Origin of the sequence: Pseudomonas sp. 13B_2.1_Bac1, from assembly GCF_025466155.1 — a bacterium.
Taxonomy (GTDB): Bacteria; Pseudomonadota; Gammaproteobacteria; order Pseudomonadales; family Pseudomonadaceae; genus Aquipseudomonas; species Aquipseudomonas aylmerensis.
This window is the reverse complement of sequence record NZ_JANLOH010000068.1, coordinates 112,615-167,873: the sequence shown is the minus strand read 5'-3', so window position 1 is coordinate 167,873 and position 55,259 is coordinate 112,615. Positions and strand designations below refer to the sequence as shown.

The 55,259-nt window shown below is 63.9% G+C and carries 41 protein-coding genes and 1 riboswitch (1 of these 42 running past the window's edge); of the genes, 31 read left to right on the top strand and 10 right to left on the bottom strand.

Going from position 1 to position 55,259, the window contains the following annotated elements; translation table 11 throughout:
• From NTD80_RS16885 to NTD80_RS16860, 6 genes are all read left to right on the top strand, one after another.
• On the top strand, positions 1–1,315 hold a 1,315-nt coding region (locus NTD80_RS16885; RefSeq protein WP_262134366.1), incomplete at its 5' end, for a type VI secretion system Vgr family protein.
• On the top strand, positions 1,312–2,730 hold the full coding sequence (locus NTD80_RS16880) for a hypothetical protein (RefSeq protein ID WP_262134365.1): 1,419 nt from the start codon (positions 1,312–1,314) through the stop codon (positions 2,728–2,730). The genes NTD80_RS16885 and NTD80_RS16880, both read left to right, overlap by 4 nt.
• 4 nt (positions 2,731–2,734) lie before the next feature.
• The gene (locus NTD80_RS16875; protein ID WP_262134364.1) at positions 2,735–3,778 is read left to right on the top strand and encodes a DUF1911 domain-containing protein; all 1,044 of its coding nucleotides are present in this window, start codon (positions 2,735–2,737) and stop codon (positions 3,776–3,778) included.
• Between the two features lie 4 nt (positions 3,779–3,782).
• Complete coding sequence (locus NTD80_RS16870) at positions 3,783–4,214, top strand: hypothetical protein (protein ID WP_262134363.1); 432 nt, start codon at positions 3,783–3,785, stop codon at positions 4,212–4,214.
• A gap of 60 nt (positions 4,215–4,274) precedes the next feature.
• Positions 4,275–7,886: a type VI secretion system membrane subunit TssM gene (gene tssM, locus NTD80_RS16865; protein WP_262134362.1), complete on the top strand. Its 3,612-nt coding sequence runs from the start codon at positions 4,275–4,277 to the stop codon at positions 7,884–7,886.
• An 83-nt stretch (positions 7,887–7,969) separates the two neighbouring features.
• Positions 7,970–9,292, top strand: coding sequence for a hypothetical protein (locus NTD80_RS16860; protein WP_262134361.1), 1,323 nt, complete (start codon positions 7,970–7,972; stop codon positions 9,290–9,292).
• 379 nt (positions 9,293–9,671) lie between these two features.
• On the opposite strand, the gene NTD80_RS16855 is transcribed toward NTD80_RS16860, so the two are convergent.
• On the bottom strand, positions 9,672–10,283 hold the full coding sequence (locus NTD80_RS16855; protein ID WP_262134360.1) for a type II secretion system protein GspJ: 612 nt from the start codon (positions 10,281–10,283) through the stop codon (positions 9,672–9,674).
• On the bottom strand, positions 10,280–10,732 hold the full coding sequence (locus NTD80_RS16850) for a GspH/FimT family pseudopilin (protein WP_201144049.1): 453 nt from the start codon (positions 10,730–10,732) through the stop codon (positions 10,280–10,282). Before NTD80_RS16850 ends, NTD80_RS16855 begins: the two co-directional genes overlap by 4 nt.
• 93 nt (positions 10,733–10,825) lie before the next feature.
• On the opposite strand from NTD80_RS16850, the gene NTD80_RS16845 reads away from it, so the two are divergent.
• Entirely contained in the window at positions 10,826–11,257 is a 432-nt protein-coding gene (locus NTD80_RS16845; protein WP_262134359.1) for a type II secretion system protein N, read from the top strand.
• Here NTD80_RS16845 and gspI read toward each other — a convergent pair.
• Positions 11,244–11,609 carry a type II secretion system minor pseudopilin GspI gene (gspI, locus tag NTD80_RS16840; RefSeq protein WP_106804366.1) on the bottom strand — a complete coding sequence of 122 codons (366 nt, stop codon included), beginning with the start codon at positions 11,607–11,609 and terminating at the stop codon, positions 11,244–11,246. The two genes, NTD80_RS16845 and gspI, sit on opposite strands and share 14 nt — an antisense overlap.
• Positions 11,610–11,758: 149 nt before the next feature.
• Here gspI and gspG point away from each other — a divergent pair, with 149 nt between their 5' ends.
• The 9 genes from gspG (at position 11,759) to NTD80_RS16795 (ending at position 33,894) form a co-directional block, all read left to right on the top strand.
• Positions 11,759–12,208 (top strand): type II secretion system major pseudopilin GspG, encoded by a 450-nt coding sequence (gspG, locus tag NTD80_RS16835; RefSeq protein WP_065905919.1) that lies wholly within the window; start codon positions 11,759–11,761, stop codon positions 12,206–12,208.
• An 8-nt stretch (positions 12,209–12,216) separates the two neighbouring features.
• Entirely contained in the window at positions 12,217–13,095 is an 879-nt protein-coding gene (gene gspK / locus NTD80_RS16830; protein WP_262134358.1) for a type II secretion system minor pseudopilin GspK, read from the top strand.
• Positions 13,092–14,162 carry a type II secretion system protein GspL gene (gspL, locus tag NTD80_RS16825; protein WP_262134357.1) on the top strand — a complete coding sequence of 357 codons (1,071 nt, stop codon included), beginning with the start codon at positions 13,092–13,094 and terminating at the stop codon, positions 14,160–14,162. The genes gspK and gspL overlap by 4 nt, the downstream gene beginning before the upstream one ends.
• The gene (locus NTD80_RS16820) at positions 14,155–14,667 is read left to right on the top strand and encodes a type II secretion system protein M (protein ID WP_262134356.1); all 513 of its coding nucleotides are present in this window, start codon (positions 14,155–14,157) and stop codon (positions 14,665–14,667) included. The genes gspL and NTD80_RS16820 overlap by 8 nt, the downstream gene beginning before the upstream one ends.
• Positions 14,664–16,994, top strand: a complete 2,331-nt coding sequence (gene gspD, locus NTD80_RS16815; RefSeq protein WP_262134355.1) for a type II secretion system secretin GspD — start codon at positions 14,664–14,666, stop codon at positions 16,992–16,994. The genes NTD80_RS16820 and gspD overlap by 4 nt, the downstream gene beginning before the upstream one ends.
• 454 nt (positions 16,995–17,448) lie before the next feature.
• Positions 17,449–18,867 carry a type II secretion system ATPase GspE gene (gene gspE, locus NTD80_RS16810; RefSeq protein ID WP_106804361.1) on the top strand — a complete coding sequence of 473 codons (1,419 nt, stop codon included), beginning with the start codon at positions 17,449–17,451 and terminating at the stop codon, positions 18,865–18,867.
• Positions 18,867–20,078 carry a type II secretion system inner membrane protein GspF gene (gene gspF, locus NTD80_RS16805; protein WP_262134354.1) on the top strand — a complete coding sequence of 404 codons (1,212 nt, stop codon included), beginning with the start codon at positions 18,867–18,869 and terminating at the stop codon, positions 20,076–20,078. The genes gspE and gspF overlap by 1 nt, the downstream gene beginning before the upstream one ends.
• A 383-nt stretch (positions 20,079–20,461) precedes the next feature.
• Positions 20,462–21,658: a substrate-binding domain-containing protein gene (locus NTD80_RS16800; RefSeq protein WP_065905927.1), complete on the top strand. Its 1,197-nt coding sequence runs from the start codon at positions 20,462–20,464 to the stop codon at positions 21,656–21,658.
• Positions 21,659–21,843: 185 nt separating this feature from the next.
• Complete coding sequence (locus NTD80_RS16795; protein ID WP_262134353.1) at positions 21,844–33,894, top strand: filamentous haemagglutinin family protein; 12,051 nt, start codon at positions 21,844–21,846, stop codon at positions 33,892–33,894.
• 180 nt (positions 33,895–34,074) lie between these two features.
• On the opposite strand, the gene NTD80_RS16790 is transcribed toward NTD80_RS16795, so the two are convergent.
• From NTD80_RS16790 to NTD80_RS16780, 3 genes are all read right to left on the bottom strand, one after another.
• Positions 34,075–35,658 carry a hypothetical protein gene (locus NTD80_RS16790; protein ID WP_262134352.1) on the bottom strand — a complete coding sequence of 528 codons (1,584 nt, stop codon included), beginning with the start codon at positions 35,656–35,658 and terminating at the stop codon, positions 34,075–34,077.
• Positions 35,659–35,725: 67 nt separating this feature from the next.
• The gene (locus NTD80_RS16785) at positions 35,726–37,459 is read right to left on the bottom strand and encodes a hypothetical protein (protein ID WP_262134351.1); all 1,734 of its coding nucleotides are present in this window, start codon (positions 37,457–37,459) and stop codon (positions 35,726–35,728) included.
• Entirely contained in the window at positions 37,456–39,243 is a 1,788-nt protein-coding gene (locus NTD80_RS16780) for a tyrosinase family protein (protein ID WP_262134350.1), read from the bottom strand. The genes NTD80_RS16785 and NTD80_RS16780 overlap by 4 nt, the downstream gene beginning before the upstream one ends.
• 157 nt (positions 39,244–39,400) lie before the next feature.
• On the opposite strand from NTD80_RS16780, the gene NTD80_RS16775 reads away from it, so the two are divergent.
• From NTD80_RS16775 to NTD80_RS16725, 11 genes are all read left to right on the top strand, one after another.
• A complete protein-coding gene (locus tag NTD80_RS16775) occupies positions 39,401–39,874 on the top strand; it encodes an Lrp/AsnC family transcriptional regulator (protein ID WP_065905934.1) in 474 nt (157 codons plus the stop codon).
• Between the two features lie 286 nt (positions 39,875–40,160).
• The gene (locus NTD80_RS31365; RefSeq protein WP_065905936.1) at positions 40,161–40,754 is read left to right on the top strand and encodes a transposase; all 594 of its coding nucleotides are present in this window, start codon (positions 40,161–40,163) and stop codon (positions 40,752–40,754) included.
• 59 nt (positions 40,755–40,813) lie between these two features.
• Positions 40,814–42,403, top strand: coding sequence for a ShlB/FhaC/HecB family hemolysin secretion/activation protein (locus tag NTD80_RS16765; protein ID WP_262134349.1), 1,590 nt, complete (start codon positions 40,814–40,816; stop codon positions 42,401–42,403).
• A 24-nt stretch (positions 42,404–42,427) separates the two neighbouring features.
• Positions 42,428–44,227 (top strand): DUF2341 domain-containing protein, encoded by a 1,800-nt coding sequence (locus NTD80_RS16760; RefSeq protein WP_262134348.1) that lies wholly within the window; start codon positions 42,428–42,430, stop codon positions 44,225–44,227.
• A gap of 11 nt (positions 44,228–44,238) precedes the next feature.
• Positions 44,239–44,664: an ExbD/TolR family protein gene (locus NTD80_RS16755; RefSeq protein WP_065905942.1), complete on the top strand. Its 426-nt coding sequence runs from the start codon at positions 44,239–44,241 to the stop codon at positions 44,662–44,664.
• Between the two features lie 3 nt (positions 44,665–44,667).
• On the top strand, positions 44,668–45,372 hold the full coding sequence (locus NTD80_RS16750; RefSeq protein ID WP_106804352.1) for an energy transducer TonB: 705 nt from the start codon (positions 44,668–44,670) through the stop codon (positions 45,370–45,372).
• 43 nt (positions 45,373–45,415) lie between these two features.
• Entirely contained in the window at positions 45,416–47,116 is a 1,701-nt protein-coding gene (locus NTD80_RS16745; RefSeq protein ID WP_262134347.1) for a putative porin, read from the top strand.
• 18 nt (positions 47,117–47,134) lie between these two features.
• Complete coding sequence (locus tag NTD80_RS16740; protein WP_262134346.1) at positions 47,135–47,761, top strand: DNA repair protein; 627 nt, start codon at positions 47,135–47,137, stop codon at positions 47,759–47,761.
• 19 nt (positions 47,762–47,780) lie between these two features.
• Entirely contained in the window at positions 47,781–48,248 is a 468-nt protein-coding gene (locus NTD80_RS16735; protein ID WP_262134345.1) for a YbjN domain-containing protein, read from the top strand.
• A complete protein-coding gene (locus NTD80_RS16730; RefSeq protein ID WP_262134344.1) occupies positions 48,245–49,186 on the top strand; it encodes a peptidylprolyl isomerase in 942 nt (313 codons plus the stop codon). The genes NTD80_RS16735 and NTD80_RS16730 overlap by 4 nt, the downstream gene beginning before the upstream one ends.
• 50 nt (positions 49,187–49,236) lie before the next feature.
• Positions 49,237–50,214 carry a LysR family transcriptional regulator gene (locus NTD80_RS16725; protein WP_262134343.1) on the top strand — a complete coding sequence of 326 codons (978 nt, stop codon included), beginning with the start codon at positions 49,237–49,239 and terminating at the stop codon, positions 50,212–50,214.
• 96 nt (positions 50,215–50,310) lie between these two features.
• Here the strand turns inward: NTD80_RS16725 and NTD80_RS16720 are convergent, their stop codons facing one another.
• Positions 50,311–51,177: a LysR family transcriptional regulator gene (locus tag NTD80_RS16720; RefSeq protein WP_262134342.1), complete on the bottom strand. Its 867-nt coding sequence runs from the start codon at positions 51,175–51,177 to the stop codon at positions 50,311–50,313.
• A 93-nt stretch (positions 51,178–51,270) separates the two neighbouring features.
• Between NTD80_RS16720 and NTD80_RS16715 the strand changes: the two genes are divergently transcribed.
• Complete coding sequence (locus tag NTD80_RS16715) at positions 51,271–51,810, top strand: DUF4865 family protein (protein WP_262134341.1); 540 nt, start codon at positions 51,271–51,273, stop codon at positions 51,808–51,810.
• Between the two features lies 1 nt (position 51,811).
• On the opposite strand, the gene NTD80_RS16710 is transcribed toward NTD80_RS16715, so the two are convergent.
• Both NTD80_RS16710 and NTD80_RS16705 read right to left on the bottom strand, forming a co-directional pair.
• Entirely contained in the window at positions 51,812–52,540 is a 729-nt protein-coding gene (locus NTD80_RS16710; protein WP_262134340.1) for a CbtA family protein, read from the bottom strand.
• Between the two features lie 19 nt (positions 52,541–52,559).
• Entirely contained in the window at positions 52,560–52,772 is a 213-nt protein-coding gene (locus tag NTD80_RS16705; RefSeq protein ID WP_065905961.1) for a CbtB-domain containing protein, read from the bottom strand.
• A 32-nt stretch (positions 52,773–52,804) separates the two neighbouring features.
• A riboswitch (cobalamin riboswitch) is annotated at positions 52,805–52,942 on the bottom strand.
• A 28-nt stretch (positions 52,943–52,970) separates the two neighbouring features.
• Here NTD80_RS16705 and NTD80_RS16700 point away from each other — a divergent pair.
• Genes NTD80_RS16700 through NTD80_RS16690 form a run of 3 tightly spaced genes read left to right on the top strand, consistent with a single transcriptional unit; the run spans position 52,971 to position 55,057 of the window.
• Positions 52,971–53,525 carry a histidine phosphatase family protein gene (locus NTD80_RS16700; RefSeq protein ID WP_262134339.1) on the top strand — a complete coding sequence of 185 codons (555 nt, stop codon included), beginning with the start codon at positions 52,971–52,973 and terminating at the stop codon, positions 53,523–53,525.
• Positions 53,526–53,570: 45 nt separating this feature from the next.
• Positions 53,571–54,326: a precorrin-6A synthase (deacetylating) gene (cobF, locus tag NTD80_RS16695; protein WP_120448236.1), complete on the top strand. Its 756-nt coding sequence runs from the start codon at positions 53,571–53,573 to the stop codon at positions 54,324–54,326.
• 11 nt (positions 54,327–54,337) lie between these two features.
• Complete coding sequence (locus NTD80_RS16690; RefSeq protein ID WP_262134338.1) at positions 54,338–55,057, top strand: alpha/beta hydrolase; 720 nt, start codon at positions 54,338–54,340, stop codon at positions 55,055–55,057.
• 66 nt (positions 55,058–55,123) lie between these two features.
• Here NTD80_RS16690 and NTD80_RS16685 read toward each other — a convergent pair whose 3' ends face one another.
• On the bottom strand, positions 55,124–55,259 hold the end of the coding sequence (locus NTD80_RS16685; RefSeq protein ID WP_065905967.1) for a hypothetical protein. Its footprint extends 419 nt past the window's final position; 136 of the gene's 555 nt are visible here — the last part of the coding sequence; the start codon falls outside the window, past its right edge; it ends in the stop codon at positions 55,124–55,126.

The following is a 55,259-nucleotide window of genomic DNA, read 5'->3' as shown; positions in this document are numbered from 1 at the left end:
TCGTTCGGACAAGAACAACGACCAGAGTTCGTGCTGGATTCGCGTGGCTCAGGGCTGGGCCGGGGCGACTTGGGGTGCTATGGCCGTGCCCCGAGTGAATCAGGAACTAATCATCAGCTTCCTGGATGGCGATCCTGATCAGCCTATCGCCACGGGCCGCACCTACCGCCAAACCAATCTGCCGCCGTATGAACTGCCCAAACACAAGACGCGGATGACCATCAAAAGCCGAACCCACAAGGGCTCGGGCTTCAACGAGCTGCGCTTTGAGGATGAGCTGGGGCACCAGGAGGTGTTTATCCATGCCGAAAAAGACAAGAACGTCCATATCAAAAACAACAACGGCATCTTCGTCGGCAATGACCGCAAGGAGCGGGTCGAGCATAACGAAACCGTGTCCATCGGCGACCACCGCACCGAGGACGTTGGCCAGAACGAAACCATCAGCATCGGCGCCAACCGTAGCGTGACCATCGGCGGCAACAAGGTCGAGACCATCAAGCTGGCCAAGGCCGAGACCATTGGTTTGGCCAAAGCGCTGACCATTGGCGCGGCCTATCAGCGGACAGTGGGTGGAGGTATGAACACTACCGTGGGGCTTAGCCAGAGTGAGCAAGTCGGGCTGAGCAAATCCGAGTGCATCGGGCATACCTACTCGATCGAAGTCGAAGAAGAGTTTTCGATCCAGGTGGGCAGGTCAATCTTGATTATGAGGGCCGACGGCACGGTCTTAATCAACGGTTGTTCTTTCGACTTCAGCGCCTCTGGACCTGTAGTAATCAGCGGTGCCGAGGTGGATCTCAATATCAAGCTGGCCGAGCACGACAGCTCGGTACTCATCAACAGGCCGCCGCTTGAGTTGCATTACACCTATGCCGATTTGAAGCCTGAGGTCGGGGCACTCTATCGGGTTGAGTTTGATGACGGTACGCAGAGAACCGGCAATCTTGATGACTGGGGCACTGCGCTGCTCGACAACCCGCCTGGTACTGGGGTTGCCTATTTCGGTTATGACATCAGAGAGCCGTTTCCCACCAACAAACAAACAAAAAATGAAGTGTTTGGCGTTTTACCCAATACACCGGAGGAGGCTGAGCAGGCCATTGAGCGCTACCGACGACAAGAAGATGAGTACCGACAAAGCACTTACTTTGCCGATGAGATTGAGGCTTTAGAGTCGGGTCGCCTGGACTATGACGACATGATTGAAAGCTATGCCTACGGTGAGGACACCACCAGTGATGAGTCAGGTCCCGAAACAGTGGGTGAGCATGAACAAGTTTCCTTGGTGATTGATCAAGGGGAAGTGTCATGAGTCACTCCAGTACTTCCCGTCTTGAAGACGACACGTTCTTACAGGTCCTCACCTGGGTCGAAGAGGTCGTTGAAGGCCGTGGCGCGTCGTTGGCACAGATGATGGTCAGCACTGTACTGGGCCTGATTCCCTTTGTGGGGCAGGCGGTCGATGCATACAACATCCTGCGTTGCCTTTATCAGCTCACGCGCACGCCTGACAGTGGCCAGCACTGGCTCGATCTGGTGCTGTCGTTGGTGGCCCTGGTACCGGGCTTTGGCGATGCGCTGAAAAACGTGTTCAACATGCTGCGTCACGGCAAGCCCATGGGGCGCATTCTCGACAGCTTGCCACGCCACGTGCGCGGCGATATCGAGTCCTGGTTTCGCCAACTGGATTGGGCGCGGTACACCGCCGAGGTCATCCAGAACATCGACACAATATTGTCCGGACTGATCAGCATGCTTAGCCGCAGCCTGTCGACTTGGGCATTGGGCCGCAAAGGCGTGCAACGTCTGATCGAACAGTTACGCCAGCTTCAGGATATGGCCCAGCGCCAGATTACCGAGGCGATGAACACCCTCAAGCGCGCTCACCAAAAAGCCTTGGCCGATCCGCTGCCCAACACCACGGCGCGTACACCTGCTGCGCCTGGCGGGAGCAGGGCGCCTGCACCCAACAGCCAGGCAAGCGGCAATGTGGCAACCCCTACGGCCGGGACTCGATTGCCGGCTCAAGGCCGGGTGACGGCGCAACAGAGGCAAAGCGAGCGCTCCAGCCAAAGGCCGCATCAGATCAGCGTCTCGGGCGAACACATTACCGATTACTACTTCGTCAAGCGCCAGCGCCGGCGGGCCAAGATCAACCATCGCGGCAAGCTGTATGAAATGAGTCAGCCGGGGCATCGAGGTATTGACCATGTGTGGCATGGCGGCGGCTTGCCGTTGAGTTATCGCATCAGCGACACCAAGGGCACGGGCGGCGCGTTTCACAAACTGGAAACGGCCAAGGCGGTGTTCGCCGGGTTGGAGTACGGAATTGATGCGTACTTGGGGATGGAGGACGAAAAGCGCGTGGAGCGGGCAGTGAACAAACCCACGGTGGGGGATGGGCGACAGCTGAGTCATAAGTGGATTGCGGCGAAGATTCGGGATGCTCAGTTGGTTGAGCAGCATAAGTTGGTTCTGGGGCGGCAGATTGAGGCCTGGAGGAGCGTCGAATTCAAGATGGGGGCTGAAACCCGTCTCGAAAACGGTGAAGTCACTCGCCAGTTAGTGAAGTGCCCTTACGACCGCAGCCTGATTACGGTGGTCGGCCCCAACCACAACCTGCACGAGCGAGCTAAGGGGCCTGTCACGCCCAAATGCTGCAAAGCCTCAGTGGCACATCAGATCGGTACCGAATTCGTTTTACCTACTCAGATGCTACGAGAGTAATTCCATGAAGAAACTTCCCATGCCCAATTGGCCTCGCTGGTTTAGTTGGAAGATCAATGAAGCGGATTTCGAGCAGCGCCGTGAACGCTACGTTCTCTACAAAAATTATCCAGAACGTTTTGATGACTTCATGGGCCGCCTGCACATGATCACGACGGACTTACCCAAGTATCGCGAACGCTCAAAGCCCAGTGGGCTAATGACTTCTACGAATCAGAGGCTCTGGGACGCCCTCGACTGGACCAACCTGCAATATTCCACCGGTGCGTCGGTCGAGCAACTGGCCGAGGTCTGGCCTTATGCATTGGAATGGGCAGAAGACTACGGCGACTTCCACGCTCATTATCATCAGTCGCCCGAAGCGGGCAACTACATGACGCCACACGCCGCGTTGCGCACCGAAGAATACTGGATCGTGGCCCTGCGCCTGACCTGCTTCGGCCTGCTCAGCGGCTATGCCCACACGATGCCAAGAGTCATGGCTTTCCTGGATTACGCCAACGAACTGATGGGGGTACGCGACGGTTTGTTGGAGCGTCTGGTGCGACCGTTTGTGGCGGATCGCGGCCTGCCGCCGGATAAATGCACTCGACAATTGCCATACCGCAAGTTGCTCAAAGTGTTCGACGCCGCCCCGGCCAAGCGTGCGGAACTGATCAAGTCCTACCTGGATGAGTGGTACCACGCTAGCCGCCGCGAACCCTATATTGATCAGCACGAAGAGGGTGGCTACCTCCACTACGGCTATTGGTCCTGGGAAGCAGCGGCGGTCACATGGCTGCTCCGCATCGACGACAGCAGTTACCGCGATATGCAGTTCTATCCCAAGGACTGGGTCGATTACGCCCGCCAATATCCGCCGCCACCTATCGAATCGACTCTGCATTCAGGCCAGGCCTGCCCACAAAGCGGTTGGTGGTGGAGCGATGCCAGCCACGACGCTCTACGTCGTTTCGAGGCCGGGGATATTTTTCCGGATATTGCCAGTGGTGTGGCGCGCGGAATTACCGTTTGGCGCTGGGCGCTCGATCAGCGGCAGGAGGGTTGAAGCGATGAGCCATCCCACCGCTTATTTAACGCGTCAGGGTAGGGCTTGGAAGCGAGTCGGTTTTAAACCTGGGGCCGAAACGTTTGAGTCGAGCATTTCTGAGGCGAAAGAGTTCCATCAGAAAATCGCTGGCTCATATCAGCCGCACACCTATGTCTATTACGACAGCAAAGACAAGCCCCAGCCTCGAGTCCATCACCTGGAAAACGATGCGTGGGGCAAACGTCAACAGGCCCCACGGTTCACACCTCGAAAGTTATGGGACGCGACCCTCAAGTCCGTGCACATGCGCTACGGCGCGGTGGCGCCCAAGCCGGATCCCTGGGCCAACATTCGCGGGCCCCGTGCTGAAGAGGTTGCTGGAAGCGAACGCATCCTTGATGGGATCGCCGCCAGCTTTGCGCAGCGCGAGCCATGCCCATGGACGGGCCGTTAACCAGAGCAAAGGGGACATGTTCGTGAGTAACGAACTCTACAAACACGCTAGGAGCGATTCATGAAGATGGTCTGGGGTTACCTAAAAAGCTGGGGCCTGCCGGTGCTGCGTCAGTTCAACCAGGCGGTGCCAGTACTGGTGCTGCTGGGCGTGGTGTTTTTATTGATCGCCATCTGGTGGTTGGGGCCACAGTGGACCTGGCGCGAGCATCGGCCGCTAAGTGACATGGCACTACGCGTATCTGCCACTGTCGGGGTGTTGGTACTACCGCTGCTGATCTGGGCATGGCGGGTGCGTATTCGCTACCAGCGCCTGCAGCTTGAGCGCCAACATGAGGTGGAGGTACAAGCCGATCCTTGCCTACCCTATATCGAGGCACAGGAACGGGCACTGGACCGTAGCCTGGGCAACTTGCTGAACAACATGGAGCGTCGCCGTTCGCTTTATCAATTGCCGTGGTACCTGGTGCTGGGTGAGGAAAATGCCGGCAAGACCTGCCTGATCACCCGCTCTAATCAGAGCTTTGCCTTGTCCCATGTGACGAGGACGGGGGCCAGGGCGCATCAGGAGGAGCAACTGGCCTATCCGGTGGACTGGTGGATCGGTGATGAGGCGGTGCTGATCGATCCGCCGGGTGAGTTTCTCAGCCACTCGGAGCCGACGGCTGATAGCGTCGAGCATCGGGGCAAAGTCAAACCGGTGCTGCCCGCCGGCACCCACTCACGTCTTTGGCAGCACCTGCTCGACTGGCTGGCGCGCAACCGCAGTCGCCGGGCACTCAATGGGGTTGTTTTGGTGATCGACGTGCAGGCCTTGTTGGGACAACGTCCCGAACAACGCAAGGCCCACGCCAACCTGCTGCGCACACGGTTGTTTGAGCTGACACGGCAATTGGGCACGCGTTTGCCGGTGTATGTGACGCTGAGCAAGTTCGACCTGTTGGAAGGCTTCGAAGAGTTCTTCGCCCGGTTGTCGCGCACAGGGCGCGAAGACCTGCTGGGCTTCACTTTCAGCCTGGACGCGGTGGATGATTTCGACGCCTGGCTGGCGGAGCTGACGGGCCAATACCAGGCCTTTGTCGCCTGCCTGAGTGAACAGGTTTTCGACGGCGTCATGGCGTCATCCGGGCTTACCGAAAGTGATCGTTTACAGGCGCTGGTGCAACAGATGGCGGGCCTGCGCCCGGCACTGTTTGGTTTCTTGAGCGAAATGCTTGGCAGTGATCGTTTCACCACCCCGGCGTTGGTACGAGGGTTGTATTTTTCCTCGGTCTTGCAACAAGGCACCCTGAGCAATGCGTTCATCAAGGAAGCGGGGCAAGCCTATCAACTGCCGCCACCGCCGCCCGAAGTCAAACCGGCCGGTGGCTCGGCCATCTACTTTGCCCAGCAATTGTTCCAGCGGGTGATCTACCCCGAAGCGGGCCTGGCGGGTGACAACATCAAGGTGGCCCGCAGCAAGCGGCGGCTGCTGATCGCCGGGTTCGGCGTCGCGTCCCTGGGGTGTCTGGTGGTCATTGGCACTTGGCAGTTTTACTTCGACATCAACCGCGACAAGGCTGCCAGCGTGTTGGCCAAGAGCCAGGACTTCAGTGAGCGCGACATCGATGCCAGGGTCGACACCACAGGCCGCAACCTGCTGGTGCCCCTGGACCAGATCCGCGATGCCGTGTTGGTGTACGGCGACTACCGCGAGGCATGGCCCTTTCTGTCGGATATGGGGCTGTACCAGGGGAGGGCGATTGGCCCAACGGTGGATGAAGCCTATCTGAATCTGCTGTCCAAACGCTTTCTGCCGGCAATTGCAGGCGGTGTACTGGACGCCATCAACGCCGCGCCCGCGGGCAGCAATCAGCAGCTGGCGGCCTTGCGCGTGTATCGCATGCTCGAAGAACGGCAAAACCGTCGACCGGTCATCGTCGAAGAGTGGGTCGCCAAGCAGTTGCAACGCGCCTATCCGGGTCAGGGGCAGTTGCAGGCCGATTTAATGGGGCACTTGGGCTACGCGCTGAAGTACGCCGATGCCGATCTGCCGCACTACCGTGGACGCATTGCCCAGGTACAGCAGCAACTGCGTCAGTTGCCCATGGCTGAACGGGTCTACATGAGCCTGAAACAACAGGCACTGGAGCGATTGCACCGCCCACTGGATCTGCGCATTGAGATAGGTCCGGCATTCGACATCGTTTACCGTCCGCTGAACACTGATCAAGAAGGCAGCGGTTTGCTGCTGACGCCGCTACTCACCGCCAAAGGCTTCAAGGACTACTTCGAGCCCGGCACCGAGGGCATCATCGAACTGGCCATGATCGACCAATGGGTACTCGGCGAACGCCAACGGCTGGACTACTCCGAGGAAGACCGCAAAGTGCTGACCCAGCGTGTCCGCGCCCTGTACAGCGCTGACTATGTGGACAGTTGGCGGCGTGCACTGAATCAGTTTGCAGTTACCGACTTCGACGACCTCAGCCACGGCGTGGCGGTGCTGGAGCAAGTCACCGGCCCCGCTGCACCCCTGCGGCGCCTGCTGGAAACCCTGCGCGATAACAGCGTGATCTATCCGTCGCTGCCTTTGGTTGAGGGGCAAGTGCCGCTCACGTTGGACAAGGTATCGGAGGGTCAACAACAGGCAGCGGGAATTCGGCGTGCGTTCTCCAACCTGGCGGAACTGATTACCACGCAAGGTGAGCAGCCGTCCTACTACGAAGAAACTCTTCGCTCAGTCAGCGCCGTCTACGACTACGCCAAAGCCGTGCACGACCATCCTGACCCCGGCAAGGCGGCGTTGAAAACCGTCCTCAACCGTTTCTCCCTGGGCGGTGCCGACCCGATTGCCAACCTGCAGCGCGTTGCCGTGGGCTTGCCCGAACCGCTGAATCAGCAGGTCAAGAAACTCGCGGACCAAACCTCGCAGGTGCTGGTGATTGCCGCCTTGCGCGAACTGGAAAAACGCTGGGACAGTGAAGTCTATAGCTTCTACCGCGACCGCCTGGCAGGCCGCTACCCGTTCAAGGCAAGCGGCGAGGATGCCTCGCTGGATGACTTCGAAGCGCTCTTCGGCCCGCAAGGGCGTCTGCAGCAGTTCCACGATCAGTACTTGAGCGTGTTCCTCAAGGACAACCTCGATGCCCTGTACTCCGACAGCCTCGGCGGCTACTTGGTGCGCAGCGACGTGCTGGACCAGCTGAAAAGGGCCGAGCGCATCCGCGACACGTTCTTCAATCATCGCGGCCACCTGGCAGTGCAACTGACCATCGAACCCCTGGCCCTGAGCGCGACCCGCCTGAGCAGCATGCTCAGCGTCGATGGGCAATTGATCCCTTACCAGCATGGCGCCCCGCAGCGCACGGGGCTGGTGTGGCCCAATAGTCTGGGCAACACCAATGGCAGCCAACTGACGCTGGTACACAGTACCGGCAACACTGCCAGCTTGAGCTACCGCGGTCCGTGGTCGCTGTTCCGCCTGCTCAGCCGCGGGCACCTCAATGGCAGGACCGACACCAGTGTGGACCTGACCTTCGCCATTGCCGATGGGCTGATGCGTTATCGCATTGTTGCGGAGAAGGCCAACAACCCGGTGACGCAGCGCAGCTTTGAAGGGTTCGTATTGCCCAGGACCTTATTGGAGGAATGGCGGGGAAAAAGCATGACAGACAAGCTGACTCTGCGATGAGAAACCGCAGAAATTGCTAAGTAACACCTGAAAACTCAAACAAGGCTGAGTGTATACAACCCCTCGTGAACAGGACCCATGGCATGGCAATCAGGCTACAACTACTGACCGCAGATCTTAAGGAAATTGAGTTGATCGAGCGTTACTGGGCAATGGACGATGCTGGGCAATTCCTAGAAAAAGTCAGCGCACTCGGAGAGTGTCTGGCACTGCCTCAGGGCGTTACGCTGATTGGCTTCATACGACAGCGTTGCAGGGCGTTTGATGAAAACCAGGTCTGCCCTGAATGTGGGGCGTTGATCGAAATTCGAAATCGATCCGAAGCGAAAAAGGTTCCCCTCCGATCTACCGGGCTGTGTGCTCGCTGCAAGGCGGACCGGGATGCCATAGCGCTGGAAGCCGAACGCGTAAAGGACGCTGAACTGCAAAGGCTTCTTGCCGAGTTCGGCGACAGGCAAGCTTCCAAAAGGGTCGATTACGCTACTGTACCGGATGCGCAGGTGTTGCTTCTGTTGGCCCTGGATACTGCGGTTACTCCCAGGCTGACCAGTGGTGGTTTTACTATCGGTGATTGCCGGGGTCTTGCGCCCTGGTATGTCGGCGATTTTGTGGAGCAACTGCGGGAAGCTGGCCTGATCCTCGAGGACCCTCTCAAAGCAAGGCCCGGTACTTATTATTGGAAGGGGGATGAGATTTGGTCCAAAGGTGCGCAACTGGTCTACCTTCTGGCGTCAGGCACCACGGCAGGAGATGGAAAAGAGGCCATCAGCACTTTATCGGGCAGGGCACTTACCGATGCCCAGGGACTCTTTGGTCTATGGCTCGATTACTCCGTCGCTGATGTGATTTGCTATTTGAGCGACCAATGCGATCGATACAGTCTTGAACTCACTGAACAGCAGTGGGACGAGCTCAAAAGCATCATGCGCTCGGCGTTGGAAAGCTATAGCGTCGGTCAACTCTGGTTTGTGGCGTGGGCAGCCGCCAAGGACGCGTCCAGCATGACTAATCTCAGGTACTACAATCGTGAGAAAGCGGCTGCGACCATTCCAGGAAAAATTCGGCGGCGCCTTGAGAAGGTGCGGCGCGGCGCCCTTGAGCTCAGTTCCTGGAGTCGTCCGGAGCACCAGCCGGCGGGTACGTTGGGAATGGTGCTTACCGAGACATTCGGGACTGACGAAACCACCACCGGCTTAACCGCGAACGCCTGTATTGCCCGACTGACCGGCCAGGAATGTGCGTCAAGGGCTGCCGATGTGCTTTGCGCGCCTATCCGGGAGTTGATGTCGAATGCCTTGGCGCTTGATCTTGGAACGGCGGTCATGTTGCGTTTCGCGGACCTGATCCGTGCCGGTCATGACGTCAGTTTTGCGGTTGAGGAAATCGGGAGCACGCTGAGAGCCTGAGCACGGTTTGCTGGGGATCATGACTCTCGCGGCCGGAGTTCTATGCCATCAGCGTGTTTTTCATCTGGAGGAGAACGCCGACCCGTCAATGTCGGCGTCATGGCAGGGAGCCAAGTACTGATGAGCATCGATCAAAACTCACACCAGGTGTGTTCTGCGCAATCAACCTGTCCCGCCCATTCGGAGCAACGCCTCCGCCTGGTCCTCAAGGCGTGCGAAATTTCCTCCACGGCATTCGCTGAATGGCTGCGGGTCAGCCCACAGTGTTTGAATAACTGGTTTTTACGCGGCTTGCCGCATGTGCGCGTGGAACAGCTGGCGCAGACGTTGAGTCTGCGCAAGGCGTGGCTTGAGACGGGAGAAGGCGTTATGTACCCAATCATCGCAACGGCCCCACCACCTGCCGATAGCGCTCCGCACCTTGGGGCGTCTCCCGGACCAGACTGATCTCCATCCCCAACGGATCCTCACGCCGATTCCCGCTCAGCTGCCGCCAGCCCTTATCCGCCTCCCACACGCGCACCTGCAGATCACTGACCCCTGTCAGCACCACCACCGCGTCCTTCGCCGCCGGCAACGGATAGCGATCCCGTGCAGGCGCCGCAGCGCGATACAAGCTGTCGCCCTTGAGCCACCAACGTACCCGTTGCAGGCCATCTCCGGCGACGGGGGCGCTGCGAATGATGTCCAGCCGAAAGCCTTTGCTGTCGGAACTGCGCACTGTCACGGCCGCCAGTCCATCAACCTTTTCTTCGTTGTTCCTGGAGGGATCCGGGGCGTTCAGTTCGACGCTGGCGCGCAGGCTGATGTCGCGTTGCATCTGGTTCAGTGCGCGCAGCAGCACTTCGGTCTGTTCGCTGCTGGCCTGCAGGTGCTGGTCGGCGCGGGTGACGCTGTCCAGACCGCGCCAGGCGATGACGCTGACCAGCGCCATGAGCATGATCGCGACCATTACTTCGATCAGGGTGAAGCCCTGTTGGGAGGTGTTCATGGCTGGCTCACCACGCGCATCAAGCCTTGGGCGTCGCGTTGCAGGCTGAGGCTGTGTTGGCCGTCGGACAGCACCACGCGCAGCGCTGGGCTGATCCATTCGGCATCGAGTACCAGGCGCTGGCGCGGTTCGACAGTGATTTGCATCGGTGTGCTTTCCCATAGGCGCGGGCGCAGTGGGTCGTCGCCCTGGAAGGTTTCGATACCGCTGCCGTCGTCGCTGCGGCGGTTGAAGCGAAAGCCCTCGGCATCGCCGCGCCAGGTGATCGGGCGGCCGTCCGTGCGGGCTTCGGCCTGGGCGATTTGCAGCAGTTGGCTGAGGCGCTCGGCGTCCTTGCGCAGCAGGTGCAGTGGGTCGGGCTTGATGGTCAGGCTGATGGCGGCGCTGGCAATGCCGATGATCACCAATACCACCATCAACTCGATCAGGGTGAAGCCGTGTTGTTTCATCGCAGGGCACCTGGAGAACTGGAGAGGAGCTGAAATAAAAACGTGCGAATTGAGCTGTAGGCTGGTGCCACGGACAAACAGGAGGTCCCACTCATGGCATTTGCCCTTCGTTTTTCACCGGCCCACGGGGTGCAGGCACTGGCGGTGCTGGCGGCGTTGGCCGGTGTGGCGGTGTGGACGCCGCTGCTGCTCACGTCGGCCGAATCCCACACACCGGCGGTCACGCCCCAGGCCCTCGCGGCGCGCAGTGATAACCCGGCGCTGCAATGGTTCTCGACTACGCCGACTGCAGTGCAGGTCAAGGTCTCGGGTGTGCTGGCCGGGGCACGCGGTGCCGTGGCGATCCTCAGCCTCAACGACGGCCCGCCCCGCAGCTTTTTGTTGGGTGAACGCCTCAGCCCCGGCGTGCGCCTGACGGCCATTGAAGGCGACGGCGTGGAGATCGAGCGCGGCGGCGAGAAGCTGCGCGTGAAGCTCGACAAATTGCCGGACGGGCCTGCGCTGCCGCTGCTCACTCGACCCTGACCTGTGTGTCCAGGCGCGCCAGCGGCGGCGCTTCGCGGCGGGCGTCGAGCACCTGCACATGCACGTGAAACAGCGCACCATCGGCGCTGATGGTTTGTTCGCAGCGCAGCTGCAAGCGGCCCTGGTCGCAGTCGAAGGTCTTTTTGCCGCTGCGCAAATGGCCTTCCAGGCGCAACTCGGCCAGGCGGCTCTGCGCTGCCAATAAGGCGATGGACTTGTCGCGCAGCAGGCCATTGCTCTGGGTCATCAACCCGGCCACGCGCACGGCTGCGGCCATGGCCACGGCGATGATCGCCAGCGCCACCAGCACCTCGATCAGGGTAAAGCCTTGCGCCTTGCGACGGCTGTCCATGGGGGTCTCGAAAGCCTGGAAACAGGCCCGCAGACTAGCGCCGGGAGTTGACCGATTGGCGACCGAAACTCCCGAGGATTTTCAATACGACTGACATGTGTTCTTGCAACACTGCGCCACGAAATGCACTCAAGCCAAGGAATGTCGAGATGGATATCGCGCGCCTAACATCCCCATTGCCAGGGCCTCGCGGCCAGCGTGGCTTCACCTTGATCGAGATCATGGTGGTGGTGGTCATCCTCGGGATCCTGGCGGCGATGGTGGTACCCAAGGTCCTGGATCGCCCGGACCAGGCGCGGGCCACGGCGGCGAAACAGGACATCGGCGGCTTGATGCAAGCCCTCAAGCTGTATCGCCTGGACCACGGCACCTACCCGAGCATGAACCAGGGCCTGAAGGTGCTGGTGGAGCGCCCGGCGGATGCGAAGAACAGCAACTGGCGCGCCTACCTCGAGCGCCTGCCCAACGACCCGTGGGGCAACCCTTATCACTACCTCAACCCGGGCGCCAATGGTGAGGTCGATGTGTTCTCGCTGGGGGCCGACGGCCAACCGGATGGCGACGGCGTGAATGCCGATATCGGCTCCTGGCAGTTGTAAGGCGCGCCATGAAACGGTATTCGCCCACAGCGGCGAAGCAGCGCGGCATGGCGATTATCAGCGCCTTGCTGATCGCGGCGGTGGTGGCCGTGCTCGCCGGGGCGATGCTCACACGTCAGAGTGTGTTCACTCGCAGCCTGGAAGCCGAGCAATTGCGCGTACAGGGCCAGTGGCTGTTGCAAGGCGGCCTGGAGCGCAGCCGGCAGATGCTCTGGGAGGCGCGCCAGAAGGAGGTGCTGACGCGCCTCGACCAGCCGTGGGCGCAGGCCCAGGGCGGCGCGTTCGAGGGGCAGATCGAGGACGAGCAGGGCAAGTTCAACCTGCGCAACCTGGTCAACCGCCAGCAGCCGGATGCCGAACAATTGCAGTCCTTCGAGCGCCTGTGCCGCCTGATCGGGGTCGACCCGGCCGTGAGTCGGCGCATCAGCCAGCGGGTCATCGCCTCCTACGAGCAGAACGGTGTGCCGGCCAAATACCCGATGCTGCGCAACCTCGACGACTTGAGCGGCATTGACGGCCTGGACTCGGCGCAGCTGCGGCGGCTGCGCACCTATATTAGCGTGCTTCCGAGCAATACCTGGGTCAATGGCAACACCGCCAGCGCCGAAGTGCTCAGCGCGGTGGTGCCGCAGCTCAGCCTGGCCCAGGCCCGGGGGTTGCTGGCCGAACGTGACAGCGGCCGCTGGTTTATCAACCGCGGGGATTTCGTCAACCGCCTGCACTTGCCCCAGGTGGCGGTGGATTCGGTGCAGGTGGGCATTACCAGCGAGTGGTTTCGCCTGCAGGGCCAGGCACGGCGCGAGCAGCGTCGGGTGACCCTCGACGCGCTGCTGCATCGGCCCGAAGACCGCCCGCCACGGGTGATCTGGTCGCGGGTGGGGGTATGAAACGCTTGCGTATTGGCCTGCCGCCGCTCGATGAGTTAAGCGTGGACAGCCAGGTGACGTTTGCCTGGCTGGAGCGCGGCGTGGTGGTGGACGAAGGGCACGCCAGCCTGGCGCAATTGGGCAAGATCCGCCAGGCGCTGGATTGCTTCCTGCATCCGCGCGACAGCCTGCTGACCAGCCTTGAGTTGCCGCCGTTACCTGCGGCGAAAACCGCTGCGGCGGTGGCCTGTGCCGCCCAGGCGCTGATCCTCGGTCCGGTGGAGCAGATGCAGGTGGCCCACGGCCCGCGTGAAAGCGATGGGCGCGTGCAGGTCGGCTGGGTGTCGAAGGCCGGCCTGGAGCGGCTCGCCGCGGTCGTCGCACAAACCCCGCTCAAGCTGCGCGGGCTGTACCCTGCGCCGTATGCCTTGCCGGTCGGCGCGGCAGCGTTGGAAGACGGCTATCTGTTGACCCGTGACAGCCTGCAGCAAGGCGCCGTGCACCCGTTGGGCTTGCAGGCCCTCGATGTGCCGCTGGTGGAGGCGCAGCAGCGTTGGAGCGGTGCCGTGCCGGCCTGGGGCTTGCACGCGCGTCTCAGCCAGGCGCCCCGTGGCGGTTGGGGCAGGGCGCTCGCCGGTGTAGCGCTGGCGACGTCGATCTGGACCGTCGGCCTCAACCTGTATGCCGCCCGCCAGGTGGATGAGGGCCAGCGGCTCAAGGCGCTGATGAGCCAGCAGGTCCGCCAGGCATTTCCTGAATTGCCAGTGGTGCTCAACCCATTGCAGCAGGCCCGCCAGCAGTTGGCTGCGCGCCAGAGCGGTGCGGCCGCCGATCCGGGCCAGCGCTTTACCCGCCTGTTGCAGCTGGCGGGCAGCAATCTGCCCTTCATGGTCGGCAGCGTCGACAGCCTGGACTTCGAACAGGGCCGCTTGCACCTGGCGCTGCTCGCCGACAGTCGCAGCCCCACGGCCGTGGGCGATTGGCAAGCCGCGCTGGCCCAGGCCGGCTTTGTCGCCGAGCGCGATGAGCATGGCTGGAGCATCGGCCCGGCCCAGGCCGCCGAGAAACCGGAGGCCAGTGATGAATAAGTGGCGGCAGGTGCGCAGCCAGGCGCAGGTGTTCTGGAGCGGCCTGGCGTTGCGCGAGAAACGCCTGCTGATCGGCGCTGCGCTGGTCCTGGCGAGTCTGTTGACCTGGCTGGTGCTGGTGCAACCCGCGCTGAAGAAGATCGAGTACTGGCAGGCCGAGACCCCCAAGCTGCGCGCCCAGGCGGCGGCCTTGCAGGTGCTGTTGCAGGACGTCGCGGCGCCGCGCCACGGCGATGAAACCGCGTTGCGCCAGGCCCTCGATGGCGCCGGCCTGCAAGGGCATTACCAGTTGCAGGCACTGGACGCCGGCGGCTGGCGCCTCACGCTGGAGAATGCCCCGGCAGACGCCGTGGTGAGCTGGTTGCTGGGCAATCCCCATTCGTTTTCCCTGGAGGTGTCCGAGGCGCGCTTGCAGCGCGCGCCGGATGCTGTCGATAACTCGGCCGGCACTGTGTCCGGGACCGTTCGCATGGATCAGGCGCTTGGCGCTAAGGAAGCTTCATGAAGTGGTCAGTCCCCCATCACGCGCCTTTTCGCAAGGTCGCGCCGCTGCTGTTGCTGGCGTTGAGCGCGTGCAGCAGCCCGCAGCCAAACACGCCCTTGCTGGTGGACAGCGAACTCGGCCAGCCTCTGGCCGACACCCGTCGCAGCGGCGAAACCCCGCTCGATCGCCAGCGTGAAGTCACGCCCAAACCCCGCGTGCAACACCCGGTCACCCACAGTGCACGCGGCCAGGCCCCGGCGCCGGTCAAGGCGCGCAACCCGCTGGGCGACCAGCCGGTGCAGCTCAATTTCGTCGACGCGGATATCCAGGCGGTGGTGCGCGCCTTGTCCCGCGCCACCGGCCAGCAATTTTTGGTAGACCCGCGTGTGAAAGGCAACCTCACCCTGGTCAGCGAGGGCCAGGTGCCCGCGCACCAGGCCTACGACATGCTACTGGCGGCGCTGCGCATGCAGGGCTTCAGCGTGGTCGATGTGGGCGGCGTGGCCCAGGTGGTGCCGGAGGCCGATGCGAAGTTGCTTGGCGGGCCGATCTACAGCGCCGGCAGCAGCGGCATGCAGACGCGCACTTTCCGCCTGCAGTATGAAAATGCGGTGAACCTGATCCCGGTGCTGCGCCCCATCGTGTCGCCGAACAACCCGATCAATGCCTACCCCGGCAACAACAGCATCGTCATCACCGACTATGCGGAAAACCTCGCGCGCGTCGCGCAGATCATCAATGGCATCGACACCCCGAGCGCGATCGACACCGACGTGGTGATGGTGCAGAACGGCATCGCCGTGGACATCGCCGCGATGGTCGGCGAGTTGCTGGAAACCCAGGGCGCCGACCAGACCCAGAAGATCAACGTGATCGGCGACCCGCGCTCCAACTCGATCATCATCCGCTCCGGCAGCCCAGAGCGTACGGAGCTGGCGCGCAACCTGATCTACAAGCTCGACAATGCCCAGAGCAACCCGAGCAATATGCACGTGGTGTACCTGCGCAATGCCCAGGCCGGCAAGCTCGCGCAGTCGCTGCGCGGGCTGCTCACCGGCGAAAGCGATACCGGGGTGAGCGACGATGCCCGTGGCAAGCTCAGCAGCATGGGCGGCAATAGCAAGAACAGCCCGGCCACCGGCACCGCGCAAAACAGCAGCGGCACGCCCACCGGCAGCGGCGTGCAGTCGGGTTACGGGCAAGCCAGCGGCTCTACCACTGGCACCGGCAGCACTCCCAGTGACCAGGACACCGCATTCAGCGCCGGCGGCGTGACCATCCAGGCCGACGCCACCACCAACACCTTGCTGATTTCCGCCCCGGACCCGTTGTACCGCAACCTGCGCGAAGTGATCGACATGCTCGACCAGCGCCGCGCCCAGGTGGTGATCGAAAGTCTGATCGTGGAAGTCGGTGAGGACGACGCCACCGAGTTTGGCGTGCAATGGCAGGCCGGCAACCTCGGTGGCAAGGGCGGCTTCGGCGGCGTCAACCTGGGCGGCAGCGGCGTGAATGGCAAGCCCGCCAGCCCCACCAGCATTGATGTGCTGCCCAAGGGCCTCAACGTCGGCCTGGTCAACGGCACCGTAGACATCCCCGGGATCGGCAAGGTGCTCGACCTCAAGGTGCTGGCCCGCGCCCTGAAGAGCAAGGGCGGCACCAACGTGCTGTCGACGCCGAACCTGCTGACCCTGGACAACGAAGCGGCGAGTATTTTCGTCGGGCAGACCATCCCGTTTGTCACCGGCAGCTACGTGACCGGTGGCGGGGGCACCAGCAACAACCCGTTCCAGACCGTGCAGCGTGAGGAGGTGGGGCTCAAGCTCAACGTGCGCCCGCAGATTTCCGAGGGCGGCACGGTGAAGCTGGATATCTACCAGGAGGTCAGCACCGTGGATGCGCGGGCTTCGGTGGAGGCCGGCACGGTGACCAACAAGCGCGCGATCGACACCAGCATCCTGCTGGATGACGGGCAGATCATGGTGCTCGGCGGGCTGCTGCAGGACGGCTACAGCCAGAGCAATGATGCGGTGCCGTGGCTGTCGGATATTCCCGGCCTCGGCGCATTGTTTCGCAATGAGAAGCGCAGCGTGAACAAGACCAACCTGATGGTGTTCCTGCGCCCCTACATCATCCGCGACAGCGGAGCAGGGCGCAGCATCACCCTGAACCGCTACGAATTCATGCGCCGCGCCCAGGGCGGGCTGCAACCGGAGCACAGCTGGGCGATGCCGGATGTGCAGGCGCCGCAGTTGCCTTCGGTGGAGAAGGCGATCCCGGGTGGCCAACAACAGGGGCCGCGGGCAGTGATCCGCGCGGTGCCGGTTTCCGAAGGGACGCGGCCGTGACTTATGGTTGCATTCTTGTTGGGCGCTGGCTTGCCTGCGCTGCAGACACCTCGGTACTGCATGCACACCGAGTGGAGGCCATCGCAGGCAAGCCAGCTCCCACAGAAAAACCCACCTGCTTTCACGTTGTTTTTGATCTTGATCTTGATCTTGACCTTGATCTTGATCCTAGGCGGCCCATCAAACACGCTGGCCGGAATTCGATATTGATTTGGGGGGTAAACCGGCAGGGAGGCCGGTTTAGCCGCCCCGCGCCATGGATGGCGCGTGGCGGCGGCCGCCCAAATCAATGTCGGATTACGGGCACACCGAGCCTGGGCGAGGTGCCGAGTGTTGGGGCAAGAGCGTTTTGCTTACTTTTGCGCTCTTCAAAAGTGAGCCGCTGTAAGAGCGGAACCCCAAGTAGACGTGACCCCAACAACGGATATGTACACCTACAAACAGGGCAAAAGCCATGAGCCTGCTCCCCTACGCCTGGGCCAAATCCCAACGCATCCTCCTGCGTCCCTGCGAGGAAGGCAGGCTACTCACCGTATGCCCCTCGACCCCCGGCTGGTCCATCAGCGAGGTACACCGTCAGTTCGGCCACAGCCGCCTTGAACAGGTGCGCGACGACGAACTCGACGGCCTGCTCGCCAGTGCCTACGCCGACACCGGCAGCGCCGCCGCCGTGGTCGGCGCCGCCGAAAACGAAGTCGACCTCGACCGCCTGATGCAAGACATGCCCGAAATCACCGACCTGCTGGACACCCAGGACGGCGCGCCGGTGATTCGCATGATCAACGCCTTGCTCACCCAGGCGGCGCGGGATGAGGCCAGTGACATTCACATCGAACCCTATGAAACCCATTCGGTGGTGCGCTATCGCGTCGACGGCACCCTGCGTGACGTGGTGTCGCCGCGCAAGGCGCTGCATGGCGCGCTGGTGTCGCGGATCAAGATCATGGCCCAGCTCGATATCGCCGAAAAGCGCCTGCCCCAGGACGGCCGTATCGCCCTGCGCGTGGCCGGCCGGCCGATTGATATTCGCGTATCGACCGTGCCGACCGGGCATGGCGAGCGCGTGGTGATGCGTTTGCTCGACAAACAGGCCGGGCGCCTGCAATTGGAAACCCTGGGCATGGAGCCGCAACTGCTGGCGCGCCTCGATACGCTGATCCGCCAGCCCCACGGCATCGTGCTGGTCACCGGGCCCACGGGCAGCGGCAAGACCACCAGCCTGTACGCGGCCCTGGCGCGGCTGGATGCCAGCACCAGCAACATCCTCACCGTGGAAGACCCGGTGGAATATGACTTGCCGGGCATCAGCCAGATCCAGGTCAACGCCAAGATCGACATGACCTTCGGCCTGGCCTTGCGCGCGATTCTGCGCCAGGACCCGGACATCATCATGATCGGTGAAATCCGTGACCTGGAGACCGCGCAAATCGCCGTGCAAGCCTCGCTCACCGGCCACCTGGTACTGGCGACCCTGCACACCAACGACGCGGTGTCGGCGGTCAACCGCCTGATCGACATGGGGGTCGAGCCGTTCCTGCTGGCGTCGTCGCTGTTGGGCGTATTGGCCCAGCGCCTGGTGCGGCGCCTGTGCCCGCATTGCAAGCAGCAGGACCCGGCCGCGCCCGGCACCTGGCGCCCGGTGGGCTGCGCGCAATGCAACCAGATCGGCTACAGCGGGCGTACCGGGATCCATGAATTGTTCTGCGTCGACGACGACGTGCGCAGCCTGATCCACCAGGGCGCCGGCGAGCAGGACCTGCGCGTGGCCGCGCGCCGCGCCGGGATGTTGAGCATGCGCGAAGACGGCGAGCGCTGGGTGCGCAGCGGCGCCACTGCGCCCGAAGAAATCCTGCGCGTGACGCGGGACGCCTGATGAATCGCTATCGCTATGAAGCCGCCGACGCCAGCGGCAAAGTCGAGGCCGGGCACCTGGAGGCGGACAGCCAGAGCGGCGCGTTTGCCGCGTTGCGCAGCCGTGGCCTGACCGCGCTGTCGGTGCAGGTCGAAGGCAATCAGCCGAATGCCGCCGGCAGCAGCCTGTTCACTGCCAAACTGTCGGACAACGACCTGGCCTGGGCCACGCGGCAACTGGCGAGCCTGCTCGGCGCCAGCCTGCCGCTGGAGGCAGCACTGAGCGCGACGGTGGAGCAGGCCGAGAAAAAACACATCGCCCAGACCCTCGCCGCCGTGCGTGCCGATGTGCGCGGCGGCATGCGCTTGGCTGATGCATTGGCGGCACGGCCACGGGATTTTCCGTCGATCTATCGCGCGTTGATCGCGGCGGGGGAGGAGTCCGGTGACCTCGCCCAAGTGATGGAGCGCCTGGCCGACTACATCGAGGAGCGCAACAACCTGCGCGGCAAGATCCTCACGGCCTTTATCTACCCCGGCGTGGTCGGGCTGGTGTCCATCGGCATCGTGATTTTCCTGTTGAGCTACGTGGTGCCGCAGGTGGTCAGCGCGTTTTCCCAGGCGCGCCAGGACCTGCCGGGCCTGACCCTGGCAATGCTCAACGCCAGCGACTTCATCCGCGCCTGGGGCTGGTTGTGTTTCGGTGCGCTTGTCGGCGGTTTCTGGAGCTGGCGCCTGTACCTGCGCAATCCCGTGGCGCGCCTGAACTGGCACAGTCGCGTGCTGCGCCTGCCGCTGATCGGGCGCTTTGTGCTGGGCCTGAACACCGCGCGGTTTGCCTCGACCCTGGCGATCCTCGGCGGGGCCGGCGTGCCGCTGCTACGCGCGCTGGAGGCGGCGCGCCAGACCCTCTCCAACGACCGCCTGAGCCAATGCGTCAACGACGCCACCGCCAAGGTGCGCGAGGGCGTCAACCTGGCCCCGGCGCTGGCGGTGGAAAAAGTCTTCCCGCCGGTGCTGATCCACCTGATTGCCAGCGGCGAAAAAACCGGCGCGCTGCCGCCGATGCTCGAGCGTGCCGCGCAGACGCTGTCGCGGGATATCGAACGGCGCGCGATGGGCATGACCGCGTTGCTCGAGCCCCTGATGATCGTGGTGATGGGCGCGGTGGTGCTGGTGATCGTGATGGCGGTGCTGTTGCCGATCATCGAGATCAACCAACTCGTAACCTGAATACGGTCAAGAAAGGTGGGAAGGGGCTGCTCAGTTGATTTCGGCGCGGGTCGACATCGCCAGGCCCAACCTCGGGTTCCTCATTCCGTCACATCCAACCGCCCTTGCCACAGCCCGTACCGCCTCCACCCATTACGGGCTGAAACCTCGCTGTCACCTGCGCCCAAAGCGTTCAGAACGATGACGAAAACACCCGAGAATCTTTTAAAAATCAAGGTGTTCCTCCCGAGGTTTTTTCCTATTGCTGTCATCGGAAACTGCGAAATTTCCTACCCATGGCCTCACCCCTCGCCACCCCCGCATCACGGCTTGGGACCGAAGCCATGGCGTCATGCAAGAGCCATCTACCCCAAACGTACAAACACGACGAAAGGAGCTTCTTCATGTTTAAGCGCAACGTTCTCGCGGTATCCATGACCCTCGCTGCACTGTGCTCGGCACAGGCTGCATTCGCTGACGTAAACGGCGGCGGCGCGACCTTGCCACAGCCGCTGTACCAGACTGCCGGCGTACTCACCACTGGCTTCGCCCCGTACATCGGCGTCGGCAGCGGCAATGGCAAGGCTGCCTTCCTGACCAACGACTACACCAAGTTCGTGGCCGGCGTTACCAATAAGAACGTGCACTGGGCTGGTAGCGATTCCAAACTGACTGCGACTGAATTGTCGACCTACGCATCTACCAAACAACCGGCCTGGGGCAAGCTGATCCAGGTGCCGTCGGTTGCAACGTCGGTGGCCATTCCGTTCAACAAAACCGGCAGCGCGAATGTTGACCTGAGCGTGCAAGAGCTGTGCGGTGTGTTCTCCGGTCGCATCAAGAACTGGAGCGGGATTTCCGGTGCTGGGCGTACCGGTCCGATCGTTATCGTGTATCGCAGCGAGAGCAGCGGCACCACCGAGCTGTTCACCCGTTTCCTCAACGCCAAGTGCAACGCTGAAACCGGCTCCTTCGCCGTTACCACCACGTTCGCCAACAGCTTCTCCGGTGGCCTGCCTGCCGGCGCCGTTGCTGCCACCGGCAGCCAGGGTGTAATGACTGCCCTGGGCGCCGCCCAAGGCCGCATCACCTACATGAGCCCTGACTACGCGGCCTCCACCCTGGAAGGCCTGGACGACGCCACCAAGGTTGCTCGCGTCGGTAAAGACGAAGCCAACGGCGTCGAAGGTGTGTCGCCAGCGCCGGGCAACGTTTCCGACGCCATCGCCCAGGTACTGCCACCTAACGACCCAAGCGCTCCGCTGGACATCAACAACCCTGACAACTGGGTGCCAGTGTTCGGTCCAGTGGGCGCGGCCGGCGTTCAACCGTACCCTGATTCGGGCTACCCGATCCTTGGCTTCACCAACCTGATCTTCAGCCAGTGCTATGCCAACGCTGATCAGACCTCCCAGGTACGTGGCTTCTTCACCAAGCACTTCGGCGCCACTGCCAACAACGACGCCGCGATTTCGGCCAACCGTTTCGTGCCGCTGCCGGCTAACTGGAAAGCTGCCATCACCGACACTTTCCTGACGGCAACCAGCGGTCTGAGCATCGGTAAAACCAACGTTTGCAACGGCATCGGTCGTCCGCTGTAACCCACGCCTTCACCGACCTGCAACACCCGATCAGCAACGGCCTGTGCCGTTGCTGATTTTTTTGCGCTACCAGCCCCATGTGAACTTTCCATGACAGAAGTTCAGTCCGGCCCCTCGCCAACCGCCTAACCCTCATACGCGGGCGTGTCTTGCCCCTGGCGAATTACAAACAAGGAAGATCTCCGATGGTCCGCTGCAAATCACCGGTAAACCGCACTGCCCAAGGCCAGAGCGCCCAGACGATCCTGCGCCTCAAACCGTTGGCCCAGGCCATTGCCCTGTTGATGGTGGCGGGCAACGCCCAGGCGGCCACAGCCTTCAGTTCCGGCTGGTTTGCCGACAAGGGCGCGTCCCAGGCGGCGACGGCGGCGCGCACCGGGGCGGGCCAGGTGCCGGGGATTCCATCGCTGAACCAGCAGGCGCGGGTCAAGCAGCAGTTGTCGCGCTCGATCAGCACGCTCAATACCAGCGTCGCGGCAATTGCGGCGCAACAAGCGGCGCAGGCGGCAGGGCGCCAGGCGGCCTTCGGCCAGGTCTCGACCGTTCCCGATGGCCTGGGCAAGGGCGGCCTGCAGGTCGACAACAGCCTCACCCAAGGCTGGACCAACGCCAAGGGCCCGGTGCAGACCCAGGCCGGCGGCAAGACTACGGTGACCATCGAGCAGACCGCCGACAAGGCGATCCTCAACTGGGAGACCTTCAACGTCGGGCGCAACACCACGTTGGATTTCCAGCAGCAGGCCAGTTGGGCCGTGCTCAACCGCGTCAATGACCCCAATGCGCGCCCCAGCGAGATCCAGGGCCAGATCACCGGCGCCGGCACGGTGATGATCATGAACCGCAACGGCGTGGTCTTCAGCGGTACCAGCCAGGTCAACGTGCGCAACCTGGTGGCCGCCGCCGCGAACATCACCGATGAGCAATTCACTCAACGTGGCATTTACGTGGACGCCACCGGCACCCAACCGACCTTCACCGATGCGGCGGGCAAGGTCGAGGTTCAGCGCGGTGCACTGATCCAGACCCACAGCCCGGCCACCTCCACCGACGCCGGCGGCTATGCCTTGCTGCTCGGCACAGAGGTGGAAAACGCCGGCACTATCAACACCGCCAAGGGCCAGGCCACCCTGGCGGCCGGCGACAGTTTTTACATCCGCAAGGGCGTCGGCACTACCGGCAATGACCGTTCGACCACCCGTGGCAATGAAGTGGCGACCAGCCTCAACGCCGGCAGCAGCGCCGGCAAGGTCACCAACAGCGGCTTGATCATGGCCTCGACCGGCGACATCACGCTGACCGGGCACCAGGTGCAGCAAAATGGCGTGGCCCTGGCCAGCACTTCGGTGGACACCCGCGGCACGGTCCATTTGCTCAACGCCGCCACCGACACCACCGGCAGCGTGACCCTGGGCGAGGGCAGCACCACTGCGATCCTGCTGGACAGCAGCGGCAGCACCGCGCTCAACAGCCAGAAAGGCAATGGCCTGGTCAACCTCGATGGCACGCCCGCCAACCTGGTCACCGGCGCGTTCAACAATCTCAGCGCGGTGGCCGACCGCACCGACCAGTCACGGATCGAGATCGTCAGCGGCGGCACCGTGGACTTCCAGAAAGGCTCGATCACCCTCGCCACCGGCGGCCAGGTCGCGGTCAGCGCCGCTGGGCGCAGCCTGGTGCGCGACGGCGCGATGATCGATGTGTCGGGTGCCGTCGGCGTCAAGGTGTCGATGGAATCCAACAACATCAAGATCAACGTGCAGGGCAACGAGCAGCGCGATGCGCCGGTCAACCGCGATGGCGGCCAGTTGATCAACAACGATGTGTGGGTCGACCTGCGCGAGCTGGTGTTTGTGCCGGCGGGCACCAACGGCTATGCCACAGACCGTTGGTACACCGCCGGCGGCTTGCTGGAAGTCGGCGGCTACCTCGGCACCCAGGGCCACTCGGTGGGTGAATGGATGGCCCAGGGCGGCACGGTGACCTTCACCGGCAAGGAGGTGGTGACCCAGCAGGGCGCGCAGATCAACCTGTCCGGCGGCACCGTGGATGTACAGGCCGGTTATATCCAGCAGACCTGGCTCAAGGGCCCCAATGGCCGCTTGTATGAAGTCTCCAGGGCGCCGGGCGATATTCTCTATTCGGGTTTCTACAAAGGCTATGAAGACACCAGCGCACGCTGGGGCCAGACCGAGTACTACTACAACCCGCTGATCGCGCCGCAGCGCCGCTACGAGGCCGGTTATACCGTGGGACGCGACGCCGGCAAGCTGGTGGTGGGCACCACCAGCGCGGTGCTCGAAGGCCAGTTGATCAGCGACGTGTTCCAGGGCGACCGCCAGACCCAGGCGCCGAACATCAACCTCGATGGCTACCAGCAATCGCAGAAGGCCCGGGCCCAGCGCGCGCAACTGATCATTGGCCAATACATCCCGATCTACAACAAGACCACCGGTACTTTGCGCTATGCCCTCAGCGGCAGCACCGACCAGGTCCTGATCGACAGCAATACGCAGAAGATTGCCGATGGCCTCGACCTCAGCACCGCCTTGCCGGCGGATCGCCAAGGCACGCTGGTGCTCGACAGTGACCAGCTCAATGGCTACCAGTTGGGCGCGGTCAAGGTTGGCGCCACGCAGCAGATCACCGTCAATGGCGCGCTGAAGGTGGCGGACGGGGGCGACATCACTCTGTTCGGGCCAGGCGTAGCCATCAATGCCAACCTCACGGCCCATGGTGGCAGTCTGAATGCGGGCAATATCCTCAGCCAGGTCGACCCGCTCAAGGCGGGGGCGGTCGGCGATACGATCCTGGCAGGCAACGGCCGCCTCGACGTGGCCGCCGGCGTCAGGCTCGACACCAGCGGACGCTGGAACAACCTGCTGCTGGACCCAGCCGACGTGGGCGGCGTGGCCTCGGTGAACGGCGGCAAGGTGTCGTTGCGCAGCACCGGCAATGTGCATCTGGCAGCCGGCAGCGTGGTGGATGCATCCTCCGGTGGCAGCCTTGGCCTCGACGGCAAGCTCGCCGGCGGCAAGGGCGGTGACGTGACCGTAGGCGCCCTCGGCAACCTGGCCCTGGACGGTGAAATCCGTGGCTATGGCGTCAACGGCGGCGGAACACTGGCGCTGCAGGCGCGCAAGGTGCAGATCGGCGACAGCGCCACCGCACCGACCGCCGACACACTGAAACTGGCGGGCGATTTCTTCAACAAGGGCTTCTCGGCCTATGACATCACCGGCAACGAAGGTTTGCTGGTCACCGACGATACGCGCGTGGATGTGACCACGCCGGTCTATCGCCTGGGCGAGCAGACCTCGGCCAGCCCCACGGGCAGCGACCCGGCCACGGCCCTGGAGCGCTGGACACCGGCGCTGTATCAGGAAGACGCCACCAAGGGCGTGCTGACGCAACGGCGCGGCGCCAGCCTGACCTTGACGGCAGGGCATCAGGAATCCACGGCGGCCGAACTGGCGACGACCACGCTGAATGTGGGCAAGGGGGCGGTGATCAACGTCGACCCTGGCCAAGGCATTAACCTGCGCAGCGTCGGCCAGTTGACCCTCGACGGCACCCTGAATGCCTGGGGCGGCAGTGTCAGCCTGGGCGGCTTGACGGTTCCGGCTTCCGAACTGGTCAACGCTGGCGGCCACGGTCGTTCGATCTGGGTCGGCGAAAACGCGCTGATCGACGTCGCCTCGCGGGCCGTCACGGCAGTGAGCAATCGCGGCAGTGTCTACGGCCAGGTCCGCAATGGCGGCACCATCAGTATTGGCGGCGACATCGATCTGGCCACCGGGATTGCCAAGGCCAGCGACCTGTTTGTGGTGGTGCGCGACGGCGCCCGCCTGGACGCCTCCGGTACACAGGCGGCCCTGGATATCCCGGGCCAGGGCCGGGTGCAGGTGGCAAGCAATGGCGGCCGCATCAGCTTTGCGTCCAACAACGGCCTGTACCTGGATGGCAGTTTTGTAGCGCGCGCCGGTGGTGCAGGGGCGTCGGGCGGCAGCTTGTCGCTGGCGCTGGAAAGCCCGTACTACGCCATGAGCGCGGTGACCGACCGTGTGCTCAACGTCCGTGAACTGGTGCTCAGCCAGGCCCACCAGGGCAGCGCATTGCCGGGCAGCGCCGACGCGGCCGCCGCCAGCCTGGCGTACGGCCATGGCGCGCTGGGCGTGGACCAGGTGCGTGCCGGCGGCTTTGACAACCTGGCCTTGCTCAGCAATGGCCTGCTGAGTTTTGACGGTGATGTGTCGCTGACCATGGGCCAGAGCCTGCGCCTGTACAGCGGTGCCATGGGGCTGACTGAAACGGCGGCGGCCAATTCCCGTATCAACCTGTCGGCGCCTTACCTGCTGCTGGCGGGCATCCTCGCGCCGCTGGACCCGAACAAACAACAATACCTGCATCCGGTGTTGACCAGCGGCATGTCTCAACGTGACAGCCAGGCGCTGTTCAATGCCTCCGGCAACCTGGTCGACGTGCGTGGCAATGTGCTGTTCAGCAACAAGAGTGACCTGACCCTGAGCGATAGCAGTCAGGTGAGTATCGACCGTCGCGGCTTCGATGATGTGCAACTGACCAGCCAGGGCGACCTGCGGTTTCTGGTGGGGGCGGGTGCGGATGTGATCGCTACCGGCATCAGCACGCAACTGATGACGCGCGGTGATATGACCTTGCGCGCGGCCCAGCTGTACCCGGCGACTGAGGTCGGCGCGAGGGTGATGGCGGGCTATCTGGACGCTGACAATGACACCACGGGATATAACTACGACCCGACACGCACCCTCACCATCGCCCGTACCGGCAACAGCACCGCTGGCGTGCCGTACTCGGCGTTCGGTCGCCTGCAACTGGGTGGCCCGACCATCAAGCAGGGCGGGGTGGTGCGTGCGCCGCTGGGGCTGATTGAGATCGGCAGCCTGGGCTCCAGCAAAGTTGAACTGCTGCCGGGCAGCCTGACCTCGGTGAGCGGCAGGGGCCTAGTGCTGCCCTACGGCGGTACGGTGGACGGCCAGATCTATCAATACAACGGCAAGACCGTGACGTTCCTCGGGCAGGGCGGGATACCGACGCTGAACGGTGGCCTGCAGGTCGGCGTGGTTCTTGGCGGTGAGTCGGTGGCGGTGCTGCCTGAGGCCACTGTGGACCTGTCCGGCGGCGGCGAGTTACTTGGCGCCGGGTTTATTTCCGGGCGCGGCGGTTCTACCGACGCCCGCTACAACCCGTTGATGCAGATCGGAGCCAACGGCGGTTTTGTGCTGCCGGGCCTGGGCACCAACCCGGTCTACGCGATTGTGCCCGGCGTGCAGCCCGGCTACGCACCCGTGGCGCCGGAGGGCGGCGCGGTCGATCCGTTGATCGGCCAGCAAATCACGATTGGCGCAGGGGTGCCGGGGCTCGCGGCGGGCACCTATACCCTGATGCCGTCGACGTATGCCTTGATGCCGGGCGCGTTCCGAGTCGAAATCAACGGCTTGGCCGGGGCCGCAGGCGTGGGGCCGACCCAGCAGATGCGCAACGGCTCGTGGTCGACTGCGGGTCGGCTGTCCATCGCCAATACCGGGATCAGCAACAGCATTGCCAGCCAATTGATCCTCACGTCGGCCGATACCTTGCGCCGTTATTCCCAGTACAACGAAACCAGTTATGCGCAGTTCGCGGTGGCCGACGCCGCCAGGCTCGGCGTGCCTCGGGCGATGCTCGAGCGGGACGCCAAGACCCTGGAGCTGGCCTTGCGGCCGGGGGCCGGTGCGGATGCCTTCTCGTTCCAGGGGATCGGCCGTTTCGATGCGGCTGCCGGCGGTTACGCCGGTACCGTGGCGGTGCTCAACATGGACAACAGCGAAATCGAAGTGGTGGCGGCAGGCAATGCGGCCACAGCGGATTTCGCTGGCGTCACCGTGGATGCGGCGAGCCTCAATGCCCTGGGTGCCGCACGCCTGATGATCGGCGGCATGACCCAGGTCTCGTATGGCCAGAACGGTGGCTACATCAACCTGGCAAATATGCCCAGCGGCTCGGTCACCCTGCGTACGGGGGCGACGTTGGCCGCGCCGGAAGTATTCCTCTTGAGTGCTGACGGGGAAATCGTGGTGGAGCAGGGCGCGTCGATCAATACGATCGGGCGCGGCAAGGCCAGCTATGACGCACGTGATGGTTTTGTCTACAGCGTGGGCAATATGCTCGCGGTCTCCAATGGGTTGCTCAATGTGGTCAGTGCGCCCGCGGGTAGCAGCAGCGGCGGGATCAAGCTGGGCACCTGTGCCGGCGACCCTTGCAGCGGGCAAACCGCTCTCTACTCCGAGGGCAGCATCGTCGCCTTGACTGACAAGACCCTGCTGATGGGCGACGAGGTGCGTTACGGCACCCGGCACCTGAACCTCGGCGTCGCCAGCATCAACGTCGGCAGCCCGCAGGCCCTGGCTGACGCTGCCGCGGCTAATCGCCTGCCGGCGGGCCTGACCCTCACCCAGCAAGTGCTCGACCGCTTGCTGCGCGGCGACACTCAGTTCGGCGCCCCGGCCCTGGAAACCCTGCAACTGTCGGCACGCGACAGCTTCAATTTCTACGGATCGACCACCCTCGACACCTACGACGCGGTCACGGGCAAGTCCCTGTTGAACAATCTGATGCTCTCCACCCCGGCGATCTATGGCGCGGGAGGCGCGAATGATGTGGCCACCATCCACACCGCCAACCTGATCTGGCAGGGCGCCGAGGCAGCCCCCGGCACTGTGGTGGCTGGCGGTGCCGGCACCGGCACCGGGCGCCTGGACATCAACGCCGAGCGCATTACATTCGGCTATGGCGAGTTTGCCCAGGCCAGTACCACCGCCACCTTGAACCGCCTGGCGCTGGGCTTTGCCAACGTCAACCTGAATGCCAGCGAGCGCATCACCGCCAACCACAAGGGCAGCCTCTCGGTGTATCAGAGCCAGGGCGCCTACGACGCGATCAAGGGCTTTGCCTACAGTGGCGGTAACCTCAATATCCTCACGCCACTGATGACCGGCGAAGCCGGCTCGGTGAACAAGATCACCGCCGGTGGCGCGATTGATGTCAGCGCCTCGTCGGGGCCGGTGGGCAAGGTGGAGGGGCTTGGCGGCGAGTTGTCGCTGCAGGGCGACAGCCTGCGCCTGGCCAGCGCGGTGGTACTGCCCAGCGGCAAGGTGACCCTGGGCGCCCGTGGTGATGTGGTGCTCACCGACAACGCTTCGATTGATGTGTCCGGTCGCGCCATCGTGTTCGACGACCTGACCAAATACAGCGCGGGCGGCGACGTGGTGCTGCAAAGCAGCGCGGGCAATGTGCGGCAGGCCACGGGCTCGACCATCGATCTCTCGGCCACCTTCAACCAGGCGGGCAAGCTGCGCGCCGTGGCGGTGGGCGACGCGGCGGGCACCGTCGACCTGGCGGGCAAGATCCTCGCCGGCAGCAGCGGCTACTACGATGCCGGCGGCACGCTGGTGCCGTACCTGGCCGGCGCGGTGGAGATCCAGGCCCAGCACCTGGGCGGCAGCGGCAGCCTGAGCGAGCGGTTCGCGGCCATCAACCAGCGCCTCAACCAGGGCGAGGTGTTTGGTGCGCGCAGCTTCCAGCTCAAGCAGGGCGACTTGACGATTGGCGACGGCGTCAAGGCCAATACCGTCAATGTCTCGGTGGACAATGGCAGCCTGCTGGTCACCGGCCGAGTGGACGCCAGCGGCGAACGCGTCGGCAACATCAACCTGGCCGGCAAGAACGGCCTGACGCTGGCCGGCACGGCGGTACTCGACGCCCATGGCACGCAATTGCGTGTCGACAGCTACGGCAAGATCATCGATTCGCCGAACCGCGCCAGCGTGATCCTGGGGTCGGGCACTGGCCAACTGACCCTGGCCGATGGGATGCGCATCGACCTGCGCCATGGCACCGAAACCGCCACCGGCAATGACGGACGCAACCGGGGCACCCTGGAACTGAATGCGCCCCGCGTGGGCGCCAATGACATTGCCATCGACGCCAGTGGGCGCCTGACGATCCAGGGTGCCCGTTCGATTGCCCTCAACGGCATGGCCACCTACACCGATGCGCCGGTCGGCACCGACACCACGGCCACCGGCCGGCCGTATCAAGTCGTCACCCAGCAATACCTGGATGACCTGCATGCGTTGAGCACCACCTACATCAATGCGGCGCTGAGCAATACCAACCTGACGCAGACCAAGCTGGCCGGCCTGAACAACGCGACCTACGGCGATAGCTTCCACTTGCGCCCCGGTGTGGAAATCGTCAGCAACAGCGCTGACGGCGACCTGGTCGTGCAAGGCGACCTGAACCTGTCCGGGTATCGCTACGCCAGCCTCAAATCGGTTCAGCCCACCGAGGCCGGCAGCCTGACCCTGCGCGCCGGTGGCGACCTGAATATCTACGGCAGTATCAACGATGGCTTTGCAGCGCCGGCCGCGACTGCGGATGACAACGGCTGGGTACTGCGCGCCGGTGTCGACTTCACCGGTGGCACCGTGGTGGTGCCGGGCAACGGCGTGACGCTGGCGGACGGCACTACGTTCCCCGGCGGCGTGGCCCTCAACTTCGACATCTCGATCAAGGCCCGCAGCCTGCCGGCCGGCACCCGCTTGCCGGCGGCGGCAACCCTCAATGCGACCCTGGCACTGCCGGCCGGTACCGTGTTGGCGGGCGCGGTACGTAATGCCGCGGGGACCGTGCTGTACCCGGCGGGAACGATATTGACCCAGCGCGTGAGCTTGCCGGCGGGCAGCATCTTGGACGCCGGCACCGTGCTGGTCAGCCTCACCAGTGTGCGCATCATGACCTGGCCTGCGGGAGTCCCGTTGCCGGGGGTATTGGGCAGCACCGCGACGGTGATCCTCAATGGCACCAAGCCGCTGCCCCGTGGCGCGTTGTTGCCGGTGGGCACCAACGTCAAGTTGCCGGGCAATGCCACCTCGGTGCAACTGCGTGTGCCGGGGGCGGATGGGCAAGGCAAGCTGTGGGCGGCGGCGCCGATGCTGCCCGCGGGCTCCGAGGCCTGGTCGATGCGCCTGGTGGCCGGTGCCGACACCCAGGCAGCCGATAGCCGAGCGCTGCAACCGCAGCCGCAGGCCGGTAACCTGCGCCTGGCCGACAGCCATTACGGCGTGTTTGGCCCGAGCAAGATCGTCGGCGGCAGCACGCGTTTCAGCGTGATCCGCACCGGTGCGGCGGACCTGGAGTTGCTGGCCGGCGGGGATTTGAGCATGGAATCGCTGTTCGGCGTCTACACCGCCGGCAGTGCCACGACCGCCACAGCCGGCAGCCCGGCGGGCGCCTGGTTCCCGGAGGGGGGCGGCAACCTGTTGTTGAAGGTCGGCGGCAACCTGACCGGCAACATAACCAGCAAGGCGCGCTCCACGGGCGGGCGTCCGGTAACGACCGATGGCGAGGTGGATTCGGCCAACGTCGGCAATTGGCTGTGGCGCCAGGGCAACGGCTTGAGCGGCAGCCAGGCGCAATCCACCGCGTGGTGGATCAACTTTGGCGCGATGGTGCCCGTCGCAGGCCTCGCGGACCGGATGGTGGGCTTCACCGGGTTCGGCACCCTGGGCGGCGGCAACCTGAATGTCGAGGTCGGTGGCGATGCGGGGATGCTCAAACCGCTGACGGGCTACGTGGCCGCCAACGTCAGCCCGCGCAGCACGGGCCTGGTGCTGGCGGTAGGCAGCACCGGGCGGGTCGCGGCCGATGGCAGCCTGCAACTCACCGGGGGCGGTGACTTGAACGTGCGGGTGGGCGGGGCGGTCAACCCTGGCAGCCAGATCGCGCTGGAGCATCTCAATGGTGCGGTGGTCGACCTGCGCGGGCATGTACAGATGACGGGCGGCGCCCTGGGTAGCCTGACGTTGCGCTACGGCAGCCAACCCAAGGATCAAAGCCCCAGCGAAATCCGCGCCTACGATCCGAGTCGCTCGACGTCTGCGGCCGCGACCGGGGGCTGGAGCCTGCTGCCGGGCGATGCGACCTTCAATTTGGCTACGCGTGGGGACCTGGTGCTGCAGGACGTGGCCGATCCGGGACGCGCGCCGCAGATGAATGTCCTTGCGTATGAGAACAATGGGGTCAGTGGCGTTGGGCAGAGCTGGTTCAGCTTGTGGACCGACCGCACGGCCATCGACCTGTTCTCCGCCGGGGGCAATCTCACGCCGCTGACCGATACCGCCGAGTCGGATCTGGCGGCGGTGTATCCAGCGACGCTGCGTGCAGTCGCGGCCAACGGCAGCCTGTACTACGGCCGGGCTTCGACGTTGAACACGAACGTATTGCCGCCGCTCAAGGCGCTGGTATTGGCGCCGTCGACCGACGGCCAGTTGCAACTGCTGGCGGGGGATTCGATCTATGGCGGCGACCTGACCATCAGCCGTTCCAGTGCGGCTCCGGACACTTTGGCGAGCATCCTGCACCCGGCCTTCCAGGGCTTTATCGGCGGGCGAGCGGACGTGGGCAGCGGCAACGTTTCCACCGACGCCAACGTTGCCAGGCTGGGCATTTCGTTCCCACTGTTTGCCTTTGGTCCAAACACCGCCAGCACCCAATGGGGCGATGCCCTGGAGCCCGCGCGCTTCTATGCCATGACGGGGGATCTGCTGGGGGTCAACAGTGGGCGTTCGCTGACGATGACCACGGCCGACGATCCGCGTCTTGGGCAAACCTATTTTGAAGGCGCAGGCGCGGTCTGGATGCGGGCCGGGCGCGATATCGTCAGCAGCAGTACCGGCCTGGCAGGGGCCAGCGGTGGCGACGACAGTACCGGTAGCTACACCTTCGCCGGCAACCTGTTCGTGCACAACAGCCCCACCGACATCTCCATCGTCAGCGCCGGTCGCGACATCCTCTACAGCAGCTTCAACGTCGCCGGCCCCGGCAATCTGGAAGTGAGCGCCGGGCGCAATATCCTGATGGAGGACAAGGTCGGTATCACCAGCCTGGGCGCTGTGGCGGCGGGCGACACACGCCCCGGCGCGAGCATCGTGATGCAAGCCGGCGTCGGCGCCAACGGCCCGGATTACCGCCGCTTCGTCGAACCGTACCTGAACCCCGCCAACCTGGCGCAACCGGGCGAGTCGTTGCAGGGCGGCAAGGTGGCCAAGACCTACGAAAACGAACTGGTCGGCTGGCTGGCCGAGCGCTTCGGGTTTGTCGGCAACAGCGACCAGGCCCGCGCCTACTACGCCAGCCTGCCGGCCGAGCAACAACGGGTGTTTGCCCGCGACGTGTACTTCGCCGAACTCAAGGCCGCCGGCCGCGAGTACAACCAGGACGGCAGCGTGCGCCAGGGAAGCTACCTGCGTGGCCGCGCGGCGATTGCGGCACTGTTCCCGGACAAGGACGTGGCCGGCAACCCGCTCACCTACAAGGGCGATATCACCCTGTTCGGCGGCGCGGGCGTGCACACCAACTTCGGTGGTTCGATCCAGATGCTCACGCCGGGCGGCAGCCAGACCTTCGGCATCGAAGGCGCCGCACCGCCGTCCACCGCCGGTGTGATCACCCAGGGGGCCGGCGATATCCAGCTGTATTCCCTGGGCAGCATCCTGCTGGGCCAGAGCCGCATCATGACCACCTTCGGCGGCTCGATCATGGGCTGGACCAGCGAAGGCGACATCAACGCCGGTCGGGGCTCCAAGACCACCGTGGTGTACACGCCGCCCAAGCGTGTCTATGACAACTGGGGCAACGTCGGCCTGTCGCCATCGGTGCCGAGTACCGGTGCGGGGATCGCCACGCTCAACCCGATCCCGGAAGTGCCGGCGGGGGATATCGACCTGATTGCGCCGATGGGCACCATCGATGCGGGCGAGGCGGGCATTCGTGTGTCGGGCAACGTCAACATCGCTGCCTTGCACGTGGTGAACGCGGCCAACATCCAGACCCAGGGCAAGTCGTCCGGGGTGCCGGTGTCGGCCACCGTCAACACCGGGGCCATGAGTTCGGCCAGCGCGGCAGGTGCGGCGGCGTCCCAGGCGGCGGAAGACGCGGCGCGCAGCCAGCAGTCGGCGGCCAAGCAGGGCCGGCCGTCGATCATGACCGTGGAAGTGTTGAGCCTGGGCAGCGAGCCCTTGCCGCAAGAACCGGCGCCCGCGCAGAAGACCTCGGGCTACAACCCCAACAGCCCGGTGCAGGTCCTGGGCGCGGGGCCGCTGAGTGAACAGGCGCGGGCCCGCTTGACCGACGAGGAGCGCAAGCAGATCAGTTTGTAGCTTTACAGAAGGACCTCTCGATGTACCTTTGGGGCGATCAATGATCGCCCCGTTTTTTTGGCTGCTGCCCGGACCTGTGTAGGTGCTGGCTTGCCTGATATGGCATCACCTGGGTGTGCCTGATGTACCGAGGTGCCTGCATCGCCGGCAAGCCGGCGCCTGCAGAGGCATCTGCGTCGCCTATGGATTGTCCTTGAGGGTCTTGAATGCCTCCACGCGCTTGATCAGCCGGGTGTTCTTCGCCGAGTCGGCATTGCCGAACAGAAACGAAAAATCCGAGGCCAGCCCCGACGTGCCGGCAATCGCCGCGTACTGGTGACAGGCATTGCAGTTGTCGTTCTGCACGTAGGTCTCCAGGGTCGTGTTGGCCACCACCCCATTCTGATCGCTGACATACGGCCCGTAGGACAGTGGCGTCTTCACGTTCGGCCCCGGCCCCGGGTCGTTGGGGGCATTGGGCGTCTTCGACCACAGCACATTCACCAGTTTGTAGTACTGGAACACCGATTGACCCTGGGTTTTCTCGGCAAAGGTCTGCTGCACCGCCGTGTTCAGCGCCTGCAGGTCCTGGGGCGTGGCGTTCACCCGCGTGGCCTGCACCGGCTGCTCCAGTGGCGTGCAGTTGGGCGGGGTATGGCTGGCGTCGCATTGCACACGCGCCACATTGGGTGTGCAGGCCGCGCCGGTGCAGGCCGGGTTGTTGAAGCTGTAGCCATCCGGCGGTGCGGCGCCGCCATCGGGCACATTGTCGACCTGCTCGAACGTGCTCCAGATGAAGTTCGGCTGGGTCTGGGTCTTGTTGATGATATGCAGGCCCACCAGCCCCACCACTTCCTGGGTGCACTGCAGGGTGTCGGGGCGTTGCAGCCAGGCCACGGTGGTGAGGTAGCGCCCGTACAGCTCGGGCTTGTTGGTGAGCACGCGCCAGGCGGCCTTGAGTTCCAGGGCGCCGAGTTCTTCCTGGGGTAGGGCCTTGGCCGGCAGTTCGCGCACCAGCTTGCCTGCCGGCAATGACAGGCCGGCGGGGTGCCGGTTGTCGCTGTTCTGCGCCACGATCAGCTGGTTGGCTGCATCGTACAGGCCGTTATTGACGATGTAGTCGAACTCGGCCTTGCCGACCTTGCGCTCGAAAAACACCAGGTTGCCCGCCTGGTCCGTCAGCCAGCCGCCGGAGGCTTCCATGATTGAGTCCGGCAGGGTCACCTGGGTGCCGCTGGACAGGTGAAAGCGATGCTTGCGGTTAATGGCGCTTTCCGAGGTGGCGGTGATGAATTTGCGCGCGCCGCTGGCAAACGCCTTGAGGTTGCCGGAGGCGCTGCAATTGGACGGCACCAGGGTTTCGACACCCCAGCCGGACGGCTTGGCCGCGCCGGGCAGGAAGATATCGCTGGCATCCTTGTAGCTGGCCCACACCGGGGCGTTGCTCATTGGCTGGCCGGGCGTGGGCGGCACGCCGAACTGGGCAGCGCTGCTTTGCGTGTCCGGCTCGCCGGCCAGGCTCGGGTTGGCGGGCCAGCCGGGGTTGACCGACCAGTTCATGGCGATAAACAGCTGCCAGCCGAAACAATTGAGAAAGTCCTGCTCGGTGCCGAAATTGTTCACCGGCAGGAAACCGCCACTGGTGGGATCGAACACCAGTTGGCTGACGCAGCTCTGGGCGTCTGTTGCGGCGCTGGCCGCGGGTGGGGCCAGCAGCAGGGCGCAGGTTATCCAGCAGAACACACTCAAGCTTGCCCGGCGCAGCGGGCGAGGCCATCCGTTCATGATCGCATTCCTTGCTCAAGTCTCAGGGGGGCGGCCACCCCTGCCAGGCAGCGGCGGCCGCAGGCAGTCAGGCGCCGGGCACCAGGGCCAGGCCGCTTTCCCACGGGTGCTGGGTGGCACTGGGGTTGGCGGCTTCGCTCGGGTTCAGCGCACGCACGCTGACCAGTCCCGGCGCGGCGCTGCTGCTGACCGTGACGGTCATGATGTAGCCCTGGGTGCCGCCGCTGTCGGTTTGCCCCGGGATAGCCGAGGCGTCCGGCAGGAACTGCGTGACCTGGGCGGTGATCCCCGGGTTGGAGAACTGCACCCGCGCGTCGGCGACCGTGGTCTGCGGGTCGGCGCCTTGCACCACCAGCACGAACTGCGCCGAGGTGCCGGGGGCAAAACTGGCCGGCAAGTCGCTGGGGGACTGGCCGTAGAACAGGTCCAGCGGCAGCAACTGCACGGGCCAGGGTTGCGTATCGGTGTTGTTCGCCGCGACACATTCGCAGGCGTCTGGCGTGGCAGTGAGGGGTGCCGGCGTCACGCTGAGGGCCACATCCAGTTGATCGGCGATGACCCACACGTAATTGATCGGCGTGCCATTGATGGTGATGTCGTTGATCGAGAACCCGGCGCTTTGCGGCACCTCGAACACCGCTTGCAGGATCTGGTCGGAGTTGTTCGGGCCGGTGCCGGCGGTGCCACGGGTCACGCGCCAGTAGCTGCTCACATCCTGGCCTTGAGGGCCTTTCCAGCCGCTGAAGGACTTGGGCTGTTGCAGGTACAGGCCGATCGGATTGGTCAGCGAGATGAGGTTGTTCACCGCCGCCTGGTTGGCCGAGAAACCGATGTGCGGGTCGGAGTTGCGGTAGTTCTGCCCGTACTGGGCGCAGCAGATCAGGCTCTGCTGGTTGGCGCTGCTGCGGATCGGCCGCAGGATGGTGGCCGCGGCTGCCAGGTAGATCTCGGCACTCAGGGTGTTGGGCCCGGAGGTCAGGTGCATCGCACCGCCCGACACGCCGGGGATGCGCACGGTGCCGCTGTTCCATTTGTTCACGGTGTCGTAGGCGGGGCGGCCGGTGGTTTCATCGATCACCGGGTCGCCGGCGTTGCCGGTCGGACCGTTGGCGGTGTAGCGCAGGTACAGGTCTTCGAGTTTCACCTGCGGGTCGACATACGCCTGGTACAGCCCCAGCACGGCATTCGGATCGATGTTCCACATGGTCAGGAAGTAGGCCGGGTTTTCGCTGGTGAACATGATGCTGCGCATATTGCCGTCGGGGTCGCGGGTGATCGACCACTCGCAGTATTCATCCAGCCAGCCCCGTGGACCCGAAGGCGAAAAGTCGGCGTAGGGACCGTTCCAGTTGATCGATTTGCACAGCACGCTGGGGATCTGCAGCTGGGTGGCGGTCGGGTCCGGGTACAACGAAAACAGTGTGCCGTCGAGGGTAATCTGGCCGTGGTCGGTGAGTTCCATCACTTGGTCCAGGGTCATGGCCTTGCCGTTCAACTGCGGCACCACGGCGGCGCCGTTGTTGTAGAAAAACGTCCACAGGCGGTTGGGGAACGGCTGCCAGGTAATGGTGATCGGCGTCTGCGTGCCGTAGCCGCTTTCGATCGGGTTGTAGTAGCCCGAGCGCGGCGCATCATTGAGGTTGGACCAGGGGTTGCCGATGACCGACATCTGGGTCCAGCCGGTGACGTTGTTGTTCCAGTTGGTCTCGAAGGTCGACAGTTGGTCTTCCAGGCCCAGCTTGTTGTAGTCCTTGGGCGCCTGCTCGGCGGGGGAGGTGAATTGGGTGAAGGGTGTGCTCATGTCGGTTCTCCAGCAGGTGTGTGGTGGGACGTGGAGCAGCAACCGGCGCCCGCAGCGGGGCCGGCGGTGGTTTGGCGTGGGTCGTCCCACACCAGTTGCGCGATAAAGCCAGGCAGCGGCGCGTACGCATCGGGCGTCAGTACCTGGCCACTCTCGAGATGGGTCACGATCAGCGATAACTGCGCGGCATCCGTCGGCGCCAGGTGCAGCGCCCTGACGCTGCGCGCAGCATTCAGCGCACGGGACACGCCCTGGGTGATGCAGCGGCCCTTGTCGTCCACCAGGCCCATGCCGATCCGGCTGAAACGCCCGACGTAATGCGGGTTGTCTGCGTTCACCTGCTGCGCGGTGGCGTCTGGCTGATTGAGAAAGACGTCGATCAGGAAGGTGTCGTGGGTGCAGCGCACATGGTCGAACACCACCCACGGGCCGGTCCCTGCCGCCTGAGCCTCGCAGCAGGCTTTGGATGCACCGAACTGCGGCGCCACCGGGGCGCCGTAGTCGTAGCCGATGTGGCGGCTGTCCTGGGCCATGTCGCCCAGGGTGGTGTAGCGCCAGGCATCCGCGCTGGTGAAGCTGACCTCTTCGGCCTGGTGCCCGGCGAATGGCTGCAACAGGCACTGGGTGGTGTACTGCGCGGCCGGATTGGCGCGAATCCACACTTCGAGCATGCGGTCGATATTGGCGTGGTAGGAGCAGAACACCGGGTCGAAGGCGGTGTAGGCGTTGTCGGCCATGTCGCCGCCGATCCAGCCGTGATAGTTGTCGTGGGGCTGTTCGTAGAGCCCGTCGAAATTCAGCGCGCGATTGGGGTACAGGTTGTCCGGCTGCGGCGGGTCAAACGTGGTGATGTTGGCCCAGGGATAGCCCGGCACGCCCTGGGGCTGGCTGAAGGTGGTGAAGGTGAGCGCATCCAGCACTTGCTGCTGGAAGATCCGGCTCATGCCATACAGGCGCGTGCGCTCGACACGAAACGCCTCGCCCTGGGTGTAGAACAGCGGGTTGCGCTGCACATAGCGGCAGTCCACGCCCTCAACGCTGGCGCTGGCGCAGACTTTTGAGCAGCCGTCCTTGGCCGCCGCATAGCGCAAAGGGTTGCGCCGCACTTCGCCGGTGTGCGGGTGCACGTAGGTCTCGTCGAGGAAGGCCTGGGGCAGCCCGGCCTGCGGGCTGCCATCGACACTGGCGTCGGCGGCCATCCAGTCCCAATAGGGAATCGCGCAGTCGATCAGCGCTTCCAGGTGCAGCAGGTAGGCGCGATGCCACAGGGCAAACGCTTCCTGGTAATGCAGGCACCAGTTGGTGTGGATGTAGGCGTAGCGCTGCCAGGGCGAGCCGCTGTCCGGGTCGCCGATGTGCATCACGTCATCCAGGCGGGCGCGGTACAGGTTCAACTGCTCCGGGCTCAGGGTGCGGATGTCCTGGCGTACGCGCTTGACCGGCTGCGGCAGGGCCGGTGGGGGGATGCGCTCGGCGGGGTCAAAGGCCGAGCTGGCGTCCAGTCGCCAGCCCTGGTTGACCCACAGGCGGAAGGTTTCCAGCGCATCGATCGGCCAGAATTGCTGTGGGTCGGTGGTCAGCGGCATGTTGCGCGAGGCGAGGTGCTGGTAAATGGTCTGCGACCAGGCCTTGACCGAGTCCGGGTCTTCCAGGAACACATCGTAAGCGTTCATGCAGCCCGCCCAGGTGGCGGCGACGGCGGCGCGCGAGGCGGACGGTATCCAGTAGGGGGCGCTGAAAAGGCCGTGGATATCAGCGGTCCATGTCGGTTTCGCGACTATCATAAGATCCCTCTCATGCCGCCCCGGGCCAGGTGTTGGCTGGGCTGCTAAGCTGGATTGATGTTAACGAGCCGCTGCGCAGGATTTGTGCAAATTGGCCCGTCTTCGCGACGGATTCATTGCAATTTTCAAGGACGATTTACAACCGATGACAGACGCCATGGATTTGAAGATCCTGGGCAAGTTGCAAAAGGATTGCGACCAGAGCCTGGAGTTGTTGAGCGACAGCGTGGGGCTGTCGTCCACCAGTTGTTACCGGCGGATTCGCCGCATGGAAAGCGTGGGGATTATCAAGGCAAAAGTCGCGGTGCTCGACGAGCGCAAGCTGGGCATCCAGGTGACCGCGTTTTTCCTGATCAAACTGGACAAGGACAGCCACGATATCGACCGCAAGATGCAGCACATCCTCACCCGCCACCCGGAGATTCAGGATTGTTACCTGCTGACCGGCGAGTTTGATTTTGTGATGGTTGCCAAGTTTCGCGATGCGACGGAATACACCGAGTATATCTATCGGTTTCTGGAGACTTACCGGGATATTCCGATTCGGACTTATTCGTCGACGCTGGTGGTACGCACGGTTAAAAAATCCTACGAACTGCCCCTACAAGGGGTGGGCTTCCCCGCGGGTTAGCGGCCTTGAAGACAACCGATCTACCGCGTGCAGCAGCCGGCTTGCCAGCGCTGGGATCACCTGGTTGCACCGAGGTGCTTGCATCGACGACAAGCCGGCTGCTACAGAAAAGCGCGTCAGTGATCCAGCCTTCCCAGTAACCCACTCAAGCAAAAATGAAGCTTTCATGACAAAAGTTCGGTAGCCCTTGGCCACTCCCGTCTCTCCTGTGTAACGCGCTTGAGGACGCCAGACAGGCGTTCTTTTCAGCCGCAAGCAGGATGCCAGGAGTGGGGCGATGGGAACTATGGAACGTTACTCGAAAGTGGGCATGCAGGAGCTCGACCAGCGCCTGTCGAAGATCGTCGAAGCGGCGCGCAAGAAGCCGGTTTCGGTGTATCGCTACGGCGCGCCGTGGGTGTGGATCGTCTCTCAGGACGATTGGCAGGGCGCCTTGAAGGAAGTCGCGAGCTTCATCCCGGCGGGCCATTCCCTGGTGTTGCTGCGCCCGCAGATCGATGAAATCCTCGACCAGCATCGCGACTGGCTGGTGGCCGAAGCCCCGATGTCGATCGCCCCGCATACGGTGCTGCAGATCCTCCTGCTGCAACTGTTGTATTCGGTACCCAGCGAGCAGCAATTGCATGAACAGCTCAACTACAACCTGCTGTTCCGCTGGTTCGTCGGCCTGGACCTGAACCAGAAGGTCTGGAGCATCCACGCGCTGACCCGCGACATCGCCACGCTGCTGAACAACCCGCGGGCGGTGCAACTCATCCAGAAAATCATCGGTGACGTGTTTTGTGGCGCCTTGCTGCACACGCCGGAGTTCTCCTTGAACTTCGCGCTGTTGCACACCTGGCTGGCACGCCACGGCAGTACCTCGATCGCCAGTAATTGAGCTGGCCATACGTCGCGCCATCGGCGGCGGCGCACATAATCAGAATGTCAGGGGGCGGTGTGGAGCATCTGTTCAAATCAACGCTGGCGCTGTGCTGCATGGCGCTGGGCGCCTTGGCGCAACCGGCGTGGGCCGAGGAGGGGGAGCAAGCCCCGGCGCGCAAGGTCGACGTCAACGAGTACTTCGTGCGCGGCAATACCGTGCTCGACGCGGCGACGATCGAGGAGGCGGTGTACCCGTTTCTCGGCCCGCAAAAGACCCTGGACGATATCGAAGGCGCCCGTGACGCGTTGCAGAAAATCTACCAGGCGCGCGGCTATCAATCGGTATTCGTCGAGTTGCCGGAGCAGAAGGTCGATGACGGCATCGTCTACCTGCAGGTCAGCGAAACCAAGGTCGGCCGGGTCCGTGTGGTCGGCGCCAAGCATTACTCGCCGGTGGAAATCCGCGAGCAGGTGCCGGCCCTGGAAGAGGGTGCGGTGCCGGACTTCGCCACCGTGCAAACCCAGTTGGCCGGGCTCAATCGCGGGGCTGGGCGCCAGGTCACGCCGCTGGTGCGCGAAGGCCAGCGCCCGGGCACCATGGACGTGGATTTGCAGGTCGAAGACCAGAACCCCTGGCACGCCAGTATTGGCCTGAACAACGACTACAGCGCCGACACCGAGAAGCTGCGCTCGGTGGCGACCGTCGGCTACGACAACCTGTGGCAACTGGGCCACAGTATTTCCCTGACCTACTTCACTGCGCCCCAGGACACCGACAACGCCAAGGTCTGGTCGGGCTCCTACACCGCGCCGCTGGATGAGCGCTGGGCCTTGCAGTTCTCCGGTTACCAGTCCGACAGCAACATCGCCACCATCGGCGGCAGCAACGTGCTGGGCAAGGGGCATTCCTACGGCGTGTCGGCTATCTACAGCCTGCCGGCCACGGGCAACTGGGCCAACTCGTTCTCGTTCGGGGTCGACTTCAAGGACTTCGACGAGCAGATGAAATTCGGCGCCAGCAGCGACCAGGTGCCCCTCAAATACGCACCGATGACCTTTGGCTACAACGGCTATCGCTACACCGAGCAATCCCAATTGGGCCTCGGCCTGAGCCTGGTGGTGGGCACGCGCGCATTCTTCGGCTACGGCAGCGACGCCGAGGAGTTCGAGTACAAGCGCTACAAGGCCAGCGCGAGTTTCGCGGTGCTCAAGGGCGACCTGAATTACACCTACACCTTCGCCAACGACTGGCAGTCGGCGACCAGGGGCGGCTTCCAGCTGGCCTCGGGGCCGCTGGTGTCCAACGAGCAATATTCCGCCGGCGGCGCCACCTCGGTGCGCGGCTACCTGGCGGCCGAGCGCACCGGGGATGAGGGCTATCTGCTCTCCCAGGAATTGCGCACCCCGTCCCTGGCCAAGTTCCTTGGCAGTTACGTGCAGGAGTGGCGCTTCTATGCGTTCGCCGAAGGCGCGCGCATGCGCCTGCACGACCCGCTGCCCGAGCAGGAAGACGAATACAGCCTGGCCAGTGTCGGCCTCGGCACCCGCGCCAGTTTGAGCAAGTGGTTGTCCGGCAGCCTGGATTGGGGCTACCCGCTGCTCGATGGACCGAACACCCAGAAACAGGACGCGCGACTGCACTTCAGTGTGCAGGCGACTTTCTGACTTTTTCTTCCGGAGACTTCACCCATGCAACGCCTATTTCTGAGCCTGTTGATCTGCCTGGGCTTCGCGCTCCCGGCCACCGCCCATGCCTGGTGGCAGGACGACTGGCACTACCGCAAGCAGATCTCGGTGGACACCACCGCCCAGGGCGCCGCCATCAGCCAGGCCCTGGGCCGCACCGCGCTGCTGGTGCGCCTGCACACCGGCAACTTTACCTTTGACGGGGTCAAGGACGACGGCGCCGACCTGCGCTTTGTGAGTGCCGACGACAAGACCGTGTTCAATCACCAGATCGAAAGCTTCGACCCGCTGATGGGCATGGCGCTGATCTGGGTCGACGTGCCCAAGGTCGAAGGGGGGCAACGCCAGGACCTGTGGATGTACTACGGCAATCAGAAAGCCCCGGCTACCGCCAATGGGCAACTGACGTTCGACCCCAATTACACCGCGCTCTACCACTTTGACGGTGCCAACGGCACACCGGCCCGCGACACCACGGCCTATGCCAACACGTCGGTGAATGCCACCGGCGCGAGCATCGACGGTGTGATCGGCCGCGCCCTGCAGTTGAGTGGCCAGCCATTGCTGCTGCCGGCCAGCCCGTCGCTGCAACACGCCGCCGGCGCCGCGTTCACCTTCAGCGCCTGGCTGCGCCTGGACCAGGCCAGTGGCGAGCAAGTGGTGCTGGCTCGCCGTGACGGCCCGCACAGCTTGCTGCTGGGGCTGAACCAGGGCATGCCGTTCGTGGACGTCGACGGCCAGCGAGCCGTGTCGACCCAGCCGCTGAACCCTGGCCAATGGCAGCACCTGGCATTCACCGCCGAGGGCGACAAGCTCAGCTTATATGTGAACGGCCGCGAAACCGCGACCCTGGCCGTGGCGATGCCGGCCTTCAACTCGCAACTAGCGATCGGTGCCGATTTGCCGGAGGCGGCCAGCACGCACCTGCCGTTCGCCGGCGCCATCGATGAGCTGCGCCTGTCCAAGGTGGCGCGTCCGGCTGCGCTGTTGCTGGCCGATGCGAGTGCCCAGGGGGCCGAGTCGAAACTGGTGGCCTACGGGGTGGATGAAGAACAGTCAGGCTTCGGTTTCGGCAGCCTGGGTTTCCTGCTCAACGCCGTGCCGGTGGACGCCTGGGTGATCATCCTGGTGCTGGTGGCGATGATGGTGCAGTCGTGGGTGATCATGCTGCGCAAGAACCGCCAGGTCAGCCGGGTCAGCAGTGCCAACGAGATTTTCCGCGAGCACTTCGCACAGATCGGCACGCGCCTGGAGATGTACGCCGACGACGCGCAATTGGGTGAGCGCCTCAGTCATTCCTCGCTGTGGCGCCTGTACCTGGTGGCGGTCAAGGAGATCCGCACCCGCCGCGCGCAGGGGGCCGACACCTCGTCGGTCTCGGCGGCGACGATCGAGGCGATTCGCTGCTCCATGGACGGCGTGCGCACCCGCGAAAACCAGCAACTGAGTGCCAAGCTCTCGACCCTCTCCAACGCCATCGCCGGCGGGCCGTATATCGGCCTGCTCGGCACGGTGCTGGGGATCATGGTGGTGTTCCTCGGCACGGCCATGGCCGGCGACGTGAACATCAACGCTATCGCCCCGGGCATGGCGGCGGCGTTGCTGGCCACGGCCATGGGGCTGTTCGTCGCGATCCCTGCGCTGTTTGGCTACAACCGCCTGATCACGCGCAACAAGGAAGTCAGCGCCGACATGCGCGTGTTTGTCGACGAGTTCATCACACGCCTGGCCGAGATGCACGGCGAAAGCCAGCACAGTGAAGCGGCGCACCGCCGCGAACACCACGCATCGGTTCCGGCCTGAGGAGAATCGCCATGGCTTCCGTAAATGCCTCCCACGACGATGACGATGATGCCGCCGTCGACAGCATCAACATCACGCCCCTGGTGGACGTGCTGATGGTGGTGCTGGTGATGTTTATCCTCACCGCCACCGCCCAGGTCTCGGGCATCCAGATCCACCTGCCCAAGGCCAGCGCCTCGGTATCGCTGTCGGAGGCCAAGACCAAGGCAATTTCCGTGAATGACGGCGGCCAGGTGTTCCTCGACGCCTACCCGGTGACCCTCGGTGAGCTGGAAGAGCGCCTGCGCATCGAGAAAGCGCTGAATCCGGACTTCCCGGTGATCGTGCGCGGCGATGCGCTGGTGCAGTACCAGAAGGTTATCGAAGTGCTCGACCTGTTGCGCCGGCTGGAGCTGTCCCAGGTCGGGCTGGTCACCGGCAAACCGAGCCAGGGCTGAGCCATGACTGCACAGATCCCGATAGCGCCGTTGCCGGTGAAGAAGAAGCCGCCCCTGCGCCCGTTGAAGTGGGGCGCCGGGTTGTTGCTGGGCGCCGTGGCTGCCTGGTTCCTGTGGCAGTGGGCCAATGACATGAGTGGCGTACGCCGTGAAGCGCCGAAGGTGCCGACGATTATCCCGCTGCCACCACCACCGCCGCCGCCACCGGAAAAGCCCAAGGAACCCGAGCCCAAGGTCGAGGAAAAAGTCCCGGAGCCGGTGCCCAGCCCGGAACCCGAAGAGGTCAAGCCGGCCGAGGAAGCGCCACCGTCACCCAACGAAGACCTGGCCAACCCGATGCAGATCGATGGCGACGCGCAGTCCGGCACTGATGGTTTCAACATCGGTGCCGGCAAGGGCGGCGGCATGGCCGGCAGCGGTGGCGGCGGGCTGGGGACCGGTACGTACAAACAGTACCTGGCCGGCACCTACCAGCGCTTGATGCGCGAAGACCCGGCGCTGCGCAAGAAGGCCTTCTCGATACAGATAGACCTGTGGCTGGGCGCCGATGGACAGGTCACCAAGGCGCTGGTGGCCAAGTCCAGCGGCGATGCCGAGACCGACGCGCAGATGCTCGCCTTGATCCAGGCACCGCGTGCCACCCAGAAACCGCCGGCGTCGTTGACGCTGCCCCTGCGCCTGTCCCTCAAGGGCCGGCGTCCGGATTGATCGACACCTTTTATCTACGGATTTTTACAGGAGTTGCGTACACATGATTTCCCCCGTGAATCGACTGACCCTGGCGGTCGGCATGGTCATCGCGACCCTGGTCGGCCAGGCGGCGGCAGCCCCGGTCGCCCCCTCGGAAAACGTCACTATCAACCTGATCCGCCTGCTGGTGCAGCAAGGCGTACTGACCCAGGACACCGCCAATGGGCTGATCGCCCAGGCCGAAAAGGAAGCCCAGCAGGCCCGTCAGGCGAATGCCGCGCCGGTGGTGGCCGCAGGCCCCGCGGCAGCACCGGGTGACGTGCGGGTGCAGTACGTGCCGCAGGCGGTAAAAGATCAGATTCGTGACCAGGTCAAGGCCGAAGTCATGGCCACCGCCAAGCAGGAAAACTGGGCCCAGCCCAATACGTTCCCTGACTGGGTCTCGCGTATCACCTTTGACGGCGACATACGCCTGCGCGATGAATCGCGGTATTTCTCGGGCAACAACAGCAATGAAATCGTCGACTACGCCAAGCTCAACGACAGCGGCCCGTACGACACCAACAAAGACACCAACACCAAGTTGCCGCCGCTGCTCAACACCACCAAGGACCGCGAAAACCTGTTCCGCCTGCGCGCCCGCCTGGGCATGAAGGCGGTGATTTCGCCGGAATGGACTGCCGGTATCCGCATCGGCACCGGCTCCGACAACAACCCGGTGTCCACCACGCAGACCCTCGGCGGTGGCTTCGGCAAGAAGGACATTTGGCTGGACCAGGGCTACCTGAGCTGGAAGGCCACCCAAGACGTGACCCTCACGGCCGGGCGCTTCGCCAACCCGTTCTATTCCACCGACATGATGTATTCGGGCGACCTCAACTTCGACGGTATCGCCGCCAATTTCAACCATGCCCTGAACAGCGAATGGGGGCTGTTCGGCACCCTCGGCGCGTTCCCGGTGGAGTACACCTCCGACTCGGCCAGCAGCAACGGCTTCGACAAGGAGGACAGCGAAACCAAATGGCTGTTTGGCGGGCAGATCGGCGCCAACTGGAAGCTCAACCGCGGTAACAGCCTCAAGGGCGCGGTGGCGTACTACCACTTCGACGACATCGAAGGTAAACGCTCCGGCGCCTGCGAACCCTGGGCCGGGCAGCCGGCGTGTGACAGCGACGGCTCGCGCCTGGCCTTCATGCAAAAGGGCAACAGCGTGTTCCTGCTGCGCGATATCACCCCCAACCCGGCCACGCCCGGCCTGACCCCGCAACCGCAGTTTGTCGGCCTGGCGTCCAAGTTCGACGTGCTCGACCTCAACCTGGCGTGGGATGCCGAGTTGCCCAGCGACTTCAAGCTGCGCACCCAGGGCAACTTCATCCGCAACCTGGCCTACGACAAGGGCGAGATGCTCAAGCGCAGCGAAGGCGAGATCGTCAACAACATCAACAGCAAGGGCCAGTTCGAAAGCGGTGGCAACGCGCTGATGGTGCAGATGACCCTCGGCAGCGCGCTGGAGATGCGCAAGCGCGGCGACTGGAACGTGCTGGCTGGCTACAAGTACATCCAGCCCGACGCCTTGCCTGACGGTTTCAACGATTCGTCGTTCCACTTGGGCGGCACCAACGCCAAGGGTTATTTCATCGGCGGCAACTACGGCATCGACAAGAACATCTACGCCAGTGCGCGTTGGTTGAGCGCGTCCGAAGTGTATGGCGCGCCGTTCGAAGTCGATGTGATGCAACTGGAACTCAACACGCGCTTTTGATGCGCAGGGAGATGCCACATGAACACGCGAATCTGCGGGCTGTTGTTGCTGCTGGTGGCCAGCGGCGCCAGTGCCGAAGGCATGGAGGAACGCCTGCGTACCCAACTGCGCAGCACCACCCAGCAATTGCAGGCGCTGCAAAGCGAGCAGGCCCAGGCCAGTGCGGCGCGTGTCGCCGCTGAGGCCCAGGCCAAGCAGGCCCAGGCGCAAATCAAGCAACTGACGGCCGAGCTGGAAAAGGCCCGTGGCACGGCCGAGCAACTGGCCGGCCAGCAACAGAACCTGCACAGCCAGGCGCAAGCCCAGGTCGCGGCCAGCCATGAGCAGACCGGCAAGTTCAAGAAGGCGTATGAGGAACTGCTGGTCCTGGCCAAAGGCAAGGAAACCGAGCGCGCCCGCTTGCAGGCACAGTTGAGCGAACGTGACACACAAGTGCAGCAATGTTCAGTCAAGAATCAACAGATGTACGGCGTGGCGCAGCAACTGCTCACGGCCTACGAAAAGATCGACGTGGCTGAGGTGATGAGTATTCGCCAGCCCTTCGCCAGCAGCGCACGGGTCAAGTTCGAGGAACTGGCCCAGGGCTTTGGCGACGATCTCTACAAGAGCCGTTTCGATGCGCCCCAGGCGGGCGTCAACCATTGATTACAAGGAAGAACCGCACATGAACGAATTGATCACCAGCGTCACCCCCCAGAGCCACACCGAGTTGCTGCAGGAAGCCGGCTACCGGGTCAACCAGAGCGAACAGAACGGCATCGTGCAATTGCTCAGCGCCAGCCAGGGCATCGGCTTTGCCGTGCGCTTCGGCAACCCGGCGGCGGAGCAGGGCGGCTACGTGGACTTCACCTACAGCTGCGCACTGCGCGTGCAGGGAGAGTTGCCCGAAGGCCTGGCGCAGGTGTGGAATGCTTCGCGTCGCTTTGCGCGGTTGTCGCTGCAGGGCGAATTCTTGCTGATGGAAATGGACGTGGTGGTGGCCGGCGTCGGCGCCACGCACCTGCGCAGCCAGCTGGAGTTGTGGGACCGCTTGCTGCAGGAATTCATCGTCTACCTGCGTGAATACAGCCAGCAGGCCGCGCAGTTGCAGGCCCAGGCTGCGGCGGTCGGCGAAGAGGCACCCGTCCTGTGAAGAAGCCAACCCTGATGGTCGGCGCCGGCGCGTTGGCGGTGCTGGTGGTGGCCGTGGCGCTGTGCCTGCGTCCGGGCAGCGACCCGGTGGCTGCCCAGCAACCGGCACCGCTGCTCGATCCGGCGTCGGCCGGGCCCGCGGTGGCGCGCCTGGGCAATCAGCAGATCGACCTGGTCGAACTCAAGAGCGTGCTGGCGAGCCTGCCAGCCGAGTCTCGCGAGCAACTGCGCGGCAACCGTGGCGCGCTGGAAACCTGGATTCGCTCACGGCTGGCGCAAAAGGCCGTGCTCGAACAGGCCGACGCCCAGGGCTGGCGCCAGCGCCCGCAGGTGGAGCAGCAGACCCGCGCCGCCGCCGAGCAGATCGTGTTCCGCGACTACATGCTCTCGGTCAGCCAGGTGCCGGCGGACTACCCCAGCGCGGCTGAACTGCAGCAGGCCTACGACAGCGGCAAGGCGCAATGGGTGACGCCGCCGCTGTACCGGGTGAGCCAGATTTTTCTCGCGGTGAATGACCCGCAAAACCTCGACACGGTGCGCCGCCAAGCCCAGGAACTGAGCCGCCGGGCACAGGCCGCACCGGGGGATTTCGCCGCCCTGGCCAACCAGTTTTCCCAGGACCCGGAGACCGCTGCGCGCGGCGGTGATTCGGGCCTGCAGCCGTTGCAGCAACTGGTGCCCGAGGTGCGCGGCGCAGTGTCGCGGCTCAAGGTCGGCGCGGTATCGGACGCGGTGCAGAGTGCGGCGGGCTTTCATGTGCTCAAGCTCACCGGCCAACAGCCGGCGCGCACCGCCAGCCTCGACGAACTGCGCGAACGCCTGACCCAGGCCCTGCGTGCCCAACGTCAGGAACAGATCGCCAAGGCCTACCTGGAAGGCATGCTCAACACCGCGACCTTGAGTATCGACGGTGCCGAGTTGAACAAAGTGCTGGAGTAACCCGCGACCACCCGCATTGGATGCACCGACCGACAGACAGGGAGTCTCACATGGCATTACTGGAACCGTCCGGCCAACAAGGGCCTTCAACCTATCGCGCGCCATCCGAGTCACGTGGCGCCTGGCTGACCCTGGCCGCCGAGATCGACCCGGAGGTGGCGCGCTACTTCCTGGTCAGTGCGCGCTGCGGCTGTTTCATGCAGGCCGCGCGCAGCTTGAATATCAAGGCGACGCTGCTGCGCAAGCGCCTGGCGCAGCTGGAGGAGCACCTGCGCCATGCGTTGTTCAGTTATCAGGGCAACGGCCTGGTACTCAGCCGCGACGGCTTGCAGTTGCAGGCCCAGTTGGTGGCCCTGGCCCACGAGCGGCGCCTGCCGGTGCTGGAACAGCCGCTGATTCGCCTGGCGGTGGCCGAGCCGATCCTGCACGACATCCTCGGCCGTGACCTGATTGCCTTGCTGCGCCGCAACGCCAGCGTGCGCCTGGAGATCATCTCCCTCGACAGCCAATTGTCCCTGCAAGCGGTGGACGTCGATGTGGTGGTGTGGCTCTCCGACACCGACGGCCCGGTGCCCGGCCCGAGCTTCGCCACCGAAGCGCCACGGGCCCTGGCCCGCCTGGAATATTTGCCGCATATCGCCAAGCGCTATTCGCGCCTGACCACGCGCCCGGACAGTGTCGACGACCTGAATGACTACATGCTGGTGCAATGGCAACCCGATGCACAGGTCGACGCCCTGCAGCCGTGGAACCAAGTGGTGGAGCAACGCCTGGCGGCGGTGGTGCAGGTGCAGGCTTATTCGCTGATGCTGGAGATGATCCGCTGCGGCGCCTGCATCGGTTTGCTGCCGCACTACATGAGCAGTTTCGACCGTGGGCTGGTGGCACTGCCGGGGTTGCTGGCCGACAGCATGCAACGCCAGGTGTGGCTGGCGGTGAATGCGCAGGTGCAGCATGCGCAGGCGGTGCAGATGATTGTCGAGTTGATCGTCAGCACGTTTGAGGGGCGGCGGGAGTGGTTTGGCTGAGTGTGCGGCTGCTGGCGGTCCCGCTCTCACAGCGGGTGTGCCTGATGGATCGAGGTGCCCGCATCGCAGGCAAGTCAGCGCCCACAGAAAGGCTGATCAGCGTTGCAACACGCCACGAAAGGTCGCACTCAGGGCCCGCAAGGTTTCGCGCGAACGCGTGTCGCTGATGCGGCTATGAAGCACCACCTCACTCACGGCCAAGGTCGGCAAGCCGTATTGCTCGCTCACCTCCACCGCTCCGGCCGGGGCCACGCGGTGGGCGAGGGCAGCGACGCCCAATCCGGCGGTGACTGCCGCGCCCACGGCCATGACCCCGCCACCGACAAATACCTCGGTCCAGTCGATACACGCCGCATCCAGCGCGCGCGTCGCCTGATGCCGCACGCCGCAGGGCGCGGCCATGGTTGCCATGCGCAGCGGCGTGCCGGGGCGGTGTTGCCAGGTGGGCGCGGCGAACCAGCCAAAGCGTTCCACCGCCAATACTTCGCCGTCCTGGCGCTCGCCCTCATTGCGCACGATCACCGCGTCCAGCTCATTGCGATCGAAGGCGGCCACCAGGTCGCGGGAGGACGCGATACGTACTTCAAGGATCACCAACGGGTCGTAGGCGGCCAGGCGGCTGAGCCAGGTCGGCAGATCGGGACCGGCCACATGGTCGCTGATGCCGATCACCAGGCGCCGGGGTGCTTGGCTGCCCATATCGCCCAGTGCGCGTTCGTGGGCATTGAGCAGGGCGCGCGCGGCGACGATAAAGTGCTCGCCCTGCGGTGACAGCCGCACATGGCGCGGCGTGCGCTCCAGCAATCGATAGCCCAGGCGTTCTTCCAGGCGCTTGAGCTTGAGGCTGATGGCGGCCTGGGAGGTGTCGAGGGCTGCGGCGGCGCGGGTGAAACTGGCGAAGTCGGCGACCAGCACAAAGGCCTGCACGGTGTCGATATCCAGCGGTTTGGGCGCGTCAGTCATATCCGATCCTTATCGCACATATATCGGCTGATATCTTGTTGAAATCATCGGCGCTGCGCAAGCTGAACCCTCAACTTGCACGGGAGCTTCTTCATGTTTGCCAAACAGTATTCACACCGCTTGCCTGCCGACTACGACATGGCCGTGATCCGCCGCCGCGCCGCGCAATTGGGGCCGTTGTGGGATCACGCCGAAGGACTGCTGTTCAAGGCGTTTATTGCCCAGGAGCACGCAGGCAAGGTGTATGCCTCGGTGTATCTATGGTCCGACCCACTGCAGGCCGCCGATTTTCTGCTCGGAGAGCGCTTTCAGAAGGTGCTCGACAGCTTCGGCCGTCCGTATATCGAGAGCTGGTTGCCGCTGGATGTGCAACGTGGGCCGGCGCAGACCGCGCTGAGTCTGTACCGCGAGGACTGGGCGTTGGAACCGGGGGCCGACAGGGCGGCGATCCTGGCCAAGGAGAAAAGTCGCAACCAGCAGTTGGCGGATAGCGGCGACACCTTTGCGGTGTTCCTCGCTCTGGATGTGCAGGCCTGGCGACTGGTACGGATCACCTTGTCGGCCAAGGCGTTGCAGGCGGACCATCCCGGGACGGGCTACCAGGTGTTTTACCTGGCCCATCCCGGGATTTGACTCAGGAATTGAATCGGGCTTTTGGCTGGCTGAGCTTGCGCTCGGCCACCGCTCCGAACACCAGGCCCAGGGTGGTCCACAGCACCAACTGGATGCCCAACGACGCCACGCGGAATTTCCACAGCAGCACGGCCGAGAATTGCTCCGGCACTTCGTTGATCACCGGGAACAGGCTGCCGGCCACTGCGACGATCACGATGTACAGCGCCACGCCGAGGATCGCGCCGCTCCACACGCCACGGCGGGCAATCAGCTTGCGCGCGGCGTTGATCGCGATCACGGCCGCCGCCAACGACACCAGCAGCATCAGGAAGAACAGCTTGGTGCGCTGTGCAATGGTCTGCGGGTCCCCCACGGAAGGCGGGTTGGCCGGGTATTTGAGCCCGGGCACCAGGATCAGCGTCACAAAGGCCGCCAATGCCAGCAGCGCCGCCAGGCCGCGCGGGCCGACCTTGCCGATGCGGCCCAGGGCGTAGGCGAACACCAGGGCGAAGAGGCCACCCAGGGACACGCTGTAGACCACCACGCCGGTGAACAGGCCGAAGGTACTTTGCACCTCGCGGCTCACCAGTTCTTCTTCCGGCGCATCGCCGTGCATCTGTGCCATCTGGTCTTCAAAGGCGATGGCCTTGTCGATCTGCGGCTCGCCGAAGGCCTTGGCGAAACCGAAGGCCAACACGCCGGCGAGCAGGCCCACCAGCATCCCGCGTACGAGTAATTGCCCTGTCATGGTGTGTCTCTCTTATGAATTAATGGCAGGGGAAACCCAGCAGGTGGCGACCGTCGTGCACAAACTCGTGCACGTACATGCCCTTGAACACCGCAGTGGCGCCTTGCTCGGCACCGACGAAGTAAATCGCCAGCATCAGCAGCAGGCCGCCGAAGATCGCCCAGGGCAGGATTTCGCCCAGCGGGATCGTCGGCACATAGACATCAGGATGGGTTGCAGCAGTGTTAGCCATGAGAACCTCCAGGGATGACGCGTCCCGAAATGGATAGCGAAGGGGCTGAAACAGGGTCTGGCTTACGGCTATTGGGCCGAATACAGTGGCGCGACCGCGCCGGAATCGAACCGGCTTCCTCTTTCATGTTCGTTGTAACATGTTGAAACAACTTCGCCAGTCTACGCTGACTGCGCGCTGAAACAGAGTGAAATTGTGATGCAGGCCACCCGTCTGACCCTTATCTGCCATGCCATCACGCCGCTGCAAAAGCAGGGGCGCTTTCCCGATGACGAATCGGTGGCGATGGACTGGCAAGCTGCCGCGTCATCGCTGGCCGGGCGCTACCCGAAAAACCTGCGCCTGCTCTGCGCACCCGAGGCTCGCGCCCGGCAGACGGCGGGTTTGTTCGGCAGCGCGCCGGTGTTTGAAGAAGCCCTGCGCGATGGCAACTTCGGCGATTGGAAGGGCCAGGCCATCAGCCAGTTGGATCATGGCCAGTTGCAGGACTGGATGACCAACAGTGCCAGTGCGCCCCACGGTGGCGAGTCGGTCGAGCAGATTTGCGCACGCGTGGCACAGTGGATGAAAACCCTCGAAACACAGCCCGGGCACGTAGTGGCTATCACCCATCCCTTTGTCATCCGCGCCGCGATGCTGTACGTGTTGCAGTTGCCCGTCGCGATGTTCTACCGGATCGACGTCGAGCCACTCTGCGCCACCGAACTGCGCTTCAACACTGTCTGGCGCCTGCGCCTGGAAACTCACGCCTAGCCGCATGAACATGGCAAAATCCACGCCCCGCACTGAGAGCAACCCATGAAACGCATCCTGATCATCGGCATTGGCGCCGGCAACCCTGACTACATCACGATGCAGGCCGTGAAAGCGCTGAACCGCACCGACGTGTTTTTCCTGATGGACAAGGGCCAGAGCAAGGACAAGCTGATCGACCTGCGTCGCGAGATCTGCGAGACCTACATCACCGAGCCCGGCTACCGCTTCGTCGAGGCCGACTGCCCCGAGCGTGTGCGCGGGGATATCGACTACACCACGGCCGTGCAGGACCTCAACCGCGACAAGCAGGCGACGTTCGAACGCATGATCAATGAGGAAATGGCTGACGGTGAAGTCGGCGCTTTCCTGGCCTGGGGAGACCCGGCGCTGTACGACAGCACCATTCGTATCCTGCAGGCGATCCTGGCCAGTGGCCGCTGCCACTTTGAGTTTGAAGTCATCCCCGGCATCACCAGCGTGCAAGCCCTGGCGGCCCAGCACAAGGTGGCGCTGAACCGCATCGGCAAGTCCGTCGAAATCACCACCGGGCGCCGTTTGGCCGCAGGGCAGGCGAGTGATGCCGATACCCTGGTGGTGATGCTCGACGCCGAAGATTCCTACCGCAGCGTGGCGGATCAAGGCCTGGATATTTATTGGGGCGCCTACTTGGGCACGCCGGATGAAATCCTGATCAGCGGCAAGGTCAGCGAAGTGGCTGGAGAAATTGAACGGGTGCGCAAGGCGGCGCGCCTGGAGAATGGTTGGATCATGGACACTTATTTGTTGCGCAAACCCTGAGGTAACGTCCCATGCTCAAAGTGTTTGCCCTGGCGCTGGCCCTGGTGGCCGGTACCGCCCAGGCCGATACCAGCCTGCACACCGATTTGCCGCTTTCATACCTGGAACAGACCCAGGGCGATGCCCGCAACCAGCCACTGGTGATTTTCCTGCACGGGTTCGGCAGCAACGAGGAGGATCTGTTCGGCATCAAGGACGCGCTGCCCTCCACTTGGACCTACCTGTCGGCCCGTGCGCCGATGCCGGTCGACCCGCATGGCTTTCGCTGGTTTACCAAGACCCCGGGCGACGGCGAGTACAACGGCGAAACCGCTGATTTGCAGCGCAGCGCCACACTGCTCGAAGACTTCGTGACCCAGGCCACCGCCAAATACCACACCCAGAGTGACCGGGTGTTCCTGGTCGGTTTCAGCCAGGGTGCGATCATGTCCTACGAGGTGGGCTTGCGTAAGCCTGCGTTGGTGCGTGGGATTGCGGCGTTGAGTGGCAGCGTGTTGCCGGTGCTCAAGGCCGAGCTGAAGCCCGATGAGCGCCTGAAACAGCTGGCGATCTTTATCGGCCACGGCACCCTGGACCAGGCGCTGCCGTATACGTCGGCGACGCGCGCGAATGAGGTGCTGACGGGGTTGGGGCTGACGCCGGAGTTTCATGGCTATCCGGGCATGCCGCATACCATCAGCGAGGCGGAGGTGCAGGACCTGAAGGCTTGGCTGGAAAAAAGCCTGAACTGACGTTGGCTAAGTGTGGGCGCTGGCTGGCCAGCTCCCACATTTGTTGGTGGCGTCAGGAAGATCGGCTCACTTGCCGCCGGTGATCTGCTTCACCAACTCCGCATGCCCCTTCACATCATCGGCCCGCGAGATGGCCTGGATCACCAGCAAATGGTTGCCCGAACCGCCGAGGAAAGTGGAGTTCAAGGTCTTGCCGCCGCCC

What these genes read in the sequence shown, in the direction of transcription:
- NTD80_RS16880 (WP_262134365.1), top strand. Translation starts at nt 1,312, where the DNA reads ATGAGTCACTCCAGTACTTCCCGTCTTGAAGACGACACGTTCTTACAG.
- NTD80_RS16875 (WP_262134364.1), top strand. Translation starts at nt 2,735, where the DNA reads ATGAAGAAACTTCCCATGCCCAATTGGCCTCGCTGGTTTAGTTGGAAG.
- NTD80_RS16870 (WP_262134363.1), top strand. Translation starts at nt 3,783, where the DNA reads ATGAGCCATCCCACCGCTTATTTAACGCGTCAGGGTAGGGCTTGGAAG.
- tssM (WP_262134362.1), top strand. Translation starts at nt 4,275, where the DNA reads ATGAAGATGGTCTGGGGTTACCTAAAAAGCTGGGGCCTGCCGGTGCTG.
- NTD80_RS16860 (WP_262134361.1), top strand. Translation starts at nt 7,970, where the DNA reads ATGGCAATCAGGCTACAACTACTGACCGCAGATCTTAAGGAAATTGAG.
- NTD80_RS16855 (WP_262134360.1), bottom strand. Translation starts at nt 10,283, where the DNA reads ATGAACACCTCCCAACAGGGCTTCACCCTGATCGAAGTAATGGTCGCG.
- NTD80_RS16850 (WP_201144049.1), bottom strand. Translation starts at nt 10,732, where the DNA reads ATGAAACAACACGGCTTCACCCTGATCGAGTTGATGGTGGTATTGGTG.
- NTD80_RS16845 (WP_262134359.1), top strand. Translation starts at nt 10,826, where the DNA reads ATGGCATTTGCCCTTCGTTTTTCACCGGCCCACGGGGTGCAGGCACTG.
- gspI (WP_106804366.1), bottom strand. Translation starts at nt 11,609, where the DNA reads ATGGACAGCCGTCGCAAGGCGCAAGGCTTTACCCTGATCGAGGTGCTG.
- gspG (WP_065905919.1), top strand. Translation starts at nt 11,759, where the DNA reads ATGGATATCGCGCGCCTAACATCCCCATTGCCAGGGCCTCGCGGCCAG.
- gspK (WP_262134358.1), top strand. Translation starts at nt 12,217, where the DNA reads ATGAAACGGTATTCGCCCACAGCGGCGAAGCAGCGCGGCATGGCGATT.
- gspL (WP_262134357.1), top strand. Translation starts at nt 13,092, where the DNA reads ATGAAACGCTTGCGTATTGGCCTGCCGCCGCTCGATGAGTTAAGCGTG.
- NTD80_RS16820 (WP_262134356.1), top strand. Translation starts at nt 14,155, where the DNA reads ATGAATAAGTGGCGGCAGGTGCGCAGCCAGGCGCAGGTGTTCTGGAGC.
- gspD (WP_262134355.1), top strand. Translation starts at nt 14,664, where the DNA reads ATGAAGTGGTCAGTCCCCCATCACGCGCCTTTTCGCAAGGTCGCGCCG.
- gspE (WP_106804361.1), top strand. Translation starts at nt 17,449, where the DNA reads ATGAGCCTGCTCCCCTACGCCTGGGCCAAATCCCAACGCATCCTCCTG.
- gspF (WP_262134354.1), top strand. Translation starts at nt 18,867, where the DNA reads ATGAATCGCTATCGCTATGAAGCCGCCGACGCCAGCGGCAAAGTCGAG.
- NTD80_RS16800 (WP_065905927.1), top strand. Translation starts at nt 20,462, where the DNA reads ATGTTTAAGCGCAACGTTCTCGCGGTATCCATGACCCTCGCTGCACTG.
- NTD80_RS16795 (WP_262134353.1), top strand. Translation starts at nt 21,844, where the DNA reads ATGGTCCGCTGCAAATCACCGGTAAACCGCACTGCCCAAGGCCAGAGC.
- NTD80_RS16790 (WP_262134352.1), bottom strand. Translation starts at nt 35,658, where the DNA reads ATGAACGGATGGCCTCGCCCGCTGCGCCGGGCAAGCTTGAGTGTGTTC.
- NTD80_RS16785 (WP_262134351.1), bottom strand. Translation starts at nt 37,459, where the DNA reads ATGAGCACACCCTTCACCCAATTCACCTCCCCCGCCGAGCAGGCGCCC.
- NTD80_RS16780 (WP_262134350.1), bottom strand. Translation starts at nt 39,243, where the DNA reads ATGATAGTCGCGAAACCGACATGGACCGCTGATATCCACGGCCTTTTC.
- NTD80_RS16775 (WP_065905934.1), top strand. Translation starts at nt 39,401, where the DNA reads ATGGATTTGAAGATCCTGGGCAAGTTGCAAAAGGATTGCGACCAGAGC.
- NTD80_RS31365 (WP_065905936.1), top strand. Translation starts at nt 40,161, where the DNA reads ATGGAACGTTACTCGAAAGTGGGCATGCAGGAGCTCGACCAGCGCCTG.
- NTD80_RS16760 (WP_262134348.1), top strand. Translation starts at nt 42,428, where the DNA reads ATGCAACGCCTATTTCTGAGCCTGTTGATCTGCCTGGGCTTCGCGCTC.
- NTD80_RS16755 (WP_065905942.1), top strand. Translation starts at nt 44,239, where the DNA reads ATGGCTTCCGTAAATGCCTCCCACGACGATGACGATGATGCCGCCGTC.
- NTD80_RS16750 (WP_106804352.1), top strand. Translation starts at nt 44,668, where the DNA reads ATGACTGCACAGATCCCGATAGCGCCGTTGCCGGTGAAGAAGAAGCCG.
- NTD80_RS16745 (WP_262134347.1), top strand. Translation starts at nt 45,416, where the DNA reads ATGATTTCCCCCGTGAATCGACTGACCCTGGCGGTCGGCATGGTCATC.
- NTD80_RS16740 (WP_262134346.1), top strand. Translation starts at nt 47,135, where the DNA reads ATGAACACGCGAATCTGCGGGCTGTTGTTGCTGCTGGTGGCCAGCGGC.
- NTD80_RS16735 (WP_262134345.1), top strand. Translation starts at nt 47,781, where the DNA reads ATGAACGAATTGATCACCAGCGTCACCCCCCAGAGCCACACCGAGTTG.
- NTD80_RS16725 (WP_262134343.1), top strand. Translation starts at nt 49,237, where the DNA reads ATGGCATTACTGGAACCGTCCGGCCAACAAGGGCCTTCAACCTATCGC.
- NTD80_RS16720 (WP_262134342.1), bottom strand. Translation starts at nt 51,177, where the DNA reads ATGACTGACGCGCCCAAACCGCTGGATATCGACACCGTGCAGGCCTTT.
- NTD80_RS16715 (WP_262134341.1), top strand. Translation starts at nt 51,271, where the DNA reads ATGTTTGCCAAACAGTATTCACACCGCTTGCCTGCCGACTACGACATG.
- NTD80_RS16710 (WP_262134340.1), bottom strand. Translation starts at nt 52,540, where the DNA reads ATGACAGGGCAATTACTCGTACGCGGGATGCTGGTGGGCCTGCTCGCC.
- NTD80_RS16705 (WP_065905961.1), bottom strand. Translation starts at nt 52,772, where the DNA reads ATGGCTAACACTGCTGCAACCCATCCTGATGTCTATGTGCCGACGATC.
- NTD80_RS16700 (WP_262134339.1), top strand. Translation starts at nt 52,971, where the DNA reads ATGCAGGCCACCCGTCTGACCCTTATCTGCCATGCCATCACGCCGCTG.
- cobF (WP_120448236.1), top strand. Translation starts at nt 53,571, where the DNA reads ATGAAACGCATCCTGATCATCGGCATTGGCGCCGGCAACCCTGACTAC.
- NTD80_RS16690 (WP_262134338.1), top strand. Translation starts at nt 54,338, where the DNA reads ATGCTCAAAGTGTTTGCCCTGGCGCTGGCCCTGGTGGCCGGTACCGCC.